Origin of the sequence: Algoriphagus pacificus (assembly GCF_017254845.1) — a bacterium.
Classification (GTDB): domain Bacteria; phylum Bacteroidota; class Bacteroidia; order Cytophagales; family Cyclobacteriaceae; genus Algoriphagus; species Algoriphagus pacificus.
In genome coordinates, this window is the sequence record NZ_JAFKCU010000001.1 from 1,492,832 (window position 1) to 1,550,502 (window position 57,671).

The 57,671-nt window shown below is 39.3% G+C and carries 52 protein-coding genes, 1 tRNA gene and 1 pseudogene (2 of these 54 running past the window's edge); 29 read left to right on the forward strand and 25 right to left on the reverse strand.

What is annotated here, in order from left to right; genetic code table 11:
* Positions 1 to 159: the beginning of a fructosamine kinase family protein gene (locus tag J0A69_RS06395; protein ID WP_206585684.1), read on the reverse strand. It extends 717 nt beyond the left edge of the window; 159 of the gene's 876 nt are visible here — the first part of the coding sequence; its start codon is at positions 157 to 159; the stop codon falls past the left edge of the window.
* Entirely contained in the window at positions 152 to 637 is a 486-nt protein-coding gene (locus tag J0A69_RS06400; protein WP_206585685.1) for a low molecular weight protein-tyrosine-phosphatase, read from the reverse strand. Before J0A69_RS06400 ends, J0A69_RS06395 begins: the two co-directional genes overlap by 8 nt.
* Positions 638 to 916: 279 nt before the next feature.
* Between J0A69_RS06400 and J0A69_RS06405 the strand changes: the two genes are divergently transcribed.
* From J0A69_RS06405 to panB, 4 genes are read left to right on the forward strand one after another with little or no spacing between them, the layout of a single operon-like run.
* Positions 917 to 2,080 (forward strand): 3-deoxy-D-manno-octulosonic acid transferase, encoded by a 1,164-nt coding sequence (locus tag J0A69_RS06405; RefSeq protein WP_236032674.1) that lies wholly within the window; start codon positions 917 to 919, stop codon positions 2,078 to 2,080.
* The gene (rsgA, locus tag J0A69_RS06410) at positions 2,070 to 2,993 is read left to right on the forward strand and encodes a ribosome small subunit-dependent GTPase A (protein ID WP_206585687.1); all 924 of its coding nucleotides are present in this window, start codon (positions 2,070 to 2,072) and stop codon (positions 2,991 to 2,993) included. The genes J0A69_RS06405 and rsgA overlap by 11 nt, the downstream gene beginning before the upstream one ends.
* Positions 2,994 to 3,053: 60 nt before the next feature.
* Entirely contained in the window at positions 3,054 to 3,545 is a 492-nt protein-coding gene (locus tag J0A69_RS06415; RefSeq protein WP_206585688.1) for a phosphoribosyltransferase family protein, read from the forward strand.
* 2 nt (positions 3,546 to 3,547) lie between these two features.
* Positions 3,548 to 4,369 carry a 3-methyl-2-oxobutanoate hydroxymethyltransferase gene (gene panB, locus J0A69_RS06420; protein WP_206585689.1) on the forward strand — a complete coding sequence of 274 codons (822 nt, stop codon included), beginning with the start codon at positions 3,548 to 3,550 and terminating at the stop codon, positions 4,367 to 4,369.
* A gap of 79 nt (positions 4,370 to 4,448) precedes the next feature.
* Here panB and J0A69_RS06425 read toward each other — a convergent pair whose 3' ends face one another.
* The 5 genes from J0A69_RS06425 to J0A69_RS06445 form a co-directional block, all read right to left on the reverse strand.
* Complete coding sequence (locus J0A69_RS06425; protein ID WP_206585690.1) at positions 4,449 to 5,672, reverse strand: glycoside hydrolase family 57 protein; 1,224 nt, start codon at positions 5,670 to 5,672, stop codon at positions 4,449 to 4,451.
* Positions 5,669 to 6,958: a glycosyltransferase family 4 protein gene (locus J0A69_RS06430; protein ID WP_206585691.1), complete on the reverse strand. Its 1,290-nt coding sequence runs from the start codon at positions 6,956 to 6,958 to the stop codon at positions 5,669 to 5,671. Before J0A69_RS06430 ends, J0A69_RS06425 begins: the two co-directional genes overlap by 4 nt.
* Before the next feature lie 11 nt (positions 6,959 to 6,969).
* Positions 6,970 to 8,886: an amylo-alpha-1,6-glucosidase gene (locus tag J0A69_RS06435; RefSeq protein ID WP_206585692.1), complete on the reverse strand. Its 1,917-nt coding sequence runs from the start codon at positions 8,884 to 8,886 to the stop codon at positions 6,970 to 6,972.
* Between the two features lie 342 nt (positions 8,887 to 9,228).
* Positions 9,229 to 9,304, reverse strand: a tRNA-His gene (locus J0A69_RS06440).
* A 76-nt stretch (positions 9,305 to 9,380) separates the two neighbouring features.
* On the reverse strand, positions 9,381 to 10,724 hold the full coding sequence (locus J0A69_RS06445) for a dihydroorotase (RefSeq protein WP_206585693.1): 1,344 nt from the start codon (positions 10,722 to 10,724) through the stop codon (positions 9,381 to 9,383).
* A gap of 48 nt (positions 10,725 to 10,772) precedes the next feature.
* Here J0A69_RS06445 and J0A69_RS06450 point away from each other — a divergent pair, with 48 nt between their 5' ends.
* Together J0A69_RS06450 and J0A69_RS06455 are read left to right on the forward strand one after the other, a co-directional pair.
* Positions 10,773 to 12,146 (forward strand): DEAD/DEAH box helicase, encoded by a 1,374-nt coding sequence (locus J0A69_RS06450; protein WP_206585694.1) that lies wholly within the window; start codon positions 10,773 to 10,775, stop codon positions 12,144 to 12,146.
* A gap of 176 nt (positions 12,147 to 12,322) precedes the next feature.
* Positions 12,323 to 13,513 carry an alpha/beta fold hydrolase gene (locus J0A69_RS06455; RefSeq protein ID WP_206585695.1) on the forward strand — a complete coding sequence of 397 codons (1,191 nt, stop codon included), beginning with the start codon at positions 12,323 to 12,325 and terminating at the stop codon, positions 13,511 to 13,513.
* A gap of 39 nt (positions 13,514 to 13,552) precedes the next feature.
* Here the strand turns inward: J0A69_RS06455 and J0A69_RS06460 are convergent, their stop codons facing one another.
* Positions 13,553 to 15,049 (reverse strand): M28 family peptidase, encoded by a 1,497-nt coding sequence (locus tag J0A69_RS06460; protein ID WP_206585696.1) that lies wholly within the window; start codon positions 15,047 to 15,049, stop codon positions 13,553 to 13,555.
* A gap of 276 nt (positions 15,050 to 15,325) precedes the next feature.
* On the opposite strand from J0A69_RS06460, the gene gcvP reads away from it, so the two are divergent.
* A complete protein-coding gene (gcvP, locus tag J0A69_RS06465; protein ID WP_206585697.1) occupies positions 15,326 to 18,214 on the forward strand; it encodes an aminomethyl-transferring glycine dehydrogenase in 2,889 nt (962 codons plus the stop codon).
* Between the two features lie 52 nt (positions 18,215 to 18,266).
* Here the strand turns inward: gcvP and J0A69_RS06470 are convergent, their stop codons facing one another.
* From J0A69_RS06470 to J0A69_RS06480, 3 genes are all read right to left on the reverse strand, one after another.
* Positions 18,267 to 18,575 carry a hypothetical protein gene (locus J0A69_RS06470; RefSeq protein ID WP_206585698.1) on the reverse strand — a complete coding sequence of 103 codons (309 nt, stop codon included), beginning with the start codon at positions 18,573 to 18,575 and terminating at the stop codon, positions 18,267 to 18,269.
* Between the two features lie 87 nt (positions 18,576 to 18,662).
* Positions 18,663 to 19,541 carry a lipoyl synthase gene (gene lipA, locus J0A69_RS06475; RefSeq protein WP_206585699.1) on the reverse strand — a complete coding sequence of 293 codons (879 nt, stop codon included), beginning with the start codon at positions 19,539 to 19,541 and terminating at the stop codon, positions 18,663 to 18,665.
* A 54-nt stretch (positions 19,542 to 19,595) separates the two neighbouring features.
* Entirely contained in the window at positions 19,596 to 20,324 is a 729-nt protein-coding gene (locus tag J0A69_RS06480) for a hypothetical protein (protein ID WP_206585700.1), read from the reverse strand.
* Positions 20,325 to 20,394: 70 nt separating this feature from the next.
* On the opposite strand from J0A69_RS06480, the gene J0A69_RS06485 reads away from it, so the two are divergent.
* Together J0A69_RS06485 and sdaAA are read left to right on the forward strand one after the other, a co-directional pair.
* The gene (locus J0A69_RS06485) at positions 20,395 to 20,799 is read left to right on the forward strand and encodes an OsmC family protein (protein WP_206585701.1); all 405 of its coding nucleotides are present in this window, start codon (positions 20,395 to 20,397) and stop codon (positions 20,797 to 20,799) included.
* 37 nt (positions 20,800 to 20,836) lie between these two features.
* Positions 20,837 to 21,745, forward strand: coding sequence for an L-serine ammonia-lyase, iron-sulfur-dependent, subunit alpha (gene sdaAA, locus J0A69_RS06490; protein WP_206585702.1), 909 nt, complete (start codon positions 20,837 to 20,839; stop codon positions 21,743 to 21,745).
* Here sdaAA and J0A69_RS06495 read toward each other — a convergent pair.
* The 5 genes from J0A69_RS06495 to J0A69_RS06515 all read right to left on the reverse strand — a co-directional run bounded on the left by J0A69_RS06495 (position 21,734) and on the right by J0A69_RS06515 (position 26,537).
* The gene (locus J0A69_RS06495) at positions 21,734 to 22,192 is read right to left on the reverse strand and encodes a hypothetical protein (RefSeq protein WP_206585703.1); all 459 of its coding nucleotides are present in this window, start codon (positions 22,190 to 22,192) and stop codon (positions 21,734 to 21,736) included. The genes sdaAA and J0A69_RS06495 overlap by 12 nt on opposite strands.
* The gene (locus J0A69_RS06500; RefSeq protein WP_206585817.1) at positions 22,189 to 23,124 is read right to left on the reverse strand and encodes a calcium/sodium antiporter; all 936 of its coding nucleotides are present in this window, start codon (positions 23,122 to 23,124) and stop codon (positions 22,189 to 22,191) included. The genes J0A69_RS06495 and J0A69_RS06500 overlap by 4 nt, the downstream gene beginning before the upstream one ends.
* 9 nt (positions 23,125 to 23,133) lie before the next feature.
* Complete coding sequence (upp, locus tag J0A69_RS06505; protein ID WP_206585704.1) at positions 23,134 to 23,781, reverse strand: uracil phosphoribosyltransferase; 648 nt, start codon at positions 23,779 to 23,781, stop codon at positions 23,134 to 23,136.
* Positions 23,782 to 23,842: 61 nt separating this feature from the next.
* Positions 23,843 to 25,135 (reverse strand): OmpA family protein, encoded by a 1,293-nt coding sequence (locus tag J0A69_RS06510; protein ID WP_206585705.1) that lies wholly within the window; start codon positions 25,133 to 25,135, stop codon positions 23,843 to 23,845.
* Positions 25,136 to 25,256: 121 nt separating this feature from the next.
* Entirely contained in the window at positions 25,257 to 26,537 is a 1,281-nt protein-coding gene (locus J0A69_RS06515) for an OmpA family protein (RefSeq protein WP_206585706.1), read from the reverse strand.
* A gap of 172 nt (positions 26,538 to 26,709) precedes the next feature.
* On the opposite strand from J0A69_RS06515, the gene J0A69_RS06520 reads away from it, so the two are divergent.
* From J0A69_RS06520 to J0A69_RS06570, 11 genes and pseudogenes are all read left to right on the forward strand, one after another.
* Entirely contained in the window at positions 26,710 to 27,618 is a 909-nt protein-coding gene (locus J0A69_RS06520) for a zinc-binding metallopeptidase family protein (protein WP_206585707.1), read from the forward strand.
* Between the two features lie 11 nt (positions 27,619 to 27,629).
* A pseudogene (hpt, locus tag J0A69_RS06525) lies at positions 27,630 to 28,142 on the forward strand (hypoxanthine phosphoribosyltransferase); the annotation flags it as partial.
* Between the two features lie 39 nt (positions 28,143 to 28,181).
* Positions 28,182 to 28,754, forward strand: a complete 573-nt coding sequence (locus J0A69_RS06530) for an adenylate kinase (RefSeq protein ID WP_206585818.1) — start codon at positions 28,182 to 28,184, stop codon at positions 28,752 to 28,754.
* Between the two features lie 71 nt (positions 28,755 to 28,825).
* Positions 28,826 to 29,821, forward strand: a complete 996-nt coding sequence (gene obgE / locus J0A69_RS06535; protein ID WP_206585708.1) for a GTPase ObgE — start codon at positions 28,826 to 28,828, stop codon at positions 29,819 to 29,821.
* Between the two features lie 75 nt (positions 29,822 to 29,896).
* Positions 29,897 to 30,463 carry a nucleotide exchange factor GrpE gene (locus J0A69_RS06540; RefSeq protein WP_206585709.1) on the forward strand — a complete coding sequence of 189 codons (567 nt, stop codon included), beginning with the start codon at positions 29,897 to 29,899 and terminating at the stop codon, positions 30,461 to 30,463.
* Positions 30,464 to 30,470: 7 nt separating this feature from the next.
* A complete protein-coding gene (dnaJ, locus tag J0A69_RS06545; protein ID WP_206585710.1) occupies positions 30,471 to 31,583 on the forward strand; it encodes a molecular chaperone DnaJ in 1,113 nt (370 codons plus the stop codon).
* 81 nt (positions 31,584 to 31,664) lie between these two features.
* Positions 31,665 to 32,552 (forward strand): hypothetical protein, encoded by an 888-nt coding sequence (locus J0A69_RS06550; RefSeq protein WP_236032675.1) that lies wholly within the window; start codon positions 31,665 to 31,667, stop codon positions 32,550 to 32,552.
* A gap of 18 nt (positions 32,553 to 32,570) precedes the next feature.
* The gene (locus tag J0A69_RS06555) at positions 32,571 to 33,464 is read left to right on the forward strand and encodes an ABC transporter ATP-binding protein (protein WP_206585711.1); all 894 of its coding nucleotides are present in this window, start codon (positions 32,571 to 32,573) and stop codon (positions 33,462 to 33,464) included.
* Positions 33,457 to 34,764, forward strand: a complete 1,308-nt coding sequence (locus J0A69_RS06560) for an ABC transporter permease (protein WP_206585712.1) — start codon at positions 33,457 to 33,459, stop codon at positions 34,762 to 34,764. Before J0A69_RS06555 ends, J0A69_RS06560 begins: the two co-directional genes overlap by 8 nt.
* Before the next feature lie 215 nt (positions 34,765 to 34,979).
* Complete coding sequence (locus J0A69_RS06565; RefSeq protein WP_206585713.1) at positions 34,980 to 36,215, forward strand: sensor histidine kinase; 1,236 nt, start codon at positions 34,980 to 34,982, stop codon at positions 36,213 to 36,215.
* A 267-nt stretch (positions 36,216 to 36,482) separates the two neighbouring features.
* On the forward strand, positions 36,483 to 38,063 hold the full coding sequence (locus J0A69_RS06570; protein WP_206585714.1) for a peptide chain release factor 3: 1,581 nt from the start codon (positions 36,483 to 36,485) through the stop codon (positions 38,061 to 38,063).
* Between the two features lie 48 nt (positions 38,064 to 38,111).
* Here the strand turns inward: J0A69_RS06570 and J0A69_RS06575 are convergent, their stop codons facing one another.
* Together J0A69_RS06575 and ade are read right to left on the reverse strand one after the other, a co-directional pair.
* Complete coding sequence (locus tag J0A69_RS06575) at positions 38,112 to 39,170, reverse strand: BF3164 family lipoprotein (protein WP_206585715.1); 1,059 nt, start codon at positions 39,168 to 39,170, stop codon at positions 38,112 to 38,114.
* 34 nt (positions 39,171 to 39,204) lie between these two features.
* Positions 39,205 to 40,830: an adenine deaminase gene (gene ade / locus J0A69_RS06580; RefSeq protein WP_206585716.1), complete on the reverse strand. Its 1,626-nt coding sequence runs from the start codon at positions 40,828 to 40,830 to the stop codon at positions 39,205 to 39,207.
* A gap of 130 nt (positions 40,831 to 40,960) precedes the next feature.
* Between ade and cmk the strand changes: the two genes are divergently transcribed.
* The 9 genes from cmk to J0A69_RS06625 all read left to right on the forward strand — a co-directional run bounded on the left by cmk (position 40,961) and on the right by J0A69_RS06625 (position 48,746).
* A complete protein-coding gene (gene cmk / locus J0A69_RS06585; RefSeq protein WP_206585820.1) occupies positions 40,961 to 41,665 on the forward strand; it encodes a (d)CMP kinase in 705 nt (234 codons plus the stop codon).
* A complete protein-coding gene (locus J0A69_RS06590) occupies positions 41,649 to 42,545 on the forward strand; it encodes a 4-hydroxy-3-methylbut-2-enyl diphosphate reductase (RefSeq protein ID WP_206585717.1) in 897 nt (298 codons plus the stop codon). Before cmk ends, J0A69_RS06590 begins: the two co-directional genes overlap by 17 nt.
* A gap of 137 nt (positions 42,546 to 42,682) precedes the next feature.
* A complete protein-coding gene (locus J0A69_RS06595; RefSeq protein WP_206585718.1) occupies positions 42,683 to 44,035 on the forward strand; it encodes a Na(+)-translocating NADH-quinone reductase subunit A in 1,353 nt (450 codons plus the stop codon).
* Between the two features lie 5 nt (positions 44,036 to 44,040).
* Positions 44,041 to 45,258 (forward strand): NADH:ubiquinone reductase (Na(+)-transporting) subunit B, encoded by a 1,218-nt coding sequence (locus tag J0A69_RS06600; protein WP_206585719.1) that lies wholly within the window; start codon positions 44,041 to 44,043, stop codon positions 45,256 to 45,258.
* Complete coding sequence (nqrC, locus tag J0A69_RS06605; protein WP_206585720.1) at positions 45,245 to 46,009, forward strand: NADH:ubiquinone reductase (Na(+)-transporting) subunit C; 765 nt, start codon at positions 45,245 to 45,247, stop codon at positions 46,007 to 46,009. The genes J0A69_RS06600 and nqrC overlap by 14 nt, the downstream gene beginning before the upstream one ends.
* A gap of 30 nt (positions 46,010 to 46,039) precedes the next feature.
* Positions 46,040 to 46,723, forward strand: a complete 684-nt coding sequence (locus J0A69_RS06610; protein ID WP_206585721.1) for an NADH:ubiquinone reductase (Na(+)-transporting) subunit D — start codon at positions 46,040 to 46,042, stop codon at positions 46,721 to 46,723.
* A gap of 16 nt (positions 46,724 to 46,739) precedes the next feature.
* Complete coding sequence (nqrE, locus tag J0A69_RS06615) at positions 46,740 to 47,351, forward strand: NADH:ubiquinone reductase (Na(+)-transporting) subunit E (RefSeq protein WP_206585722.1); 612 nt, start codon at positions 46,740 to 46,742, stop codon at positions 47,349 to 47,351.
* 134 nt (positions 47,352 to 47,485) lie between these two features.
* Complete coding sequence (locus J0A69_RS06620; protein ID WP_206585723.1) at positions 47,486 to 48,109, forward strand: 3-keto-disaccharide hydrolase; 624 nt, start codon at positions 47,486 to 47,488, stop codon at positions 48,107 to 48,109.
* Positions 48,110 to 48,191: 82 nt separating this feature from the next.
* Complete coding sequence (locus J0A69_RS06625; RefSeq protein ID WP_206585724.1) at positions 48,192 to 48,746, forward strand: DUF502 domain-containing protein; 555 nt, start codon at positions 48,192 to 48,194, stop codon at positions 48,744 to 48,746.
* A gap of 49 nt (positions 48,747 to 48,795) precedes the next feature.
* Here J0A69_RS06625 and selD read toward each other — a convergent pair whose 3' ends face one another.
* From selD to J0A69_RS06660, 7 genes are all read right to left on the reverse strand, one after another.
* Positions 48,796 to 49,836 carry a selenide, water dikinase SelD gene (selD, locus tag J0A69_RS06630; protein WP_206585725.1) on the reverse strand — a complete coding sequence of 347 codons (1,041 nt, stop codon included), beginning with the start codon at positions 49,834 to 49,836 and terminating at the stop codon, positions 48,796 to 48,798.
* Complete coding sequence (gene mnmH / locus J0A69_RS06635) at positions 49,808 to 50,863, reverse strand: tRNA 2-selenouridine(34) synthase MnmH (protein ID WP_206585726.1); 1,056 nt, start codon at positions 50,861 to 50,863, stop codon at positions 49,808 to 49,810. Before mnmH ends, selD begins: the two co-directional genes overlap by 29 nt.
* Positions 50,864 to 50,932: 69 nt before the next feature.
* Complete coding sequence (gene trxA, locus J0A69_RS06640) at positions 50,933 to 51,253, reverse strand: thioredoxin (protein ID WP_206585727.1); 321 nt, start codon at positions 51,251 to 51,253, stop codon at positions 50,933 to 50,935.
* Between the two features lie 165 nt (positions 51,254 to 51,418).
* Complete coding sequence (locus J0A69_RS06645; RefSeq protein ID WP_206585728.1) at positions 51,419 to 52,189, reverse strand: hypothetical protein; 771 nt, start codon at positions 52,187 to 52,189, stop codon at positions 51,419 to 51,421.
* A 108-nt stretch (positions 52,190 to 52,297) separates the two neighbouring features.
* Positions 52,298 to 56,584, reverse strand: coding sequence for a DNA polymerase III subunit alpha (dnaE, locus tag J0A69_RS06650; protein ID WP_206585729.1), 4,287 nt, complete (start codon positions 56,582 to 56,584; stop codon positions 52,298 to 52,300).
* 162 nt (positions 56,585 to 56,746) lie between these two features.
* Positions 56,747 to 57,490, reverse strand: coding sequence for a GLPGLI family protein (locus tag J0A69_RS06655; RefSeq protein ID WP_206585730.1), 744 nt, complete (start codon positions 57,488 to 57,490; stop codon positions 56,747 to 56,749).
* Between the two features lie 28 nt (positions 57,491 to 57,518).
* On the reverse strand, positions 57,519 to 57,671 hold the 3' end of the coding sequence (locus J0A69_RS06660) for an outer membrane beta-barrel protein (RefSeq protein ID WP_206585731.1). Its footprint extends 2,664 nt past the window's final position; the window shows 153 of its 2,817 coding nt (coding positions 2,665-2,817); its start codon lies beyond the right edge, outside the window — the gene reads right to left on this strand; its stop codon occupies positions 57,519 to 57,521.

Here is a 57,671-nt window from a genome sequence, read left to right on the forward strand (position 1 = left end):
ATCAAAGTTTAACTTTAAAAAAAATGTGCCTTCGGAAGTTTCGATTCGGATGCCTTGATTGTGACTGCCGGCAGCTACTAATGATGCGGATTTTAACTGAGCCTGAGGGCCTAGGCTTTGGAATAATACTCGTTCGTAGATTTCGTTCAGATCATACATAGAGCTGATGTGTCTCTTTAATTTTCAGTAGAAAATTATCGAGTGCCACATCCAAAATCTTATAGATTTCTTCGAAGCCTTCCTCTCCACCATAATATGGATCGGGAACAGGAAGTCCTTCCCAGCCAGGCACAAAATCTCTCATGAGGTAAATTTCTTTATCCTCAAAACCATAGCGAACTTTCAGGTTGTTTAGATTTCTGAGATTATTATCATCCATAGCCAAAATGTAGTCAAAATCCCTAAAATCTGTCCGATTGACTTGTCTTCCCCTGTGATTGATCTGAAGGTTATATTTTTTGGCTATTAAGATGGTTCTTTCATCCGGAAGCTCACCAATATGAAAGTCAGATGTTCCGGCGCTGTCAGATTTGAAAGAGGCTGCAAGATTGACATCTTTTATTTTAGCATTAAAAATTGCCTCGGCCAATGGTGATCGACAAATATTACCTAAACAAACAAATAAGACTTTAATCATACCGATTTTACTCAGACCCTAAATTTTGGGAAAAAACAGAAGCTTTTGAAAGTAGCTATTTTTCAGATGAATTGCACAAGTCAATTTCTATTTTTTCTGGAAAAATGAAAATCAAACCATTTTTTGCAGGATTAATTCAATGCGGATAAAGCCGATGATTCATAAGTCCTGCTGATTGGCTACTTTTGGCAAATGAATTTGCTCTACCGAATAGCACTTGCTTTTACTACTTTCCTATTGCCAATAGTGGCAGTATTCAGTACAAAGATTAACCATTTTTTGAAAGGGAGAAAGGGTTTGATGCAGAAACTCTCGGTTTTTAGGTCAGAGAATCCTGGAAATTTGGCTTGGTTTCATGTGGCTTCACTTGGAGAATATGAGCAAGCAAAACCTGTCATAGAAAAATTCAAAAAGGCTAAGCCGGATTATTTGATTGCTGTAAGTTTCTTTAGCCCATCAGGTTATGATATAGCTACTAGAAGGCCTCAGCCGAATGTCGACTTCATCAGTTATATTCCATTGGATAGAAAATCAGCGGCATTGCAGTTCGTAAAAACATTAAATCCATCGTTTGCATTTTTTGCAAAATATGACCTTTGGCATCATCACATTCTTGCTTTAAAATCACAAAAAGTACCTACTATTCTATTCTCAGCCTCTTTTCGAGAGGACCAAAAATACTTTAGCTCCAATGGTTTTTTTCAAAAGATTTTGATGCGAATGGATCTGGTTTTCACCCAAAACCAAAAGAGTTTGGAATTGCTGGATTCTATTGGATATGAACAAGGGATTTTGGCAGGTGATACTAGGTTTGACAGGGTTCGTGAATCCGCGAGTAATCCAAAATCCTTTCCTGAAATTGAAGCTTGGGTTAGTGGTAAAAAAGTAATGGTTTTAGGGTCAGTTTGGGAAGAGGATATGCAGTTGCTGATCCCTTTGATTAATAGCCGATCTGATTTCTTTTGGATTATTGCTCCCCATGATCTCAATCCAGAGCCGATGGATAAATGGTCGGAATCAATTCAAAAGAGATCAATTAAATATTCCCAATCCAAAGATTTTAGTAATTCAGAAGTGCTGTTTATTGATAATATCGGGATGCTCTCCTCTTTGTACCAATATGCTTCCTTAGCCTATGTCGGCGGAGCATTTGGGAAAGGACTTCATAATATTCTAGAACCCTTGGGTTTTGGAGTGCCTGTGATTTTTGGTGAGTTGAAAAACCCACAAAAGTTTCCAGAGGCTGCCATTAGCGTGAAAGAGGGATGTGGATTTTCTGTAAAAGATGCTGAGGGATTAATTCAGTTAGTTGATGAATTACAGGAAGAAAATCGCTATTCACAAGCTGTTAATGCTGCAAATTCTTGGGTTGAGTCTAATTTGGGAGCGGCAGAGATAATAGTAAGCAAGGTTTTGAGTAATTTCCCAAATCATGGAAGGTAGAGTAATCAAATCGACAGGTAGTTGGTATGTGGTTCAAGTCGGAGAAGAATTCATTGCAGCTAGGCTGAAAGGAAAATTCAAGCAAAGTGAGCTAAAATTGACTAATCCTATCGCAGTAGGGGACTGGGTGACTTTGGAAAAAGAGCAAAACCAGGAAACTGCAGTGATTTCTGACATCCATCCTAGAGAGAATTATGTGATCAGAAAATCAACTCGAAAACAGCATTTTTCCCACATAATTGCCAGTAATCTGGATCAGGCAATGCTTGTCATTACCATGAAAAACCCGAGAACTTCCTTAGGTTTTATAGATCGATTTTTGGTAAGCACAGAGAGTTTCCGGATTCCAGCGATTTTGGTGGTGAATAAGGTAGATCTTATGGAAGGAGAGGATGCTGAAGATTGGTTGTTGGATATCCATGAGATTTATAAGCCGCTTGGATATCAAGTGATGGAAGTGTCAGCTTTGAATGATGAAGATTTGATTCAAAAGTTTAAACCTTTTCTTCAAGGAAAATCCACATTAATTGCTGGACATTCTGGCGTAGGTAAGTCAACTTTACTAAATAGGCTCGTTCCAAAAGCTGCCCAGTCTACCAAAGAAATATCAAATTACAGTGCAAAGGGTGTTCACACGACGACTTTCGCAGAACTATTTCCCGTCGAAGGCGGAGGGGATTTAATAGATACTCCAGGTATCAAAGAGTTTGGGATTTTGGATGTGGATGATTTTGAGCTCTCCCATTATTTTCCTGAAATGAGAAAATATTTAGGAGAATGCAAGTACAATAATTGTCAGCATGTAAACGAACCCGGTTGCGTAGTGAGAGAAAAAGTAGAGGAAGGATATATTCATCCCTATCGATATCAGAGTTATTTGAATATTCTAAACGAGGAAGATTCTTACCGATAAGGGAAGGTTCATTTTGAAACCTTGGAGAATTGGCCTAATTTTCATTTTTCAATTTAAATCATGAGCGAAGTACTCAATCACCAACAGATCAAGAAAAAAATCACCCGAATGGCATATGAGATTTACGAAAGGAATCTCCATTCCAATGGTGTTGTCATAGCCGGAATCACAGGCATGGGGACAATTCTTGCAGATTTGTTGGTTCAGGAATTAAAGCAGATTTCACCTCTTCAGGTCGAAGAAATCGAAGTGATTTTAGATAAAACCAACATCGTTTCAGAAGAGATTGAGCTTTCTGCTGAAATCGAACTTTCCGGTAAAACACTGATTTTGGTAGATGATGTATTGAATACCGGTAAGACCTTGGCCTATGCCATGAAGCCATTTCTTGACGTAGAATTGTATAAGATGGAGATAGCTGTTTTGGTTAATAGAAGCCATGGACAATTCCCTTTGAGACCAGATTATACTGGCTACGAGCTGTCAACAACACTCAATGAGCATATCAAAGTAGATTTCTCAGGAGATCAATACTCCGTTCACCTACATTAACGATGACTATTCATTCCTCAGCAAATATTAAGAGAATCACCACTCACATTCTTCAGGAAATGAAGAATAGAGGAGAGAAAATCAGTATGCTTACAGCCTATGATTATTCCATGGCAAAGATTGTGGATGAAGCCGGCATGGATATTATTTTGGTGGGTGACTCTGCTTCTAATGTGATGGCTGGCCATGAGACCACTTTGCCGATTACACTCGATCAGATGATCTATCATGCATCTAGTGTGGTTCGGGCAGTAAAAAGGTCTTTTGTGGTTGTGGATATTCCTTTTGGATCCTATCAAGGGAATAGTTCTGAGGCTCTTCGTTCGGCAATCCGGATCATGAAGGAATCAGGCGCCCATGCTGTCAAGGTCGAAGGTGGAGCGGAAATCAAAGAATCTGTTATCAGGATTTTAAGTGCTGGAGTACCAGTCATGGGGCATTTAGGCTTGACTCCTCAGTCTATCTATAAGTTTGGAACATATAGCGTCAGAGCCAAAGAAGAAGCTGAAGCAGCAAAGCTTTTAGAAGATGCCAAGATTTTGGAGGAATGTGGTTGTTTTGCAGTTGTCCTTGAAAAGATCCCAGCCAGTCTTGCGAAGAAAGTAGCCGAAGCGGTAAGTATTCCAGTCATTGGAATTGGTGCCGGAGGAGATGTGGATGGGCAAGTGCTTGTAGTGCATGATTTATTAGGAATCACACAAGAGTTTAAGCCAAGGTTTTTAAGGCAATATGCAGACCTTCAGGCGGTGATGCTGGAAGCTTTTGGAAATTATATCAAGGATGTCAAAAGCCGAAACTTCCCGAATGAAAAAGAGAGTTATTAAGTTTTAGAAAAAAGTCAAATAAAAATGCCCCAAATAGTTTCTTACTTTTTGGGGCATTTCATTTTTAGCTTTTCTGCTCTCAGCTTTGGATTGAAGTTTCTTCTTTTTGAGAGTTAGTTTTTTCCTTCAGCCTAATCATAAAGTCACTGAGCACATTCATGTAATTAATGAAGGCGTCGTAAGGGGAATCATATGGGCTAAAATAGGAGTGAATATCTCCATCAGAAAAGAATTTGGTACACATGTAATAGAAATGATCCGAGGTTTGTAGGTATCTCCAATCTCTTTTGATTTCCTCGTCATCAATGGTGTTTACCAGTTTTTCAAGTTCATACAGTCGGTCAAAGGCTTCATCCTGCAAGTCATTTCCAAGCCAAGCAGTCAAATCCCGCTCCTCATCAGCCCATGAAATTGGGATCGGAACGTGGATTTTACCTACAGGAGGGATTTTGGAAGCTACTTCTGAAGGGGTAGAAAATGTAAAATTCGTTCTGCTTAAGACAGCTTCTGGCAAATGACCCATGAATTCGAAAATTCCGGTTTCTGCCCATTGATGCTCTCCAAAGGTTTCGTAATCCATGAAGAGGTTTAAAGTTTCTTCCTCTTGTGGAATCGCATTGATCCAGTTGATGAATTTATCAGTGGTCAAAGGATAATCGTCCCAAGCTTTGTTTCCAAAGCGGAAGGCGATGTCATCACTCAACTGGAAGTTTTTTAACAGAATTTTCAGCTTTGGCTCCATGCTGTTGACATAAACATAGTTAGGGCTTTTCCAACCCAAGATATGTTTTGCACCTTCCGTCAACATGGCATCGTATCCTAATTCAGCAACCATGGCTCCGATCTGATCAGAATAAATCAATTCGGTGTTTCTGAAAACCTTGGGCGTATATCCGTTGAATAGTTCCTTGATTTTTGACTGATGCTTGTAGACCAAGTCTTTGAATTCATCTTTGCTTTTCAAAGAAGCCAAAGAGTGAGAATAGGTTTCATTCAGCAATTCCACATGACCTGTTGCTACTAGTTTTTGGAAACTTTCCAGCACATCGGGAGCATATGCTTCCATTTGATCCATGAATGTTCCAGAGATCGAGAAAGTCACTTTGAAAGCTCCGTTGTATTTATGAATTAACTGTAAAAGCAAAGCATTCATAGGTAGGTAGCATTTTTGTGCCACCTTTCTCATGATACTTCTGTTGCTGAAGTCATCCCAATAATGATGGTCCTCACCAATGTCAAAAAATCTGTAGGGTTTTAATCGGAAAGGCTGATGAACCTGGAAGTAAAAGCAGATCGTTCTCATGATTTTGCGGATATAGTTTTTTCGTAGACGGAGACAAGTTTAGCGGCAACATGCTCCCATTTCAGTTTCTTTAATTCTTCACTTCCCAGCTCTTTGAACATTCGGGAAATTCCATTGTAATGGAGCAAAGCAAAAATGGCATCAGCCATGGCATCAATATCCCAAAAATCGATTTTGATTGCGTTGGTCAGGACTTCCGCTACGCCTGATTGCTTGGATATAATTACAGGCGTGTTATGTCTTACGGCTTCCAAAGGTGAAATTCCAAACGGTTCAGAGACTGACGGCATCACATACACATCCGAAATAGCATACATGTGGTCCACATCTTTTCCTTTGAGGAATCCTGTGAAATTAAACTTGGTAGCGATTCTCAATTCAGCCACTCGGTCAATCATCCGGTTGAGCAAATCTCCCGATCCAGCCATTACAAAGCGGACATTTGGATCTCTATCAATAACTTTTTTAGCAGCTTCTACGAAGTATTCAGGACCTTTCTGAAAAGTGATTCTCCCTAAAAAGGTCACGATTTTTTCAGGTACTTTCTTCTGAAAAGTTGATTTGATAATGCTCGCGTCCAATACAGCGTTATGCACGACAGTTACTTTACTTGCAGGTATTCCGTATTTTCTTACAATCGTGTTTTTGGTGAGCTGACTTACCGCGATCACGTGATCTGCAGCATGCATTCCAGCTCGCTCGATATCGTAGACTACTTGATTTACTGTTTCTCCAGAACGGTCAAATTCTGTCGCATGGACATGGGCAACCAATGGTTTACCACTGATTTCTTTGGCTGCTATCCCTGCAGGAAAAGAAAGCCAGTCGTGTGCATGGATGATTTCAAAGTCACTTCGGTCCCGGGCAATTTGTGCTCCGGTCAAAGCATACCTGGAAACTTCTTCCATTAAGTTTTTTCCATATTTTCCGCTGAATTCATACTTCGTGGTGAAGATGCTTTCATCTACATCAGTTCTGTCATGAATGGCGTAATCCGTGAATTTCTTGTATTCATCAGGACCTAAATAAGGTACCAAAAAACTGCTGACTTCCAGATAAGTCAGGTTTTTCCAGATGGATTTGAATTTTTTCTCTCTGTAATCGATGGATATATCACTGGCATTGACAAAGTCGGCCATAGGTTCTTCATCTCCCCATAATTTAGGGACAACAAAAATGATGTCTTGTTTGTGATGGGTCAATCCCTTGACTAAGCCATAACAAGCTGTACCTAACCCTCCTGAAATATGTGGCGGAAACTCCCACCCAAACATTAATACTTTCATAAAAAAGTCATTTATATCCTTTTGACCAAATCCATCATCCTTAATAACTCTGCCACGCTCCAGGCCTGTGAAATCGCACCTTTTGGCCTGTGAGGAGGATCTCCATCGTACAGTTCAGCGACAGTTCCCACTCCATATTGTGTCATCACCCCATCAAATCCTTTGATGATCTTTTTGATGAAATTTAGGGATGATTTTCCATGAAGTTTAATATATCCTTCTACAAAATGACCAAGTGGCCAGGTCCAAACAGTTCCATTATGATAGGCTTGGTCACGGCTGATTTGATCACCAAAATAGTATCCCTTATATGCAAAGTCATCCGGAGAAAGTGATCTTAAACCTCTTGTTGTTAAAAGTTTGGATTTGACAATCTCTAAAATCTGGTCGTTCTGGTTTTCGCTAAGCATGGTATACGGTAAAGATGTGGCAAAAACCATATTTGGCCGTACTGCCCAATCTTTTTCTTCACCATTTACCACATCAGCAAGGTAACCATATTCATCGGACCAAAATTCTTTTTCAAAGGACTCACGAGTTTTTGCTGCCATGGTCAAAATTTCCTCGTCTCCTGTGAGTTCATGGTAGAAGCAAAGCGCGTTGAACCAAAGTGCCTGGATTTCTACTGGGCAACCTGTTCTAGGAGTAACTGGGCCCTCTGGAATCACAGCATCCATCCAAGTGAGTGCTTTTCCTTCTTCCCCTCCGTAGACTAAGCCATTTTCTTGGACTTTGATATTGAAATCAGTTCCATTGACATAGCCATCAATGATTCCCTTCATCTTAGAAAGGAATTTGTCTTTTATTGTTTTACTGTCATTGGTATAAAAAACATACTGCTGCAAAGACCAGAAATACCACAAAGGAGCATCGATCGAATTCATGTTTGTGATGACTCCGCTTCCGACATTTGGAAAAAGTGGTCCATGAAGATCTTTGGACATGGTTTCCATGATGTCCAAAAATGTCTCATGGTCTCCTGTGGCTAATGTCAAGCCTGGAGCTGCAACAAATGTGTCTCTTCCCCACCAGCCAAACCAAGGGTATCCAGCTATGACTCTGGTGTCGCCATCTCTTTTTCGGATAAACTGGCCAGCTGAATTTTTAAGACAATTCTCAAAGTTATTTCTTGGGATTCTTCTTGCGATTTCTTTTTTGAAAGCCGATTCTCTTGTTTTCGGATCTGCCTCAGTCAATCCCGCAGAGAAAATCACGGATTCTCCTTTAGTAATATCAAATTCAAAATAACCCGGAACATATAAATCTTCCTGGTAGTCGTAGCCTCTTTCTCTTTCCTGAATATACTCTACGTTGTAATACCAATCCGGTGCGGGTACAAACTCTCCTTTTTTGGAAAGTTGAAGATGCAATGGGTCGTAATTTTCATAGAGCTGAAACTTTACTCCATTTGGGACCTTGTTGAATTTCTTATTGATAAAGGTATTTGCCTTCATCAAGTTATGATAAGGACGAAAAGCTAAGAAAGGTGAAATCCGAATTTTGGTAGGTGAATGTGCTTCAAGAAGTGTGTATCGGATCATAACCCTGTCCCTATTGGTGTCCAAGATCAATTCTTTCTGCAATAAAACACCTCCAACTCGGTAGGTTAGCTTTGGAATAGGTTCTGAATCAAAATCCTCCAAGTATTTATGGCCTCTGGGAGAGTAATTCCCTGGGAATTTACTGATGCCCAAATTGAAGCTTGCGCCGTGTTGAATCACTGTTTCATGCACAGTGGAAAGCATAACATGGCTTTGGGAATCTATTTGAGGCTGAGGAACTACGAGTAAGCCATGGTATTTTCGGGTATTACACCCGATGATGGTCGTACTCGTGTAGGTTCCCGAACGATTTGTTCGGATAATTTCACGATCCAGTGAATAATTTAAATTTATCAGCTGGGTTTTATCAAAATGGATGTAACTCATATCTAAATCTTTGAAGGGATTTAAAAATAGAGTTTTGCTTCCATAAGAAAAATATTAAAGAAAAAAATTAAGGTTATGTTTCCATAACCTTTTGTTTTTTTTTAGATAATCAGGAAAGTATCCCTTCTTTCTGGATTTCTTCGAAATTTCTAAGGGATTCCTCGAATTTCGAAATGTAGTTTTTAGTCATCTTTACGTTGATGCGCTTCACTACCGGGAATTTCGGATAAGATTGGAACAAAGTAAACATTGCAAATTGGTTTAGTTTCAACTCAGATTGACAAAACTTGTGCCAGTCAATATGCTTTTAAACAACAAAACCCCTCATTAAGAGGGGTTTTTGGGTGAAAGACCGGGTTCGAACCGGCGACCTCTGGTGCCACAAACCAGCGCTCTAACCAGCTGAGCTACAATCACCATTTAATCATTTGGGTTCTTCTTTCCCAAACGGTCTGCAAAAGTAATTATTAGGCGCATCCAACGCAAGGTCAGACTTAATAATTTCTTAAAAAACTCAATCTTTCGCCTTTTTTCTCTTCATGAAATGTTCCTTCTTCGTACGCTAAATGCCCAGAAACGATCGTATGTGTGACCTTTGACTTGAAAGTATGCCCTTCAAATGGTGACCAACCGCATTTTGACAAAATATTCTCTTTTTTAACAGTCCAAGGAGAATCTAAGTCTACCAAAACCAAATCAGCAAAATATCCCTCTTTGATATATCCTCTTTTTTCGATTTCGAAAAGGATCGCTACGTTATGACACATCTTTTCGACGATTTTTTCCAAGCTGATCTTTCCCTGATGATAGAAATCCAGCATTGCTACCAAACTATGTTGGTTTAATGGACCTCCAGAAGGGGCTTTGGTGTAGGACTGGGATTTTTCTTCTAGCGTATGCGGGGCATGGTCCGTCGCGATCACATCAATTTTGTCAGATAAGACAGCATTGAAAATCTCCTCTCTGTCATGTGACGTTTTGACAGCAGGATTCCATTTGATCAAATTGCCTTTTGTGTCATAGTCCTCTTCTGAAAACCACATGTGGTGGATGCAGGCTTCGGAAGTGATTCTTTTTTCGGCTAAAGGAATTGAGTTGTCAAATAACTCCAGCTCTTTCGCTGTGCTGATATGTAAGATATGAAGTTTAGTGCCATACTTTTTAGCCATGGCCACTGCTCGGCTAGAGGCATCATAACAAGCTTCTTCAGATCTGATTTTTGGGTGAAACTTAACTGGAATATCATCCCCGTAGATTTCTTTGAAGGATTCTAGATTGGCTTTGATAATATCATCGTTTTCACTGTGAATGGCTATTATGGCTTTACATTCTTTGAAAATACCTTCTAAAGATTCAATATTATCCACCACCATGTTTCCAGTGGAGGATCCTTGGAAAATTTTCAGGCCGCAGACATGGTTGAAATCGATTTTAAGGATCTCGTCAAGGTTGTTATTCGTTGCTCCCATAAAAAAGGAGTAATTGGCCAGAGATACTTCAGAGGCTCTTTTATATTTCTCCTCCAGTAATTCAACTGTCACGGCTTGAGGGACTGTATTTGGCATTTCCATGTAACTGGTTGTACCTCCGGCTACGCCGGCTTTGGCCTCAGTATAGATTTCAGCTTTGTGAGTCAAGCCTGGTTCTCTAAAGTGCACCTGATCATCAATCAAACCAGGAAGTAAGTATTTTCCTTTGGCATCAATATGTTTATCAGCATCCTCAGAACTTAGGTCTGAGCCTATTTTTGCGATTCTTCCATCTTTAACTAATACATCGCCCGGACTTATCCGGCCTTCATTGACTATATTTGCGCCGGTGATTAGTATACTTTTCATCGATTCCATCAGATTCATTTTCAAATTATACCCTAAAATTAACGAATCATGAGCAATGAGGCCCTAGGTTTTGAAGCATTTAAGCTAAATAGACAATTGCTGGATGCTATTGTAGAGGCTGGCTATGTTCATCCGACACCTATTCAGGAAAAGGCGATTCCACTTGCCCAAGCTGGACATGATGTGCTGGGTATTGCTCAGACAGGGACTGGCAAAACTGCCGCTTATGTTTTGCCGATTTTGATGAAAGTGAAATATGCTCAGGGAATGCATCCGAGAGCTTTGATTTTGGCGCCTACCCGAGAGCTGGTCATGCAGATAGAAGAAGTGGTGAGGCAGCTAGCTACTTACACCGACCTTCGAATTGTGAGTTTGTATGGAGGCCTAGGCCCTAAAACCCAGATTGAAACCATCAAGGCTGGGGTTGATATCATAATTTCAACTCCTGGAAGGTTCATCGATATTTATCGTAAGAATGAGCTTTATACGAAAGAGCTCAAAACCATGGTGCTGGATGAGGCGGATAAAATGATGGACATGGGTTTTATGCCTCAGATTCGTTCTATTTTGGAAGTAATTCCAGTAAAGAGACAAAATCTACTTTTCTCTGCAACCTTTGGTGGTAGAATCGAAAAGCTTGCGCATGAGTTTCTGGAGTTTCCAGAGAGAGTGGAAGTTACTCCACAGGCTACTACTGCAGAAACAATAGGTCAAGTGAAATACTTGGTTCCTAATATTAAGACAAAAATTAATTTACTAGCGAAATTGCTAGAAGAGGAAACAGTAAGCCGGGCAATTATTTTTACCAGATCCCGAAAAAATGCTGAAGAAGTATTTCATTTTCTAGATAGAAGACATTTTGGAGAGATCCGAGTGATCCATGCCAATAAGGGTCAAAATACCCGAATCAATTCCATGGAGGATTTTAAAGGGGGAGATGTGCGGATCTTAGTAGCGACGGACGTTGCTTCCAGAGGATTGGATGTAAGTATGGTTTCTCATGTGATCAACTTTGACATACCACTTATTTATGAGGATTATGTTCATCGAATCGGAAGAACAGGCCGTGCCGAGCAGGAAGGAAAGGCGATTAGCTTTGTGAATCCCGCAGAAACCTACCATTTCGAAAAGATTGAGGAAATCATTCGAATGAAGGTGGAGGAGTTGCAGATTCCTTCAGGAGTGGAGATTACCAACACTCCATTTGAAGAGAAACAAGCGTATGCCCGAGAATTGGACCGCTTAAAGCAAAGAGATGATCCCGATTACAAAGGGGCATTTCATGAGAAAAAAGCACCTAAAAAGGCTAATCCATTTACTGAAAAAGCCAAAGAAGAAAAGAAGCGAGGTAATAAGAATTCCAAAGCGAAGACCAATCGAAATCAGTTAAAAACGAAGAATCAAAAAAATAAAGGGAAGTGAGAAAAGCTCTGGATTCAATCCAGAGCTTTTTTATTGGTTAATTTTTTATAATTCTAAGATGCGAATTTTGACTCCAATTTTTTAGAATCTATGTTTAAAAGGCTAGTTGAATGGAAAGGAATTTTATCTTTTTGATCGATTAGACGAAATCTATTTTACAAAATCTGATAGGATTTATGCAGATGCATTTGTTGGGGGTACTTTTTGCTTTACTTTTTTTAAATGGAGATTTAGATCCTGTTAGGATATTTCTCGTCCCTTTCGATCACCATCAAAAAGATTCAAAAAAGATTGAAATTCAGGTAGAGTTTTTAAATTGCTTTGATGAAGAAAAGGAAACAGTTTTTCTTTTAGAGAATTCATTTGATGAGCTTTTCCTTACCGTTAACAATAATTTGTACGGGCTGGAATCCATGAATTTAATAAGCATTAAAGGAAGGAGGCTCAACGAAACTTTAATGAGTGATATTGTTTTTTCAGGAGAACCTGATTTTCAATTGGCCTATAGAGTTTTCAATCAAGATCAAGTAGCAAGAGATATTGAGGTGATAAGGAAGAAGCTTCTGGGAGATAAGCAGGTCATTTTGTTCGGCTATTCATCTGCAGCAACAGTCTTTCAATATTATCTTTCCTTATTTCCTCGACATGTAAAAAGAGCTGTTTTTCTAAATCCATTGGTATTTGATATTCAAAAGAATCTAAGTTTTCCGAAAGTTGATTTGCTCTTTCCAGAGATTAAATTGACCCAAGAACAATTGTTTGATTTCAGTTATTATGCAAATTATCAAGCAATAAATAACTCTAGAGAAGATGCTATAATGGCATCCAAAATCAATTTATCGCAATTTTTGACTTTTCAGGATTTAGTGAAAGGGTTGGCAAACTCTAGCTCCCAAGACAAAAATTATCCGTTAATGGTGAAGATGTTTGAACATTCTTTAGCGATGTCTGGGATTCAAAGTGACACACTTAAGGTAAATCCGGTTTTTAAGCTATTAAAGGAAAAAAGTAAGCCGATTTGGGAAGCCTATACAAAATTTGATTTTGAGGTATATGGGACTAATTATGATAAAGTCTTTGAGTTCCCAGGCAAATTAACCCTAATAGGAGGTGTCAATGACCAGATGATTTATCCAAAATCTTACGATGCTCTGGCTGAGTTTTATGCGGATTGCACTTTGTTGCTAATCAAAGATGGGCATGCAATTCAAAAAATAATTCAGAGTCAAATGTTGAGCAGCTTACTGGGGGCTTTTTTAGAAGATGATGTCAGTAAGAAAATTGCTGCCTACAAAAAACTGACTCAGGAAGACTTTCTTTTCTTGAAATATAAAGAGGGTATTTTCAAATTGCCTCCACCGTTTTAAAAAAAATAAAGCCCTGGAAATTTCCAGGGCTTTGTGATTTTATCGAGTTCCTCGAGTGTTTGTCCCATCCACTCGGATTTTATTTTCTCTGTTTGCCACATCCCAAGCTGTGTAGAAAATCAGCCTTGCTCTTTTTTCCATCAGAGGGAATTCGATTTTATCCACTGTGTCAGTGACTTGGTGGTAATCATCGTGAACTCCATTGAAGAAGAAAGCGATTGGAATATTGTGCTTTGCAAAGTTGTAATGATCTGATCTGTAGTAGAATCTGTTTGGATCGTCTTCTGCATCATATCTGTAATCCAAGATTAGGTTGGAATAGGTGATGTTATTGTATTCCAAAATCTTTTTCAGATCAGTGGAAAGCATATCAGATCCGATTACATACACGAAGTCAGTATTGGTTGAATCCTGGTATTCGTAATCGATTCTTCCCACCATGTCAATGTTGAAATCAACGATGGTGTTTTCCAGAGGGAAAATAGGATGTTCTGAATAATATTCAGAACCCAAAAGGCCTTTTTCTTCGCCGGTTACATTGAGGAAAAGAATTGATCTTCTTGGGCCGTTGCCGTCTTTAGCTGCTGTAGCAAATGCTTCCGCAATTTCCATCACAGAAACAGTTCCTGAACCATCATCATCAGCTCCATTGAAAACTTCGCCTGTACTGCTTACTCCTACGTGATCGTAGTGAGAAGAGATAACTACGATTTCATCTTTCTTATCTGTTCCTTCTAGGAAAGCTAAAATATTAGAAGACTCAATAGGCTCTACATTCTTCTCGATTTTATAAGATGCTTTTTGAGATTTGATTGACTCAGGATTGGATTTTGCAGCCTCTTTCAATTCTTCCACAGGCGTATTGAAAAGTTCGCCCATTTTATCCGAGCTTACCATAAACATCGGTCTTTGCTCTACTTCTTGCGGGAATCCTACACGGCCTCTACCTGCCAAAGTTTTGTATCTGTTTGCGATTCGATCAAAGTTGGCTTGACCTTCCATCGTTACGATCACGATACCTGCTGCTCCAGCATCCATTACTTTAGCAACCAAATCATTTGATCTAAGTCCAACTGCCCAAATACCTACCAGTTTTCCTTTTACATCTACTTTAGCAAGGTTTTCATCAGAAACCAATCCTAAGAAAACCAGGTCAGCTTTTGCAGCTTTTTTCATGTCCCCATCCCCAACGAAAACAAAATCTTCATTGTTGACAAGTTTGTTTTTTCCAACCTTTAGTTCCACCTCTCCAAAAGAGCTGCTGACCAAGTCTACTTTTTGAAGATAGCTTCCGTTCACGGGACCTTTTAATCCCAGTTTATTGTAAAAGTCGGAAATGTATTGAGCGGCAATCTTTTGTTCTTCAGAACCGGTATCTCTACCTTTCATTTCGTCAGATGCCAAATAAGTAAGGTGCTTAGTCAAGTCACCTGCTGTGATAGTCTCAGCGTACTTCGTTGCAGAAGCATTTTGAGCTAAAGTTGGTAGCGACAGACCCAATGCCAGGGCTCCTGTCAATAGCAAGCTTTTATTCATTAGTTAATAATTAGGTTTACAAATATTCTGTTTGAAATATTTTCCTGAAGAGGTCTTAATGAGACACTTTTCAATGAAAATTAAGTCCAAATTCATTTTTTCGATTCAAAACTAGATAATTTTTTGACCCTTCAAACAACCGCCTGTAAATAAGGGTTAAAAGGTTGATAAAATATTGAAACGGTTAAAAGCATTATCGGTCAAGAAATTGTACCTTTGCACTTCGAAAAACAAGGGCATATTTTAACCCAAATATTCAAATCCCTATCGTTCCCTATGCAGATCAATCTTTCAAACGCTGTAAAATTCCAAAACAGACACAACGGACCGACTGAAGCAGAAATCGCTGAGATGTTGGAGAAAATTGGAGCCCCTTCTTTAGGGGAATTAATAGATCAAACAGTTCCAAAAGCAATTCAGCTGGAACGTCCTTTGAATTTGCCAAAAGCAATGCTGGAAACAGATTTTTTGGTGGAATTCAAGAAGCTTGCTTCGAAAAACAAAGTTTTGAAATCCTTTATTGGTCTTGGGTACTACGATACGTTTGTGCCAGGAGTGATTTTGAGAAATGTCTTGGAAAATCCAGGTTGGTACACTGCCTATACTCCTTATCAGGCAGAAATCGCTCAGGGAAGATTAGAAGCCTTGATCAATTTCCAGACAGTAGTTATGGAATTGACAGGAATGGAGCTTGCAAATGCTTCATTGCTGGATGAAGGAACTGCTGCAGCCGAGGCTATGGGAATGCTCTTCGCAGTAAAGGCGAGAGAGAAAAAATCTGCAAGCAAATTCTTTGTTGATGAAAAGGTTTTCCCTCAGACAAAAGCAGTGCTTGAAACTAGAGCTCAACCGATAGGAATTGATATTGTATATGGTTCTGTGGATTCATTGGATTTAACTGATCCTGAATTGTTCGGTGTTTTGTTCCAATATCCTGATTCAGATGGAATGGTTAGGGATTACAGCGCAATTGTAGCAGCTGCTAAAGAAAATAAAGTACATACAGCATTTGCTGCGGATTTATTGGCTTTGACCCTTTTGACACCTCCGGGAGAAATGGGAGCTGATGTAGTAGTCGGTACTGCCCAAAGATTTGGCGTCCCTATGGGTTATGGTGGACCGCACTCTGCTTTCTTTGCAACCAAAGAAGAATTCAAAAGACAAATTCCAGGTAGAATTATTGGCGTTTCAGTAGATAGAGCTGGTAATAAAGCTTACAGAATGGCTCTTCAGACAAGAGAGCAGCATATTAAAAGAGAAAAAGCAACTTCCAATATCTGTACAGCACAGGTTCTTTTGGCAGTAATGTCAAGTTTTTATGCGGTATATCATGGTCCTCAAGGCTTGAAAAATATTGCTTTAAGAACACATGGATTAGCGAAACTGACTGCGAAAGGGCTTAAGGAATTAGGCTTTGAAGTAGGAGAAGGAGCTTTCTTCGATACCATTAAAGTGACTCTAAGCTCACATGACCAAGCGCATTTTTCTGCGATGGCAGTTGGAGCTGGAATGAACTTCAGATATGCTAAAGATGAAGTTTTCATCGCTTTTGATGAGACTAAATCTCTTCTGGATGCACAAGCTATTGTAAATGTATTTGCGACAGCTGCTGGAAAAGACACTGTTTCTTTGGAAAAACTATCTGATGGATTAAAGCTTGAGCTTCCACAGGAACTCAACAGAACATCTGAATTCTTGACCCATCCAGTTTTCAATAGTTATCATTCGGAGCATGAGATGCTTCGATACATCAAGAGATTGGAAGCTAAAGATCTTTCATTGGTTCATTCGATGATTTCATTGGGCTCTTGTACCATGAAACTGAATGCAACAGCTGAAATGATACCTGTTACTTGGCCAGAATTCGGACAAATGCACCCATTTGCTCCAATGGATCAAACTGCAGGGTATCAGGAGTTATTTGCCAATCTGGAAAGATGGTTGACGGAAATCACTGGATTCGCAGGAACTTCCCTTCAGCCAAACTCTGGAGCTCAAGGAGAATTTGCTGGTTTGATGGTGATCAGAGCCTATCATCAAAATAGGGGAGAATCCCACAGAAATGTGGCTTTGATCCCAACTTCTGCGCATGGAACTAACCCAGCATCTGCCGTCATGGCGGGTATGAAAGTGGTTTTGGTGAAGTGTGATGAAAAAGGAAATATTGATCTGGATGATTTAAAGGCGAAAGCTGAAGCCCATGCTAGCGATCTTTCTTGTTTGATGGTGACTTATCCATCTACACATGGTGTTTTCGAGGAGGCAATTAAAGATATCTGCGCTACTATTCACCAATACGGTGGTCAAGTATACATGGATGGAGCTAATATGAATGCTCAGGTAGGTCTGACAAGTCCAGGTAATATTGGGGCTGACGTTTGTCACCTTAACCTACATAAAACCTTCTGTATTCCTCACGGTGGAGGTGGACCTGGTATGGGACCTATTTGCGTTGCAAGCCATTTGGTTCCTTTCTTGCCGGGTAATCCATTAGTGAAAACCGGAGGAGAAAATGCAGTTTCTTCTATTTCTGCTGCACCATATGGTAGTGCTAGTATTTTGCCAATTTCTTATGCTTACATCGCGATGATGGGCGGAGATGGATTGACAAATGCTACGAAGATGGCGATCCTAAATGCTAACTATATCAAAGAAAGATTGAGTGGTCATTATCCAATTCTTTATACAGGAACCAAAGGAAGAGCAGCACACGAAATGATTGTGGACTGTAGAGCTTTCAAAGAAGTAGGTGTAGAGGTAGAGGATATCGCAAAAAGATTGATGGACTATGGATACCATGCTCCAACGGTGTCATTCCCGGTAGCTGGAACTTTGATGATCGAACCAACAGAATCTGAGACAAAAGCTGAATTGGATAAATTCTGTGATGCATTGATTTCTATTAGAGCTGAAATCAGAGAAATCGAGGAAGGCAAGGCAGATAAAGTTGAGAACGTTCTTAAAAACGCTCCTCATACTGCAACCATGGTGCTTACTGGAGAATGGACTATGCCATATTCCAGAGAAAAAGCAGTATTCCCGATTGCTTATGTGAAAGAGAATAAGTTTTGGCCATCTGTCAGAAGAATTGATTCTGCTTATGGAGACAGAAACTTAGTGTGTAGCTGTATTCCTGTAGAGGAATATGCGACAGAATCTGTTTAATAATACTTATTGAAAATTTAGAAAGGGCTTCCAATTGGATGCCCTTTTTTATTTAATCCGCCGGATAGGAATTTGGCTCACTTAGTTCTATTTCAAGCCCTCCAGTTTTTTTGGCAACTAGGTTATAGACCCATGCAAAGAGAGCTCCGAATATGAAGCCCATTAAACCATAAATTACTGGAACAAAAATGATCATAAGTATTGGAAATGCAGATCCAAAAGGTAATCCAGACTCACTTAAACCTAATGTGGCTCCAAAGAAAAGCCCATAGGGAATCGCGATAATGACGCCAAATCCCGCTAATGTTAATCCATAGACTCTTGCGGCGGAGCCTACGCCGATTTTTTTAATTACTTGCATAAAAAAGCTATTGTTTTAGTTTTCAAAATATAGGCAAAAAAAAAGCACATTGAAAAATGTGCTTTAATTATTTCGTTCAAATATTAATTAGACGTTGACGTGTCTTTCTGCATGGTAAGAGGATCGTACTAATGGACCAGACTCAACATATTTTAGGCCCCTTTTCAAACCTTCTTCTTGATACATTGCAAACATATCAGGATGGATGAATTCAGCTACCTCAATATGCATTTTTGTTGGTTGTAAATATTGACCCAATGTCAGGATATCACAGCCATGAGCTACTAGATCATCCATTGCTTTGAAAACCTCTTCTTTAGTTTCTCCAAGTCCAAGCATAATGCCTGTTTTGGTGCGTTTTCCGTATTCTTTGGTCAGTTTGATCTGCTCCAGAGATCTTTCGTATTTCGCCTGAGGTCTTACTCTTCGATATAAGCTTCCTACAGTTTCCATGTTATGGGAAACTACTTCCTGACCTCCATCGATCATTCTGTAAAGCGCATCCCAGTTTGATTTGACATCTGGGATTAATGTTTCAATAGTTGTACTTGGAGAGAGCTCTTTTGTCTGAACTACCGTTTGGTACCAGATTTCTGCTCCACGGTCTTTGAGTTCATCTCTATTGACAGAAGTGATTACAGCATGTTTAACACCCATAAGTTTGATTGCTTCTGCAACTCTTCTTGGCTCATCTTGATCGTACTCAGGCGGTCTTCCTGTTGCTACGGCACAGAAAGAACATGAGCGAGTACAAACATTACCAAGGATCATGAAAGTCGCTGTGCCAGCTCCCCAGCACTCTCCCATGTTGGGACAATTACCACTTTCACAGATGGTATGTAATTTATGTTCGTCAACCAGTTTCCTGACTTTCGCATATTCTTTTCCAATAGGAAGTTTTACTCTCAGCCAATCAGGTTTTTTTCTGCGAGTAGCCTCTTCGGAAATGACAGGTAATTCGATCATGAAATTGTGATTTTTTGCAAAGTTACAGCAGTAGGTTTGAAAACCCAATTTCTATTACTTCCTAAAGCCGTAATAGAAAGTGAAATAAACAGATTGAAATAATTGTTTATTTTCTGCGGTAGGGATTAAAGGAATTTCTTTGGTAAACCCTTCAAGCATGTATCCTAGTTCCAATCCGGTTACATTACTTCGAAAAACACCGAATTCAAAGTTTAAAGCAGCTTTTATATTTGCTCCAATTGCCAAATCTGATTGTCCAATTCCCTGGAAAAGGCTACCAGTTCCTAAAATATTAAACCTACTTTGATGTACTTCAGGGTCGTATTGCTCAGTAACAGTTTCTACCCGGTTCAAAGCATATTCTATGTAATATGGAGCAATTAATCCTATACTAGGCCCCACAGCTGCCAAAGCGGAAACTTGAACTCCTTGATTTGGAGCTTTTTTAAACAGGATCATTTCCCGACCATATTGGGGACGTATAGAATAGAGATAATTGGATTTGCCAAAAATGTAGCTGTTCCCCAAAACGGTGTTATATCTAACTTCCTTCGGGTTTTTTACATTGGAAAGTTCAATCGACCAAAAACTAAACTGATCATCAGAAATTCTTGTTCCAGCTTTGAAGACAAAGCCTCCAATCAAACCGCCATTGGTGTTTTTGTTGACTCCAAAGATGTATTCTTTGTCATATTCATAATTGCCAATGTCCTCTCGCTGAGCGAAAGTATCAATCGCGAAACCTATGAAAAGTAGAGGAAGAAGTAATTTCAGCTTGTTCATTCGATAAGGTCGAAAATATTGCCCTATTTTTGGCTTTTAGTATTTAAACTGATTTTAAAAGTAAGGGTTTATGCCAACTATAAAAAGTTCATATTTAGGAAATTTGAGGACTGAGTCAGAACATGTTCAGTCAGGAACCACAATTTTAACAGATGCACCTGTTGATAACAATGGAAAAGGTGAAAAATTTTCCCCTACAGATTTGGTTTCCAGTGCATTAGGAAGCTGCATGGTTACAATAATGGGTATTGTAGCAGCCAGAGATTCTGTAGAATTAACTGGTTTGACTTGGGAAGTGACGAAAATTATGCAAGCTTCACCTAGAAAAATCCAGGAAATAGTAGTTGATTTTCATTGGGAGACTCCAGTGGAAGATGAGGTTATGATCAAAAAACTGAAAAATGCTGCTAGAACATGCCCTGTGGCATTGAGTTTGGACCCAGCAATCAAGCAGACTATAAACTTTAATTTCTAATTAAAGATTTTATAGCAACCATTTAAACCCAAATAGTATGTCTTATCTTTTTGAATCATTCAAGGAATGGAAAACCTATTGTGAAGAGCAAAAGGTTTCATTGCCAGAATCTGTCATAGAATACGAAGTTGACCAGAAGAATGCGGTTTCCGATGAAATCAAAGCAGGGATTCTTCAGGCTTTTCAGGTGATGAAAGATGCTGTTAAGACAGGTTTGGAAGAAGAAATGACTTCTAGATCAGGGATGATCAATAACGGAGCAAAAAAGGTTTTCAATCATCCTCTTGCTGTTTTGTCTCCCGAATTCCAAAAACTGATTGCGAGGGCATTAGCTGCAAAAGAAGTGAATTCTTGTATGGGCAGAGTAGTGGCTGCACCTACTGCAGGGGCATCCGGCATTTTGCCAGGTACTTTGGTGACACTTCAAGAAATCCATGGGATTTCAGATGATAAAATAGTTGAAGGTTTATTGGTTGGTGCTGGTATTGCATTGATTATTGAAGAAAAAGCAAGCTTAGCTGGAGCAGTGGGAGGTTGTCAGGCAGAAACCGGTTCTGCCGCGGCAATGGCTGCTGGAGCCATGGTTTATTGTTTGGGAGGGTCCACAGATCAAGTGTTTAATGCAGTTGCGATCACGATCCAATGTATGTTGGGATTGGTTTGTGATCCTGTAGCAGGACTTGTAGAAGTGCCATGTGTGGTTCGAAACGCAAGTGCCGCTTCCATTGCTTTTAGCTCAACTCAAATTGCTTTGGCAGATGTAAGTTCTGTAATTCCAGTAGATGAATGTATTGAGGCCATGGGAGAGATTGGAGCCTCTATGGAAAGCCGATATAAAGAAACAGCTATGGGAGGCTTAGCAGCTACTTTGACTGGTCAGAGTATTTCGAAAAGAGTATTGATTCAGGATATAGAAATTTTGCCTGACAGCGAATTACCCGAGTAAATTGCTGAAAAAGGGGATCTGAAGTATTTGATCTATTGATAGGCAAAAAACTGTTGCCCAAAATAGACTACTTAAGAGCATATTTAAATAAATATGCCTTTTTTTTGCGCCAAAGGAAACCATGATTAAGGTACCTCCGATGGGAGTTAAAACCAGAGGAGTGATGATTGCAATCCCAACTTCCCCATACTTTTTCCATACTTTAACCAAGGTTCTGTTTTTCTTAGAAAAGATCGGTTTTTCCTTGTCAAACCTGAGTTTGAGGAATTTTTTGAATTTGCTACCTATCAATGTGAAAAGGAAAACACTTGTCATCATACCACCGACAGTAACCATGATGGAACCTAATACGCCATATCCGGCTGCAGAACCCAATACAGGTCCTGCAATAAATTTAAATAAGCTTAGAAAGTAAATGCCTAGGAAGGTGATCAAAGACTCACTCATAATAAGAAATACAAATACGCCCCATATCCAACGATGAGGATTAATCCTTCAACGAAAGATATTCTCATTTTTGTTCTGATCAATGGGAAAAGAATAAGTGTGAATCCTATCATCCAAAGGAAATCTGAATTTAAAAAGTCATCAGAAACTCCAATTGGTTTAATAATGGCTGTGATCCCGATGATTGAAAGAATATTCATGATATTGCTTCCTAGGATATTCCCAATGGCCATGTCTGTGTTCTTAGAAAGAGCAGCCATAATCGAGGTAATCAATTCTGGCAAACTAGTTCCAATAGCAATAATTGTTACTCCGATTACTCTTTCAGAAACACCAAATTCACGGGAAATTTTGATGGCATTATTCACAAGAAGTTCTGATCCAAAGTAAAGCCCAACAATGCCTCCAAAAAACAAGGAAATAGCAACCAACCAGCTATATCCTTTGACTTGCTCCACCTCTTCAATAACTTCAGACTCATCTGCTAACCCTTGACCAGAATTTCTAAATAGGAAAATGTTAAATGCGATAAAAAGAGAAAACAATAATATCCCTTCCCATAATTCAATCATTCCATTGTAGCTCAGGCCATAAAATAAAAGGGTGACTAAAAGGGTCATGGAATAATCGAACCGTAAAGCCGATTTTCGGATCAAAATCGGATAGAATAGACCGCTGATTCCCAGTACCATTCCAATGTTTGCTATATTGGATCCCACCACATTTCCGATGGATATATCGCTATTTCCCTTTAATGCGGCATTGACACTTACTAGCAGTTCTGGAGCTGATGTGCCAAATGCAACAATGGTCAATCCGATCAATCCTGCACTCATTCCTAATTTTACTGCAATGGCTGAAGCGCCATCCACCAAAATCTTTCCTCCATACAGTAAAATGACTAGGCCTAAGCCCAAAAGGATATAATCCATCATAATTATTTAAAGTTTCGGTCCAAATGCAAGGTCTCCTGCATCTCCAAGACCAGGCACGATATAAGAAAGGTGATTCAGCTTTTCGTCTAGATCACCTAGCCAAAAAGTATAATCAATGTCTTTTAAGTTGTTTTGAATATAGGCTATTCCTTCTGGGGCAGCAATAGCCGCCGAGATGTGAATTCTTTTAGGAGTTCCATGGGACTGGATCGCTTCAATGGTTTGAACGATAGACTTTCCTGTTGCTAACATTGGATCAGCTATAATTACTTCTTTTCCTTCTAAAGAAGGGCTTGCCTGATAGCCTAAATTGATGGAAATTTTTCCATCAATGCTTTCTTCTCTAAAGGCGCCAATAAAACCACTTTCGGCTTGGTCAAAAATATTTAGAAAGCCTTGATAAAAAGGGATTGAAGCTCTTAAGATAGCAATGATAACTGGCTGCTCTTTAAAGCAGTTGATGTTTGTTTTGGCTAGAGGAGTTTCAATTTTTTTGGGACTATACGAAAAAGACTTTGAGATTTCATATGCCAAAATTTCGCCAAGCCTTTCCAGATTCTTTCTAAACAGCATTCTGTTTTGTTGAACAGTGACATCTCTAAGCTCTGCTAAGAAGTGATTGGCAACTGATGAAGTTTTGGAAAGAATAAACATACCACGAAGATAAAATAAAACCCGGCTCTTTGGAAACCGGGTTTTGATCAGATAAAGAAAATCATTTGACTTCGAAACTCACTCTTCTTGCCATTTGTCTGGCATCAGCAGAAGTCTTATCTACGCTTGTGTCTTCTCCATATCCTTTGAATGTCAATCTTGATGCGTCTATTCCTGAAGAAATAAGTAAATCATAAACAGCTTTAGCCCTCTTTTCAGACAATTTGATGTTATAATCTTCAGCTCCTAATTCATCTGCATATCCTTTGATTTCAACAGAAACTCCTGGGTTCCTTTTCATAAAATTAGAAAGATAATTTGCTGCGGAAGTGGAATAGGAAATTGGTTGAGCACTATCGAAAGCAAAATAGACATTCACATACCCATTATTTATTGCTTTTTTCAAGTAGTCAACTGGTTCTTTAACTTCTTTTACAGGACATCCTTCAGCAGATGCTGATCCAGGTATAAAAGGGCATTTGTCTAAATGGTCTGGAGTTCCATCTCCATCAGAATCTAGTGTTGTTCCCTGAGTATTGACTCTTGCTCCCACAGGAGTATTTGCTTCTTTGTCAAGATAATCTGGAACACCGTCTCCATCAGAGTCTTTAAGCATGTCCTTAATGCCATTAATCTGAGAAGTTAATTCATCTTTAGTTGCATATTTGTCAGCAGCAATGTACCAATCTGCATGTTCTTCTTGCTTTCCTAAATAGAAATTCAAACCCAAAGTAGTGGTCCACCATGTACCTGGTGCGTGCACAAATGGGTTTTGATTTGGGCCATCAGGTTGCACAGGAGCATTATAATAATTGCCGTCAAATGTATAGGTCTGTCTTCCATTATAGATCATGGATAAATCGCCTGAAAGAGCCACTCTTGGACTAATTTTAAATAGCCCTGTTAATCCAGATAGAATATTATAATGGTAATCTGGTTCTGTTGATAAAACCGAATTCTTAAAATCCATTCTGCCAAAACCTGCCCCCAAGTGACCTAGAAGGCCAATTTTTCTGGAGAATGACTCAAAATTCATGATTCTTCCAAGATTAAAAATATTTTTAACATCTACTCTTTTGTAATTAGTCGTAAACTCGGGACTCTCTCCTTTTTTTTCTGAAAAAGAACCAAATCCAAAATCCATTTTTAATCCATACTTTTCATTAAACATGTATCTAGCACCCAAATCAATATGACCTAAATTAAGACTTGGAGTATAATACCCAGGAGTTAGAGGAGCCATGGCCTTATTAAATCCAAAATTTGTCTCAATCGACCATCTATTGAAATCAGTTTGGGCAAAAGAAGAGAATGCAAGGCTTACAGCAAGCAAAGCCAAGAGTGATTTTTTCATGAAATATTTAATTATAGGATGATGGGGTAAATGTAGAAAAAATCATTCCAAACTATCCTAAAAAAAATAGGGCATAAAAAAAGCCCGGAATTTCCGGGCTTTAAATATTAATCAAGTAAACTTACTTTACTTCGAAGCTTGCTCTTCTTGCTAATTGTCTAGCATCTGCAGAAGATTTGTCTACACTAGTATCTTCGCCATAACCTTTGTAAGAAAGTCTAGAAGCATCTACTCCTGAAGCAATCAATAAATCATAAACTGCTTTAGCTCTTCTTTCAGATAGTTTGATGTTATAATCTTCAGGACCGATTTCATCAGCATATCCTTTAATTTCTACATTAACACCTGGATTTCTCTTCATAAAATTTGCAACATAATTTGCTGCACTTGTAGAGTATCCTAGTGGCTTAGCGCTATCAAAAGCATAGTAAACGTTGATGTAACCATCATTGATAGCTTTCTTCAAGAAATCAACTTCTTCTTTAACTTCTTCTACTGGACATCCATTGGTAGATGCTGGGCCAGGAAGGAATGGGCACTTATCCATGTGATCCGGAGTTCCGTCACCGTCAGAGTCCATAGTGGTTCCTTGAGAGTTAACTCTTGCTCCAGCTGGAGTGTTAGGCTCTTTGTCCAAATAATCAGGAACACCATCACCATCAGAATCCTTCAACATATCTTTGATACCGTTGATTTGAGAAGCTAATTCTTCTTTAGTTGCATACTTGTCAGCAGCAATATACCAGTCAGCATGCTCTTCAGCAGAACCAAGGTAGAATTGAAGACCTAAAGTACCAGTCCACCAAACACCGTTTGCTCCGTAGAAACCATTATCCAAATCAGGTCTGATTGCAGTAGCACCATCCCAAGTAACTGTTTGACGACCGTTTATGATAGCACTGATATCACCAACTAATGCGATGCTTTTACCCAGTTTTAATTGTGGAGTAAATCCTACAATAAAATTGTAAACATCATCAGTGAAATCATTATAAAGATTTTCTTCTGGATTAACATTTCCGATACCTGCTCCACCATGAACAAGAAGTCCAAATGATCTTGTGAATGATTCAAAATTCATGATTCTTCCAGCATTCATCACACCTTGTAGATCAAGTCTGTAATATTTAGTGTTGAATGAAGGAGATTCGCCATCCACTTCCTTCATGGAACCAAATCCATAATCAAGCTTAAGACCGAATTTTTCGTTAAACATGTAACGAGCACCGAAATCAACATGACCAAAATTAGCTGTAGGAGATAAATATCCTCCAGTAAGTGGGGCCATCGGTTTATTGACACCTCCGTTGATTTCCAAAGAGAATTTATCAAATTCCTTTTGAGCGTTGGCGCTGAAAGCCATAGCTCCAGCAATTAGTGTTGATAGTATTAGTTTTTTCATAACAAAAAATTTTTGTTCAAATTTTAAGTGTTTGATTGATGTGATTACAAATTTATAAACTTTTAACTTACTGCAAATCTAGATGAATTATTTAAATCGCAATTCCACAAATCAAATATTTCCATAGATTTTTAGGGTCTATTGACGATTTATTAACACAATTAATGCCAAAATGAAATTATTATACGATTTGCTTGAACTTTCTGGAGTGTCAAGCAATGAATCCGATACTGCAAATTTCTTATTGGAATTTATACAAAAACGAAAGTCTTCTTGGAATGTTTTACCAAAAATCTATTCTGGTGAAAATTTTCATGATTGTATACTTTTGAAATTCGGAAATCCATCAACAGCCGTTTTTGCTCATATGGACACAATTGGTTTTATGGCAAGATACCAAAATCAATTGATTCCTGTAGGTGGTCCAGAGATTATTTCTGGCACTTGGTTAACGGGAAAGGACAGTCTAGGTCAAATCAGGTGTCAATTATTGGGGGATGAGGAGGAATTGTCACATAATTTTCCTAGAAAGGTTGATCCGGGAACCTGTTTTTCATTTGAGCAAAATATTAGGGTTGATGAGGAGTTTATCCAAGCAGCCTATTTGGATAATAGAGTAGGATTATATAATGCCTTAAAACTCTGTGAGACAATAGAAAACGGTTGGATAGTCTTCTCCACCTATGAAGAGCATGGAGGTGGAAGCATGCCTTTTCTATTGAAATTTATCCAAGAAAATTCACCTATAAAGCAAGCCTTAATATCAGATATTACTTGGATTACTGATGGAGTTCGTCATCATGAAGGAGTCGTGATTTCTATCCGTGACAAATTTATCCCAAGACGTAAATTTTTGGATAGAATAATTTCACTCGCAAACCAAAGCAATATACCATTTCAATTGGAGGTGGAAGCGTATGGAGGTAGTGACGGTAGGGAAGTGCAATTCTCTCCGTATGCTATAGATTGGTGTTTCATTGGCGCTGCCGAAGATCATGTGCATACTCCAAATGAAAAAGTGTCATTGGCTGATATCCATTCCATGATTGAAATGTATAAATATCTACTTGCCAACTTTTGAAAATAGACCTTATGAATATTCAGATAAAAGATAAATTTTTTAGGCCTTTTTTAAAGGAACAACAACTAAAGGATAGAATTGCCCAAGTTGGGGCTGATATTACAGAGAAGTATAAAGGAAAAGACTTGGTTTTGCTCGGCGTTCTCAATGGGTCCTTCATCTTCTTAGCCGATTTATGTAGATCTATCCACATTCCCTTGACTTGTACTTTTGTTAAGATCAGCTCTTATGAAGGGACTCAAAGCACGGGTAAAATAAAAAACTTGATAGGGATTGGAGAAAATTTAAATGGGAAAGATGTCCTAATTGTTGAAGACATAATTGACACAGGAAACAGCATGAAACACATGCTTGAGCAGCTTTCTGACTTAAATCCTGCAAGTGTTTCTATTGTAACATTGCTGTACAAGCCAGAAGCTTTTCGCTTTAATTATGCAATTGATTATGTGTGTTTTGAAATTCCCAATAAATTTGTCGTCGGCTATGGCCTCGATTATGACAGCTTGGGTAGAAATTTAACTGAAATCTACCAGCTTGATACTCCTCAATTAACAAAATCAGGAATGTATAATATCGTACTATTTGGCCCTCCGGGTGCGGGCAAAGGCACTCAAAGTGAAAAATTAATCCAACAATATGGATTGACTCATCTTTCTACAGGAGACTTGTTTAGAAAGCATTTGGGAGAAGGAACTGAATTAGGTCTTCTTGCCAAAAAATATATGAATGAAGGTCATCTTGTGCCGGATGAAGTGGTGATCAAGATGGTTGAAGAAAAAATCAGCGAAACGAAAGATTCAAAAGGGTTTATTTTTGACGGGTTTCCAAGAACTACCGCGCAAGCAGAAGCATTAGATCAAATGCTCGCAAAACATGGACTTGAAATCTCCGGCATGATAGCTTTGGATGTGCCTCAGGATATTCTTAGAGAGCGGATCAAAGAAAGAGGTAAAACTTCCAATCGTGTCGATGATCAAGATGATGAAAAAATCACTACCCGTATCCAGGTTTACCTAAATGAGACCTTGCCTGTGGCAGCTTACTACGAAAAGCAAGGTAAGTTTCAAAATATCAACGGAGTAGGAGCAATTGATGAGATCTTTGGACAGATCACTTCCGTCATCGATAGCTACTGATTGGGTTTAATTTCCTAATTTTGCAATCCACAATTTGGCTAAGCATGAAGCTTAGCCTTTTTCTTTAAAAAATGGCCGACTCAAATTTCATTGATTACGTAAAGTTTTGTTCACGCTCAGGTGCTGGAGGCGCAGGCTCTCTTCATTTCCGAAGGGAAAAGCACGTGCCAAAAGGAGGGCCGGATGGAGGCGATGGAGGCCGTGGCGGTCACATTATTTTGCGTGGCAATACTCAGCATTGGACTTTGCTTCACCTGAAATATAAAAAACATGTGATTGCAGAGTCAGGAAAAGGAGGAGAAGGAGGAAGAAGAAAAGGTGCTGATGGGAAAGATATGATTTTGGATGTTCCATTAGGGACAGTTGCCAAGAACGCTGAGACTGGAGAAAAATTATTTGAAATCACAGAGGACGGACAAGAGATTATCTTGACCAAAGGAGGTAGAGGAGGTTTAGGAAATGAAAATTTCAAAACTTCAACTAACCAAGCTCCACATTACGCACAGCCTGGTGAACCAGGAATTGAAGAGTGGATCATATTAGAATTAAAACTTCTGGCAGATGTTGGCCTTGTGGGTTTCCCAAATGCAGGAAAGAGTACCTTGCTATCTGCGATCTCAGCCGCCAAACCTGAAATTGGAGATTATCCTTTTACCACTTTAGTCCCAAATCTGGGGGTAGTTAGCTATAGAGATGACAAATCTTTTGTGATGGCGGATATCCCAGGGATTATCGAAGGTGCATCCGAAGGAAAAGGTTTGGGAATCAGATTTTTAAGACATATTGAGAGAAACTCGATCTTGCTATTTATGATTCCTGCAGATGCGCCTAGCATCAAAGAACAATACGATATACTCTTAGGCGAACTGGAAAAATATAATCCAGAGCTTCTAGATAAGCAGAGGCTTTTGGCAGTTTCAAAAGTAGATATGCTGGATGAGGATTTGATGAAAGAAATGGAGGCAGATCTCCCCGCAAATATTCCTTTTGTATTTATCTCCTCTGTCAGTCAATATAATCTCGACAAGCTGAAAGATCTTATTTGGCAGGCTATACACAAAGCTTGAGGTGTCAGATTGTCAGTTTAATGAGGATGGCAACAATATTGATGCGAGGCAGGTGCCAACTATTGCAATATTTATATGAAAAATAAAGAACAAGTGGATAAAGAATTAGACCAGTCTGAGGAGCAGTTAGTAAAAGAGACTCCTGAATCTGAAGAATCTAAGGAGCAGGAAACGCAAGAAGAAGTAGTTTCTGCTGAAGAAAAGCTTGCGGCAGAAGTTGCAGATTTAAAAGATAAGTATCTAAGACTCTATTCTGATTTTGAGAATTTCAGAAAAAGAACTTCCAAAGAGCGTTTGGACTTAATTACGACAGCCTCTGAAGAAGTATTGCGTGATTTGATTCCTGTGGTGGATGATTTTGAGAGAGCTTTCAAAGTCAATGAAAACCAAGAGGAGGCAGGAAAAATCAGAGAAGGAAATCAGTTGATTTTTCACAAACTGTTGAAAATTCTTGAGAATAAAGGGCTGAAGCCTATGGAGGATTTAGTAGGAAAGCCTTTTGATGCAGATACGCAAGAGGCAATCACTCAGATCCCTGCTCCAAGTGAGGAATTGAAGGGAAAGGTAATCGATGTAGTAGAAAAAGGTTATACACTTGGCGATAAGGTAGTAAGATTCGCTAAGGTCGTAACAGGAGCTTAATTAAATTATGGCAAAAAGAGATTATTACGAAATATTAGGTGTCTCCAAATCTGCAACTGCAGAGGAAATCAAAAAAGCTTACCGAAAGCTTGCGATCCAGTTTCACCCAGATAAAAATCCTGACAATCCAGAGGCAGAGGAAAAGTTTAAAGAAGCTGCTGAAGCCTATGAGGTGTTGAGCAATCAGGAAAAGCGCCAACGTTATGATCAATTTGGTCATCAGGGAGTAACTGGAAACGGTGGCTTCGGTGGTGGAGGCATGAATATGGAAGATATCTTCTCCCAATTCGGCGATATTTTTGGTGGAGGGGGCGGTTTTGGATCCTTCTTCGGTGGAGGAGGCGGAGGTGGCCGTAGAACCAAAAAAGGCACTAACCTTCGTGTGAAGTTGAAATTGAACCTTGCTGAAGTTGCAAATGGTGTCGAGAAAAAAATCAAAGTAAAGCGTCACGTCGTTGCCGCTGGAGTTACTTTCAAAAGCTGTTCTGCTTGTCAGGGTACTGGCCAAATAAAAAAAGTTGTCAATACTATGCTAGGCCAAATGGTCTCTTCTAGTACTTGTGGAGTCTGCGGTGGAAGCGGTCAAATAGTAGATAAGAAACCAGCTGAAGCTGATGCAAGAGGCTTAGTGGTGAAAGAGGAAGTGATCTCTATCAATATTCCAGGAGGAGTTGCAGAAGGAATGCAGCTTAGCATGTCCGGTAAAGGAAATGAAATTCCTGGTGGAATTGCAGGTGACTTGTTAATTGTCATCGAGGAAATCGAAGACCAGGTTTTACAAAGGGATGGGAATAATGTTATTTATGACCTTTATGTTTCTTTTGTGGATGCTGCTTTAGGATCTTCTATCGAAGTTCCGACGATTGATGGAAAGGTAAAAATAAAGATTGATGCCGGTACCCAAAGTGGAAAGATGCTCCGCTTAAAAGGGAAAGGAATTAAAGACATCAATGGATATAGTAAAGGAGACCAATTGATCATGGTTAATGTCTGGACTCCAACTCAACTCTCAAAAGAAGAAAGAACGACGCTGGAAAACCTGAGAGAATCTGAGAATTTCAAGCCAGATCCAGGGAAATCCGAAAAAACATTCTTCGATAAAATGAAGGAGTTCTTTTAAAATTAAAATTAGCCAGAAGCAATTCTGGCTTTTTTTATATTTTTAAAAAACCTTTTTAAAGTCGCCCCGTAACCTATCCGTATGCTTAGAAAATTGTGTCTACTGTTTCTGGGAATCATTGGATGGGTAGGTGTGAGCAAGGCACAGCTTGTTAAAGAGTTCAAAGTCAATGAGAAGAAAGGATTTGAGATGGTTCATCTTGAATTTTCATCTTATAAAAGTACCACTCAAGTCAAGCGGATAAGGACGATGGATCCAATCTACATTCATGGTCACCTCCAGAAAACCAATATTCTTCCTGTATTTTCCTATGAAATCAAGGATAATATCCTGGAATCTTCTCTTGTACATAAAAATGTAGAAGCTGATAATCTTGGTAAAAGTATCACCTCCAAGATCTTTTCAGGTAGCGATACAGATTTTGATCACACCTGGGATTTAGGATTGGCTTCTAATTTCCTTTATAATCTGGATTTTAATTTAGGTATGGGTCGAACAGATATCGACCTTGCAAACCTTCCTGTCAGTAAGCTTTTAGTAAAAAGTGCCAGTGCAGATGTTTATGTGAATTACAGCTGCGATGATCCTAATAGTGTTCAAATGGACACATTATTAGTTACGTTAAACATGGGCACCGTCGAACTAGACGATGTAAATTATACCAATGCCAAAAAAATGATCTTTGAGGTGAATTACGGTTCCCTAGAAGTGAATTTTTCTGATGCCATGCCTTCTAAATGTCAGGTAATCGCAGCAGTAGGTGCAGGATCTCTTAAGCTAAAGCTCCCGGATGATTCTTTTCCTATCAAAATTCGGATGAAGACTACTGCCATGTGTAGAACCACTCTTCCTAAATATTTGAAATCTGTCGATAAACACACTTATATTACAAAGGGCTTTAAAGAATCTGATCCACGACTCCTGGAGTTTATTCTAGACGTAGGTGTTGGTTCTTTGACTATTGAATAGAATCGTTTTTTGCCTTTTATGCTTCAGATAAAAAATCTCAATAAATCTTACGGTCCCAATAGGGCTCTCACAGCTATTGATTTATCCGTTCCTAAAGGAGTGATTTTTGGATTGCTCGGGCCCAATGGTGCTGGCAAAACCACCCTGATTCGGATCATTAATCAGATTATTGAAGGTGATTCAGGAGAGATTTTAATTGATAAACAAAAATTGAACCCCTCTCATATTTCTAAAATTGGCTATTTGCCGGAGGAAAGAGGTCTTTATAAAAAGATGAAGGTTTGGGATCAGTTGATCTATTTTGCCCGGTTGAAAGGATTAAGCAACTATGAAGCAAAATCCAGAATCAATCAATGGCTTGAAAAATTAGAAATTGGTAGCTGGAAAGAAAAAAAGATTGAAGACCTCTCCAAAGGGATGGCTCAAAAAGTCCAGTTTATTTCCACGATTATCCACGAACCTCCACTTTTGATCCTCGATGAACCATTTTCTGGTTTTGATCCAGTCAATGCTGAGTTGATTAAGAATGAGATCTTGGAATTGAAGGAAAATGGCACCACCGTCATTCTAAGTACACATCGAATGGAATCGGTAGAGTTGTTATGTGATCAAGTAGCAATGATCAATCGCTCCAAGAAGATTTTGGATGGTACGATCAAAGAAGTTAAAAAAAGCTTTCGACCTGAAGTTTACAGTATCGCAATTGAAGAACCGCATCAATTGATTCCTCAAGAATGGACTGCCAAAGAAGATGATGGGACTTATTATTTCACATTGCCACTTAGCGGTAAATCACCAAATGAATTACTGAATGAGCTGATGCAATACGGCCAGGTCAAGAAGTTTCAGGAAGTTATTCCAAGTATGGAAGAAATTTTTATTCACCAAGTTAAAACCGCACAGAATGGATAAGATTTGGTTAGTGATCAAGCGGGAGTATTTAGCCAGAGTCAAAAAGAAATCATTCCTTTTGGCAACGCTTCTTACACCATTGATTTTCCCAGCGATCATGGGAGTTTTCGTCTGGATTTCTTTGGAAGAAAAAGATACCCAAGCTTTGAGAATCATCGAAGTAGTGGATGAAAATAAAATGTTCTTTTTAGAGAGTTCGGATCAATATGCTTTTTCATTTTCAGATACTGATCGGGAAGAAGCCAAACAAATGGTTCAAGAAGGAGATCGCTATGGATTCTTATTCATTCCAGAATTTGATCTGGAAAATCCGCAAGGCATCGTTTTTTATGGTGAGGATAATCCAAGTATGAACTTGATCAATTACCTCGAAAATAACCTTAAGAAGAAAATCGAAGAGCAAAGACTCTTTGAAAGTGGAATTGATCCGAAAATCATCAATGAAGTCCGGACCACGGTTGATATTAAATCCATCACGCTAGATGAAAAAGGTGATGAAACAATCAATAATGCGACAGTCAATTACGCATTGGGATTTTTGACTGGGTTTTTGATTTACATCTTCATTTTCGTGTACGGTAATCAGATTATGCAAGGTGTAATAGAGGAAAAATCGAGTAGGATCGTAGAAATTCTGGTTTCTTCCTTAAAACCCTTTCAGCTGATGCTGGGTAAAATTGTGGGAATCGGAGCTGTCGGTTTAACTCAATTCCTAATCTGGGTAGTGTTGATTGGGACACTTTCTACCATCGTGATGGGCTACTTGGGGATGCAAATGCCGCAACAAACTGCGATGGAAATGGCAAATCCCGAATTGGCCAATAGCATGCCTCAAAGTGATGTTTCTGAAATAATACAGGTGATTTCCGGAATTGATTTTATTGGGCTGGTATTGAGTTTCTTGTTTTACTTTTTAGGAGGATATCTCCTTTACGGAGCTTTATTTGCCGCAATTGGATCTGCTGTTGAGGCTCCTTCAGAAGCTCAGCAATTCATGTTTCCAGTGACAATTCCTTTGATTGTGGCCTACATGGGTTTGTTTGTTTTTGTTTTGAATGACCCGAATAGCAATACTTCCTTCTGGCTTTCAATTATTCCATTGACCTCGCCAATCGCTATGATGGGTAGAGTGAGTTATGGTGTTCCCTGGACCGATTTAGTGCTTTCCATGGGGTTACTGATAGGAGGCTTTTTATTTACCACCTGGATGGCAGGAAAAATTTATCGAATCGGAATTTTGATGCATGGAACGAAGCCGTCTTACAAGACACTTTGGAAATGGATTAGAACCAGCCAATAAGTTGGAAAAACCTTCACTTGAAAAATCGGGTGAAGGTTTTTTTGTGTCTTTTCTAAAAACTGGAGTAAAGCAATTTTACCGCATTTTTTTGCTCTGATTGATTAAAGCATAAATTTACATGTAGTCTGAGCGAAGTGCCATCCATAATTATCTAGGCGATGTTTATACGATCTGCCAAAATATGTAGTTGGTAACTTTAGTACCTGAATTCGATCATGAAAAAAAGTTTTCAAGACCTTACCACCTTAGATCTTTACAAAAACCGGAAACAAGTGAAGTGGCTGGTCATCGTTGTATCGATCATCATTGGTGGAGGCTCTATATTTTATACCAATATCCTAGTAGAAGAACTCCGGGAAAGAGAGCGCAGACAAATCGAACTTTTGTCCTCGGCGCTGGAATATGCAGCTTCCACTGCTGAAAACCTCACTTTTATCAATCAGGAGATCATTCAGCAGAATTACTCCATTCCCATTATTATGGTGGACAAAAATGGAGATCCTATTGAATTCAGAAACATCCCATTTAAAAACAATGCAAATGCTGCCGACTCAGTCAAAACCCTCCAGATGGAATTGGCGGAAATGCAGGAGGAATATGAGCCAATTTTACTGCTAGAAGCTGATATTAATGTGTATTACAGGAATTCGGAGTTATTGACAAATCTGAAATACTATCCATATGTCCAGCTAGCAGTGATTTTATTGTTTGGAGTGTTGGCATATGCGCTTTTTAACCAAAGTAAAATCTCTGAGCAAAATCGGGTTTGGGCAGGTTTGACAAAGGAAACAGCACATCAATTAGGTACACCGATAGCATCTTTGATGGCTTGGATTGATTATTTGAGAAACTCTCCTGTTTGGGAAGAAAATAAGGAGATCATCACTGAGATGGACAAGGATGTGGTGAAGCTGAGAATGGTAACCGAGCGCTTTAGCAGCATAGGAAGTAAACCTGTGATCCAAACTGAGAATCTCTACGAAAGTATTGAGGAAACCATCAATTACCTCCGCCCTAGGATTTCCACCAAAGTGGATTTGATCATCAACGCAGATTCCAAAGACCTGGATGCCATGATGAATAAGCCACTTTTTGAATGGGTCATCGAGAATATTTGTAAAAATGCTGTAGATGCTATGAAAGGCAAAGGGACGATTACGATCGATGTGATTCAAGACTCAGATAAGTTTGTGATTGTGGATATCACAGATACTGGGAAGGGTATGGAAAAACGCATGTATAAAAAAGTGTTTAACCCTGGTTTTTCTACGAGACAAAGAGGATGGGGACTTGGATTGACATTAGCAAAAAGAATCATTGAAGGATATCATGGAGGTAAGATTTTTGTAAAGCAATCCGAAGTTGGGGTTGGTACCACTTTTAGAATCGTCCTTCATTGCAGCATCGAGGGAGCGTCCCAGTTTATTACCGAAGGAATCCTTGAATATTAAAGTTGGAAATACGATTTACGAAATTCGAGCTAATTAGAAGTTCGAGTATTTTGGATAACAAGTAACTTTTTAATGATGAAGTTTGAAAAAGCTTAACTCCCAATATTGACTTCATTATTCACAAAGCCACTGTTGTAGAACGATGTTACCGCTATCAAAAATCTCGTATATCGTATTTCGTAATTCATAATTAAAATCTCAACTTCTAACTTTACGTTCTTCTAACTCATTTTTTCCCTACCTTTGCCCCCTAATTTGATGTTTTCCATGAGTTTGAAAGAAGAAATCCAGAAGCGTAGAACCTTTGCCATCATTGCTCACCCTGATGCTGGAAAGACCACATTGACAGAAAAATTATTGCTTTTTGGTGGTGCAATTCAAACGGCAGGAGCCGTAAAGTCGAATAAAATCGATACGGCAACCAAGTCCGACTGGATGGCAATTGAGAAGCAAAGAGGTATCTCTGTGGCCACTTCTGTCATGGGATTTGAATACAAAAACATCAAAATCAATTTACTTGATACACCTGGTCACCAGGACTTTGCTGAAGATACTTACCGAACTTTAACGGCGGTTGACTCTGTAATCATGGTTATTGACTGTGTGAAAGGCGTGGAGATTCAGACTGAGAAATTGATGGAAGTTTGCCGGATGAGAAATACTCCTGTGATCTGTTTTATCAATAAGCTGGATAGAGAAGGTCGTGACCCTTATGAGTTAATTGAGGAAGTAGAGCAGAAACTCAACATTCAATGTCATCCGCTTTCCTGGCCGATAGGAATGGGAAAAAGCTTCAAAGGTGTTTACAATCTCTTCGATCATAAGCTCAATCTTTTCACTCCTTCTCAAAGAAAACTGAGCGATGTGCGGCAAGAATTTGAGGACTTGGAAGACCCTGAATTGGAAGAATTGATTGGAAAGAATTTTGCCAATCAACTGAGAGATGATGTGGAATTGATCGAAGGAGTTTATCCTGAGTTCGATACCAAGGAATATTTAGAAGGCAAAGTGGCTCCAGTTTTCTTTGGTTCTGCAGTGAATAACTTCGGGATTAATGAAATGCTGGATACTTTTATCAAAATAGCGCCATCCCCGAAAAGCAGAAAAACGGAAGACCGGGAAGTATTGCCTGACGAGAATAAGTTCTCGGGTTTTATTTTTAAGATCCACGCCAATATGGATCCTAATCACCGAAATAGAATTGCCTTTTTGAGAATTTGCTCTGGGAAATTTGAGCGTAATAAACCTTACAACCACGTTCGTGGGCCGAAACCTCTGCGCTTCTCAAATGTGACCCAGTTTATGGCGCAGGATAAGGAAATGATCGACGAGGCATTTCCAGGGGATATTGTGGGATTGTACGATACGGGGAACCTGAAAATAGGTGATACACTGACTGAGGGTGAAAACATGCAGTTTGTAGGAATCCCAAGTTTCTCTCCTGAGATCTTCCGAGAGGTGGTGAATAAGGATGCCATGAAAACCAAGCAATTGGAGAAAGGGCTTCAGCAGTTGATGGAAGAAGGAGTAGCTCAGCTATTTACCTTCGATATGGGATCCAGAAAAGTAGTCGGTACGGTTGGTCAACTTCAGTTTGAGGTTATCCAGTTCCGACTGAAAAACGAATACAATGCGACGGTGGAGTTTCATCCTATGAATCTTTATAAAGCTTGTTGGATTACCAGTAAGGATAAAAAGAAACTGGAGGAGTTTGTCCGTTCCAAAAATCGTCATATCGCCCATGACAAGGATGGCAAGCTGGTTTTTATGGCCGAGTCAAAAGCCTGGCTTCAAATGGTAATGGATAATTATCCGGAGATAGAATTCCACTTTACTTCGGATATTTGATAATAAATCCTGCAGACATTCTAAATCTGCAGGATTTTACTTTTTTGCCTAATTAAGTTCATAGCGTATCAAATTAGGTTTGCCATTATCATGATAAGAAATTAAATATTTGTCATCTGGGGAAACAGCGATTTGATTTACCTCTTGATCAAGTTTTATTTTCTTAATTGGTTTTCCACTCCAATCATAAACCCATATTTGGTTTGAATATTTTTCATTTCCTTGATTTCGAGTTTTTCCTGAGTAAAGCAGATAAATATAATTTTCTGTAGTGCTGCTGCTGATAAACCCATAAATGTTTTCGTCAGTCATAATAGCACTCATACCGCTTGGGCTGTCAGAACCATTGAAGTCAGGGGCTTCCCCTTCCCATCGAAATTTTAGGGTAATTTTTCCTTTATCAACTTCCAGAATATCAAAAAATGGGTTTGACCCATGGGTAAATAAAACTGCTTTTCCATCTGGCTTGATTCTAAATTTCCCTTGCTGGGACATAGGTATTGAATTAGGAACATGAGTTATCTCAGCTGGTAGGTATGGGTATTCAATATCTAGTTCTTCATATCCTTCTTGTCCAGATTGGTATAAGGCATATTTTTTTTGAAAGATCCCTGTTCCAATAAACATTGAATCTGAAACTTTGACATAATTCATGAAATCAAAAGGTATTTTATCTACTCTGTTTTTACAATCCTGCTCTTCAGAGTTTTTTGTTATTTCCAGAGACATCTCTTGGAAACCAAATGATGACTTCATTACCAATCCTATCGCTTTATCATCAGAAGGTATGGGTTGCAAAAAGGTAGGAAACCCGATCTCACATGGGCCTTCACCGATCTTTCCTAGAGGGCCATCAAAAGTCATTTTGTTGATATTAAAGACTTTAAAATAAAAATCATCTTCTCTGTCGCTAATAATCAATTTGTCTTTAACAAATAGTATGTCAGAAGAACGGTTTATTTCACCCGATATGGATAGAGGCTTTCCTTCATGTATGGGGGAAATTTCTTGAAATTCTGATTTACTAATTTCCCTATTTGGCTTTCCAGCACAAGAAATAAATAATACAAATGCAATCGGTAAAAGAATTGGTTGTGTTTTAAACATGTTTCAATAACGGATTGAGCGTAGAATTTTTCAATTAAAACTTAAACACCTCCTCAAACTCAAACTTCTGCCCATTAAACAATCCCTTATCACTCAACTTCAAATCCGGAATAACTAGCAATGCCATAAAGCTCAAAGTCATAAAAGGTGAGTTGAGAGTCGAGCCCATTTCTTTGGCAAGTCGATCGATTCTTGTGTAGGCAGCCGCTACTTCATAGCCATCAGAGGCTGACATAATTCCTCCAACTGGAAGTGGAAGTATTTCTTCCTGATCTTCAGAAACAGCCGATACTCCTCCTTTCGCTTCTATAATTAGATTCACTGCCTTGCAAATCGACTCATCATCGATTCCTACTGCAATGATATTATGTGAATCATGGCCGACAGAAGAAGCGATAGCTCCTTTTTTTAAGCCAAAGTTCTTGATAAAAGCTACAGCTGGTGGAGCATCTTCATAGCGGTTGACCACAGTAATTTTTAAAATATCATTTGAAGGATTTGATTCAGCAAACCCGTCTTTGATCAGGACTTCACCAGAAATTTCAGGTGTGATCAATTGCCCATCCAAAGCCTCGATGACTCGCACTTTGGCACCATTTGCTTGGATACGAAAGTCTTCTGGTTGCTTTAGCGAAGTGTGAAAGTTGTTGATGATTTCATTTTTAATGGGCTGAATCAAAGTCTTTCCATTTTCAGCAACTTTCTCACCATTAATATAAGTGCTGATGACTTGGAACTCCTTCAGATCCTTAACCAAGATAAAATCAGCAGGATCACCTTCTCTCAGTCGTCCAACATTTAAAGAATAATGATCAATCGGATTCAGACAAGCAGCTTGAAGCACCTGAAATAAATCTTTTCCTTTTGCCACTGCCCTAGCAGCCAACTCATTGATATGAGAAATGGCAAGATTATCGGGATGCTTATCATCCGAGCAAAACATAATCATGTGAGGAAACTCATCGATTAAATCGATAAGAGCCTCAAAGTTTTTCGCAGCCGATCCTTCACGGATAGCTATTTTCATCCCGAGTTTTAATTTTCCCAAAGCTTCTTCGGCCGTAAAGCACTCATGATCTGTGCTTGGGCCTGCTGAAACATATTTCTCTGCCAATTCTCCTTTCAATCCTGGGGCATGACCATCGATGGGTTTACCATATTTCTGCGAAATCCGGATTTTCTCCATGACCAATTCGTCCCGATTCACAGTCCCCGGCCAGTTCATCATTTCCGCCAGGTAATGAATCTCAGGGCGAGACATGAGGTTTTCTATATCTGCCGCATTGATTTCTCCTCCAGCTGTCTCAAAAGGAGTAGCCGGAACGCAGGAAGGTGCTCCAAAGTAAAATTTGAAAGGAACCTTCTTGCCATTTTCGATCATGTATTCTACTCCTTCCATCCCGCAGACATTCGCGATTTCGTGAGGGTCAGAAATAGTCGCGACTGTGCCATGGACTACTGCTAGCCTAGCAAATTCAGAAGGGACAAGCATGGAGCTTTCCACATGCACATGAGCATCAATAAATCCAGGCATCAAAAAAGGTAAATTCTTGTCTTCTTCTATTGATTTGATTTCATGGATTTTTCCGTCTTTGATTTCAACGGAAACACTTGAAATGGACTTTTTGAGGATGTCAACAAATTGACCTTTAATAATCATGGGATAGCTTTTAAAAATATCCTAAAGTGAAGTGCAAATCTGCAGGACTTTAGGGTTCTGGGGATTGGTTTAGATTAAAACTACTATATTTGTGCCTGAAATAAAAAGCGGATTTAAGCAGGTTTATTGGATGGGTAAAATCGTCATCGCTATCGATGGATATTCAGGTTGTGGTAAGAGTTCGACAGCTAAGGCAGTTGCCAAAGAATTAGGCTACACCTATATCGATACGGGGGCAATGTATCGGGCGGCGACTTTACATTTTTTGAATCAATATGTCACCTTGACCAATCCGCAGGAAGTAGAGAAAGCCCTTCAAAATCTAGAGATTTCATTCCATTTAAATCCAGATACAGGAGTTCAAGAAACCTATCTGAATGGGTTGAATGTGGAGGAACAAATCAGGAAAATGAAAATCTCATCTAGAGTCAGTGATGTAGCGGCCATAAAGGCTGTTAGAAAAAAGTTGGTCGCTCAACAACAGCAGCTTGGAAAGAAAAAAGGTGTTGTAATGGATGGAAGAGATGTGGGATCGGTTGTATTCCCAGGTGCAGAATTGAAGGTCTTCATGACTGCAGATTTGGATACTCGAGCAGGAAGACGCCAAGCCGAACTGCTTCAAAAAGGCGAAATGATTCCTTTGGAAGAAATAAAAGCAAATCTTTCTAGCAGAGATAAGATTGATTCTTCGAGAGAGGTAGGACCGCTGAAGAAAATGGACGATGCCTTAGAGGTAGACACGAGTAATGTTACCTTTGTGGAGCAAGTGGCGAAGATTGTAGAGAAGGCCAAAGAAATCATAGAAAACGAAAGTAGCTATGCAGGTAACCATTGATAAAAATTCGGGTTATTGCTTCGGAGTAGAATTTGCCATCAAAATGGCAGAAGACGAAATGGAGCAAAGCGAAAAACTGTATTGCCTTGGTGATATTGTGCACAACGATATGGAGGTAAATAGGCTCAGTGAAAAAGGCCTTGTGGTGATAGACCGGGAGCAATTACAGGATTTAAGTGATTGCAAGGTCTTGATTAGAGCCCATGGTGAGCCACCTGAAACCTATCGTACTGCTATAGAAAATAATATCGAGCTGATCGATGCTTCTTGCCCTGTTGTACTCAAACTTCAGCATCGAGTTAAGACTGCGTTTGATAGAATGGAGAGAGAAAATGGCCAGATTGTCATTTATGGCAAGAAAGGACATGCAGAGGTGATCGGATTGACAGGACAGACACTTGAGAAGGCAATTGTGGTGATGGAGGAAAGTGATTTGGATAAAATCGATTACAAAAGACCTGTGACTTTGTTTAGTCAGACGACAAAAAGTACAAAGGGATTTTATGAATTATCGGAGAAAATCGAGGATCGGATAAAAAAATCCAATTCAGAATTTGAAGAAGTTCCATTTAATGCCAATGATTCTATTTGCCGTCAGGTTTCCAATAGAGAACCACAGCTTCAACGCTTTTCGAGAGAAAATGACGTGATTTTGTTTGTTTCCGGTAAGAAGAGTTCCAATGGAAAAGCCCTTTACCAAGTTTGCTTAAACGAAAATCCAAGAAGTTATTTCATTGAAAATGAGACAGAACTAAATCCGGAATGGTTTAATTCTGAGGATAAAGTTGGCGTGTGTGGAGCAACTTCTACACCGATGTGGCTGATGGAGCAAGTAAAAACTTATTTAGAATCAATGGAAGAAAATGCTTTGCCGATCTGAATCAAATATCACCTTCAGAAATAATTGGCAACCATTCTCTTAAAAAGTGAAACATAATATTCCCATAACTCCCTAAATAAAATTTGTATTTATTAGATTTGGGGCGTTTTTCAAAGGCTCATAGTTCAAAAACAGATATGTCTAAAATAGTGAAGCTTAAGAAGGGTTTTGACATCAAACTGGTAGGAAAGGCTAATCAGGAATTAGCTGATTTCGCTCCAGCTCAGACCTTCGCGATTAAGCCGACGGACTTTATTGGCCTTCAAAGGCCGAAAGTACTTGTCAACGAAGGAGATACCGTAAAGGCAGGTACTCCAATCATGTTCGATAAAGCCATGGATCAGGTCATTTACGCATCTCCTGTTTCTGGAGAGGTAGTAGAGATCAAAAGAGGAGAGAAGCGAAAGCTGCTCGAAATCAAGATCCTTGCTGATCAAACCGTATCCCACGAAGATCTTGGCAAAGCTGATTTGGCGTCTCTTGATAGAGAGGCTTTAGTAGCTAAAATCGCTTCTAGCGGTGTTTGGCCAAATATTATTCAGAGACCATACGGTATTGTAGCAAATCCTGCTGATACTCCAAAAGCGATCTTCATTTCTGGATTTGATACGCATCCTTTGGCTCCGGATTATGGTTTTGCACTACAGGGGGAAGAAAAATACTTCCAGGCAGGTATCGACGCCTTGGCTAAAATGACAACTGGTAAAGTTCATCTCAATGTAGATGGATCTACTTCAACTCCAGCAGTATTTGCCAATGTTAAGAATGCCGAAATCAATAAGTTTTCCGGTCCTCACCCTGCTGGTAACGTAGGTGTTCAGATCCACCACATTGATCCAATCAATAAAGGTGAAATCGCTTGGACAATCAGCCCATACGGTGTAGTTCAAATAGGAAAACTGCTTTTAGAAGGCGTTTATGATTCTTCTAAGCTAGTTGCCTTGACAGGATCTGAGTTGACCAAAGCTGCCTATATAAAAACATATACAGGTGCTTGCGTTTCCACTTTCGTGAAAGGAAACCTTAATTCAGGACATGTTAGAGTTGTTTCTGGTAATGTTTTGACCGGTGAGAAAATCTCTTTAGATGGCTTCATTGGTTTTTACCATTCACAAATCACTGTAATTCCTGAAGGAGATTACTATGAATTCTTAGGCTGGGCACTTCCAAGCAAAAGATTGAGCTTTCACCGAGCACTTGGATTACTTTCATTCTTGAATCCTAACAAGGAGCATGTAATGGATTCCAATGCGAGAGGTGAAGAAAGAGCCTTTGTACAAACTGGCGTTTTCGAATCAGTGACGCCGATGGATATTCTTCCTGTTTATTTATTGAAAGCCATCATGGCAGAAGATTTCGATGAAATGGAAGAGTTGGGTATCTATGAGATTGTAGAAGAAGATTTGGCACTTTGCGAATTTGTGGATGTGTCTAAACACCCGGTGCAGCAAATGGTTAGAAAAGGTATAGAATTAATCCAATACAGTTAATCCATATGAAGTTTCTAAGAGATTTGATGGACAAGCAGAAGCCTCTTTTTCAAAAAGGAGGAAAGCTTGAAAACCTATATTATTTATTTGAGGCAGGGGAGACATTTCTCTTCAGTCCAAACCACACGACAGGAATCAAAGGCGCTCAAGTAAAAGATGCTATTGACCTGAAGCGAATGATGATCACAGTAGTGATCGCAATGATCCCTTGTTTGTTGTTTGGTATGTATAATACCGGACATCAGCATTTATTGGCTACTGGCGGAACTACTGGGCTTTGGGAAAATTTCGGTGAGAAATTAGGAACCGGAGCTTTATTAGTATTACCAATCGTACTAGTCGCTTACGCAGCTGGTGGTTTGGTAGAGGCAATTTTCGCAGTTGTGAGAAAGCACCCAATCAATGAAGGTTTCTTGGTAACAGGGATGTTGATTCCTTTGGTTGTACCAGCTACAACACCTTTATGGCAAGTTGCATTAGCGACAGTTTTCGCTGTTGTGATCGCAAAAGAAGTATTTGGTGGTACTGGAATGAACGTGTTGAACGTAGCAATGACTGCAAGAGCATTCTTGTATTTTGCTTACCCAGCGCAAATTTCCGGTGATCAGGTTTGGACTTACCTAGGCGATGCTGCCGCAGTGGATGGTTTCTCAGGCGCTACAGCACTTTCAGTAGCTTATACTGCTGGTGTAGAAGGAACGCAAACTGTGGTTCAGGCTTTAGCCGCTCACAACTCAGTATTAGGAGCTGACTTATTCAGCTTTACAAATATGTTTATCGGATGGATCCCTGGATCTATCGGAGAAACTTCTACCTTGATGGCATTAGTTGGAGCCTTGATTTTGGTAGCAACTGGTGTAGCAAGTTGGAAAATCATCGTTTCTGGTTTTGCAGGAGCTTATATCATGGGAACAGTGATGAATCTTTTTGCTGTAAACGAATACATGGCAATGCCTCCTCAGTACCATTGGGTAATGGGTGGTCTAGCTTTTGGTATCGTATTTATGGCTACAGACCCTGTATCTGCTGCGCAGACTGAAACAGGAAAGTGGATTTATGGATTATTGATCGGTTTCCTTACTGTCATCATCAGAGTAACAAACCCAGCTTATCCAGAAGGAATCATGCTAGCAGTATTGTTTATGAACGTATTTGCTCCGCTGATCGATTATTATGTAGTAAAAGCTAACAAAACAAGGAGGTTACAACGTGCAACAGTCTAACGCTTATATCATTACTTTTTCTGTTATCCTAACAGTCGTATTGGGATTATTGCTTTCTGGAACTGCCCAAGTATTGGGTCCAAGACAGCAAGAAGCCATCGCTTTGGATAAGAAGAAGCAGATTCTAGGAGCTGTAATCAGCGGTGAGGAAATCGCTGCAATGTCTCCTCAGGAAGTAAATGAGTACTACAGCAGCCATGTTGGTTCAACTGTAGTTGATATCAATGGAAAAGAAGTAACTGAGCAAGGTGGTGTAGCTGTTTCTGCTGAAAATGTAGATGTGGCTAAGAACTACAAAAAGCCTGCTGAAGAAAGACTTTATCCGGTATTTATCTATCATGAAGAAGGTGACCCTTCTGCTGTGAAATCTTACATTCTTCCACTTTACGGTGCTGGACTTTGGGATGCTATCTGGGGCTATATGGCTTTGGATACTGACATGAACACAGTAGGCGGTGTTACTTTGGCACACGCTGGTGAAACTCCAGGTCTAGGTGCTAGAATCACAACTCCTGAAGTTCAGGCTAGATACCAAGGCAAAGAGATCTTTGATGAGTCTGGAGATCTTGTGGGTGTTCAGATGCAAAAAGGAGAAGGAAAAGATTATTCTTCTGATCCTCATAAAATAGATGGGATGTCTGGAGCAACTATCACAGGTACCGGAGTAAACAACATGGTGAAAAGCTACTTGGATCATTACAAGGCTTACATTGAGTCTAAAAAATCATCCTCGGCTGTAGCCGCACTTTAACCGAAACTCAACTCACTGAAATTAATCAATATGAGTGCTGAAACTTTAGAAAAAGCGATTGAAAAGAAGCCAGCTGAGGCACTTCTTTCCAAGCGCCGCAAAAAATTAGTAACTGACCCATTGGTAGATGAAAACCCGATTACCATTCAGGTATTGGGTATCTGTTCTGCCTTGGCCGTAACAACTCAGATGAAGCCTACGCTTGTAATGGCTATCTCGGTTATTTTCGTTGTTGCGATGTCCAACTTCGTGATCTCAATCATGAGAAACACGATTCCTTCTCGAGTACGTATCATTGTGCAGCTTGCAGTTGTAGCTACTTTGGTTACTCTTGTAAGTGAAGTATTGAAAGCTTTCGCTTACGATATGTATAAGGAGCTTTCTGTATTCGTAGGTTTGATCATCACCAACTGTATTGTAATGGGTAGACTTGAAGCATTTGCTTTGGGTAACAAACCTTATGATTCAGTTTTGGATGGTTTGGGATCTGCTCTTGGATATTCTTGGATCATTTTGACAGTAGCTTTCTTCAGAGAGCTATGGGGTTCTGGATCTGTTTTTGGAATTCCGGTATTCGATACTATTTCTGGTATTTTCGGTCCAGACTTCAAATTGGCTACCAACGGCCTAATGGTTTCTCCTGTGGGTGCATTTATCATCCTTGGCTTGATCATCTGGGTACAGCGTACCAAAACAGGATATGTAGAACACTAAAAACCAGCAAAGAAAAATGGAATTATTTAGCTTAGGAATTCGGTCGATCTTTATCGACAATATGATTTTCGCTTACTTCCTTGGAATGTGTTCTTTCCTGGCGGTTTCGAAAAAAGTAAGTACAGCCATCGGTTTGGGTGCTGCAGTTATCTTCGTATTGACTGTAACAGTGCCTGTCAACTGGCTTTTGAATGAATATGTATTGAAAGAAGGTGCTTTGTCTTGGGCAATGGCGGATCTTGCATCTGTTGACCTTTCTTTTTTGAGATTCATCATGTTCATCGCTATTATCGCTGCCATGGTTCAGCTTGTGGAAATGGTAGTTGAGAAATTTGCTCCTGCACTTTATGGTGCCTTGGGTATCTTCCTTCCTTTGATCGCGGTAAACTGTGCGATTTTGGGTGGATCTTTATTCATGGCTCAAAGAGATTATACTTTAGCTGAAGCCAGTGTTTATGGTTTCGGTTCAGGTACAGGCTTCTGCTTGGCGATTGTAGCTTTGGCTGCAATCCGTGAGAAATTGAAATACTCAAATGTTCCTAATGGATTAAAAGGTTTGGGTATTACCATGCTTTTGACAGGTTTGATGGGTATTGCCTTCATGTCCTTTATGGGAATTGATTTGTAAGAATCAGGCAATAGCTTACATTCAAAATACTTAAAGCCCGAAGAAATAAATCTTCGGGCTTTTTATTTTAGGAGTAGGGGATTATTCAGCAATTGGCTTTAAATTTCAGTTCTAACCCATTAAATACTATTACTATGAAAAATCTATTTTCACTAATTGCCTGTTTTTTAATTTCCATGTCTCTTTCAGCACAGAGTGGAGAATGGATTGAGCTTTTCAATGGAAAGAATTTTGACGGATGGAAAATTTCCGAAAACCCAGGCTCATTTTCAATCGAAGATGGTCTTCTGAAAGTAAATGGTCCAAGAGGACATATGTTTTACGAAGGTGCAGTAGGAGATCACGACTTCAATAATTTTGAACTGCAAGTGGAATTGAAAACCATGCCTCAGGCTAACTCAGGAATTTTTATCCATACAGAGTTTCAAGAGAAAGGATGGCCAAATATCGGTCATGAAATCCAGGTGAATCAAAGCCATGGAGATTGGAGAAAAACCGGTAGTGTTTATTCTTTTAAAGATGTAAAAGAAACTTTTGTGAAGGATGACGAATGGTATACTGAAACAATCATTGTTAAGGGAGATCAGGTGACTGTTTTGGTTAATGGTAAAGTCATTAACGAATATGATGAAAGTGAAGATAGAGAGGGTGATCTTGGTACCAAAAAACTAGATCACGGAACCATTGCTTTGCAAGCACATGATCCAAACTCAGTAGTATATTACAAAAGTGTCAAGGTGAAAATTTTGCCAGACTGATTTGAAAAAATTGATCTAATCTAAATTCGAACAAAAATCCTGATTATTATTGAGCAATAATCAGGATTTTAAATTTATACCCATGGCTTTCACGTACAAGCGTATTCTCTCTTATTTCTTGAGAGGTTTATTATTTGTCACCCCGGTAGTGGTTACTATCTATATTATTTTCCAGACCATTCTTTTTTTAGATAATCTGATACCTGTTCCGATTCCTGGAATTGGGATTTTGATGGTCTTGGCCCTGATTACATTTGTTGGATATTTGGCAAGTTTGTTCTTCGCAAAACCTCTTTTTGATTGGCTAGAAAGAGGCCTAATCAGAATTCCTTTAGTGAATCTTATCTATACCAGTATCAAGGATTTGATGGGGGCTTTTGTAGGAGATAAAAAGAAATTTTCTTCCCCGGTGAAAGTTCAGATCAGCGATACCCTGATGAGACTGGGATTTATCACACAAGAGGATATGTCTATTATCGGAGAAGCTGATTTGGTAGCTGTTTACTTCCCTCATAGCTACAATGTGTCTGGAAATGTATTCTTGGTGCCAAAAGAAAAAGTAACTCCTCTGACAGGAGTAAAAAGCTCCGATGTAATGAAGTTTATGGTAAGTGGAGGTGTTTCCCCATTGGTTTAATTTTATTCAAACTATAAAAAGTAAAGCCAGCTAGATTTGCTGGCTTTTTTTATTTGACTTCAACGACAAACTCTCCTTTTTTTATAAACTTTCCGATTTCCCAAATGACTTGGCCTTGTTGCTTCATCGCATCCCTAAACCAAGCTTGATTTGCTGGATCTACTGCCAGCATGAGCCCGCCACTGGTCTGTGGATCACAAAGCTTTACAAGATCCATTCCTACTACACCTTTTGTTTTAGCGCTGTAAGCATTCCAGTTTCGATAGGTATTATCAGGAAAAATAAACTGATTGATATATTCCTGAATTCCCTCTATCAAGGGAAGTTTATGCAATTCTATTTCTGCAGAAACTTCTGCAGCTTCACACATTTCTGTAAGGTGACCAAGTAACCCAAATCCAGTCACATCAGTCATTGCATGAACTTCCTCGTGGTTTCCAATGATTTCCCCTATCGAATTTAATCTACAGGCAGTATCCAGCAAGTTGAGGTAATCTGGCTCCTTGATTTTTTGTCTTTTTAATGCAGTTGCCAAAACTCCGATTCCCAATGGTTTGGTCAGGTAAATAATATCGCCAGCTTTTGCACCTTTGTTGGTTTTGATTTTTCTAGGATGAACGATGCCATTAACTGATAGCCCAAAAATAGGGTCTTTGGCAGCAATGGAATGTCCACCTGCCAGTTCGATTCCAGCAGCTTTGCAAATACTTTTTGCTCCTTCCATGACCTTTGCTGCAAGTTCGGGTGCAAGCTTCTCTACCGGCCAGCTTAATATAGCGTTGGCAAAAACAGGTTTTCCGCCCATGGCATAAACATCCGAGATTGCATTAGCTGCTGCGATTCTTCCAAAATCAAAAGGGTCATCGACAATCGGAGTGAAAAAATCTACAGTATTTATAAATGCGATATCCTCCGAAACCTGATAAACTGCCGCATCATCTTTCCCTGAATTTCCTACCAAAAGATTTGGGTCAGCTTGAGAAAATGATCCACTGGCGGATAAAATCTGGTCGAGGATTGCTGGTGCTATTTTACATCCACATCCTGATCCTTCACTCCATTCAGTGAGTCGGGTTGGTAAGTTTTCCATTGATTTGGTTTTTGGTATTCAATAATAGTTGGCAAGATTCTGATAAGTCTTTTCCGGAAAGATCGAGTATTTCCACCATGGATGGCTCATGTCTTTCTAGGTCAAATTGGTAAGTCTTATCGTAATAAATCAAGAGGTTTGCGATCCAAGAAGTATGATTTTCATTTATAATATCTTCAATCGCCTCGGTAGTCCTCAATCCTCCCAATTTCTTTTTAAGTCTATTAACAGCTGCAATAAGCTCTTCTTTGGGAAGCATTGAATATTCCTCCTGAATCAGCTGGATCCTTTCTTCATCGGACTTTCTAATGTCCAGAATAGGGGAGCTTTCCATCAAATGGAAAAAATGGTCATTGATGACAATCTTGCCTATTCTTCTACTTTCGTTTTCTACCCAGATTATTTGCTCAGGATCTTTGTTTCTAAGCTCTTCAGCCATTAGGTTTTCAAATTGCTCCACACTTGGTTGAGGTTTCTGACCGATAGCTCCAAAAGCTGAACCTCTGTGATTCGCTAAATTCTCCAAATCAAGAATTTGCTCTCCTTGTTTTTCAAGCTCTTTGAGGATTCGAGTTTTTCCAACTCCAGTTTTACCTCCTAAGAGCAAAAGACTCCAGTTTTTTCTGACTTCTTCAAACGTAAAAGTCCTGTAGGTTTTGTATCCACCTTTTAGTCGAAACACTTCAAATCCAATCATGCTTAATAGCCAGGAAAGGATTTGGCTTCTCATACCACCTCTCCAGCAATAGACTATTATTTGACCTTTTTCAAACTGTTGGATTGCTGACTTTTGAATTTCATGAAATCTGGGTCCAACTAATTCAAAACCTTTAACTGTTGCAGCCAAAGATCCTTTTTCTTTGTAAAGAGTACCCACAATTACCCTTTCCTCATTGGTTAAAATGGGGAGGTTAGTGGCTTCAGGAATATGACTTTGTAAAAATTCCCCTTCACTTCTTGCATCGACGACAGGTATACTTTTACGAAGCTCCCAAAACTCTTCCAGTGAAATCAGTTTTTCTTGCATCAGAGCATTAAGATAAAAAAAGCCGCAAGGTTTTCCTTGCGGCCTCTAAAGGTATTGTGTAATTAATAATTACAGTTGTGCATCTAGCTTCTGAGCCAAAACGGCTTTAGGCACTGCACCTACTTGTTTGTCTACGATTTGGCCTCCTTTGAAGAAAAGAAGGGTAGGAATAGATCTGATACCGAAAGCCTGCGCTACAGATGGGTTTGCATCCACATCCACTTTGCCAATTACAGCTTTTCCGTCATAATCACCAGCTAGTTCTTCTACTACTGGACCAATCATTTTACAAGGTCCACACCACTCTGCCCAGAAATCTACCAAGATTGGTTGTTCGGATTTGATAATTTCTTCGAAGTTAGCATCAGTGATTTCAATTGCTTTTCCCATTGTATGTTTAGTTTAGATTTGCTTTATTTTTTCAAATATATGAGCAAAAGCCGATTGAAGAATAATAAGTTCCGAGTGATTTGAATTTTTTGTCTATGACTTATAGAAGAAATTAATATTCTATTAGAAATATTAAGAAATACCGCCTTATCGATAATAAATGCTTTAATCATAATACGTGTAGTTAGCTTTTCCAATTTCCTGTTGTCCAAAATGTAAATCGAAATATATCTCTTCTTTTATTCTTCCCATTTCATCATAGAAATATTTTAATACTTCTGAGTTTTCTTTTTCAGAAACTGTCTTTGAAATAATTCTACCCATTTCATCGTAGTTAATCTGATAGTTATAATAAGGTGATCCCGCCGTTTTATCCCAATAGAAATATTCCTTAACCACTTTTTCGCTTCCTGGATTTTCGTAAACCAATTCAATTTTTTCACCAGCAAAAGGTAATCTGCCAATCATCATTATCTTTCGTTTGTTTTCATCAAAAAAGAATTCAAGGATTTGAGTAAAGGAATCATTATTTACTCTGCTGATACTGGCAATTTCGTTGAAGTCTGTATATTGATATTGGGTCGAGTTAAAATATTTCAAAAGCCCATTATCAGTAAAATAGTTTTTTGAATAAATGATGTGCCCCTGATCATTGTAATGGTGAACTGAATAGGTATAATTGACATTGGGTTCATATGTTTTGATAGTCAGAATGGAATCTCCTGCATTGTTATAATAAAATTCCTCCAAGCTAATGTTGTTTTGCAATTGCATTGTTTTGGATTTCAATTTTCCAGATGGATTTTTTACTATATGATTTAAAAGTGAATCGAGATTGAGAATATCAAAATCTTCCTGAACTGCTACAGGATTTTCTTCTTCAGTACAAGCAATTAGGTAGAGCAAACTAAAAAGTAATATGAGATATTTTTTCATTTTGATTTAGTTTTCAGGTAGTTAAGATAACTAAACTATCTAGTGAAAAAAATAGCTGAGGTAGAATTCTTCTGCCTCAGCTTTAATTTTGAATATAAAGATCTTGGTTTAAATCACCTTATAAATCACTTCTGGAATCTCTTTCAGCTCTTTAATCATATCAGCACTTGGATCAATTGAAAATTTCTTTGAAAACAGCTCCAAAGCAATATTTTCTTTACGGTCCACTACATCAAAATACAGTTTTGCGTCTCCTTTATATTTTTCTGTGATAGCTTCTAGTTTTTCCATTAGATCCAATGACAAATCGTCTAAGTCTATATTTACACGGAGACCTTTGACCATCTTTCCTCTGACCTCACTCAATAGCATGATATTGGTAATCTTGAATTCCAATTCATTTTCTGCCCATTTCTTTCCTACAACCTGACCAGAAAGGAAGAGAAACCATCCAGTCATAAAGTATTCTTTAAACTTGACGTAATCTTCGCCAAAAAGGAAAAAGGTAAATCCTCCATGGTAATCTTCCAAAGTCAAAGTGCCAAAGGGTTTACCATTTTTGGTTGTTCGGTGAGCAAAACTGCTGACAGAACCAGCAATCTTTAACTCCTTTTTGTTTTTGAGGCTTTCCAGATCGTTAAGTTCTGGCAGATTCGCATTGGTAAAAGACTCGATCTCAAGGCGATATTGGTCTAAAGGATGGCCTGAAATATAAAGCCCCACCACTTCCTTTTCTATATTGAGCTGCTGCAATTGGGAAAAAGGCTCCATGGGTGCAACTGAAGGTAAAGGAATATCCATACTTCCTCCGCCACCTCCGAAGAGACTCACTTGAGCGCTTTCTTCTTCTTGTTGTACCTTTTGAGCGTATTTGGTCGCTTTTTCGATCAATGTCAAATCTCCGTCCGGTGCCTCCAGATATTGTCTCCTGTGATGCTCTTTGAAGCAATCAAAACCTCCAGCCATGGCAAGTGCTTCCATGGTTTTCTTATTTAATGCTTTGGAGCTAACTCGCTTCGCAAAGTCAAAGATGTTTTTAAACGGTCCGTTTGCTTCTCGCTCTTTGATTATTTCTTCGACAGCAGCTGATCCAGCACCTTTGATAGCAGCCATTCCAAAGCGGATTTCGCCAGCGGCATTCACCGTAAAACCACTTTTTGATTCATTGACATCAGGTCCCAAAACAGGAATGTTTGCCCGCTTACATTCCTCCATAAAGAATGTGACTTGAGAAATATCATTCATGTTGTTACTCAAAACCGAAGCAAGGTACTCAGCTGGATAATGAGCTTTTAAATAGGCTGTTTGATAGGCTATCCAAGCATAACAAGTTGAATGGGATTTGTTGAAAGCATAGGATGCGAATGCTTCCCAGTCAGTCCAGATTTTGGCAAGCTTTTTAGCATCGTGTCCTTTTGCAGAAGCCTGTTCGATAAATTTAGGCTTCATTTTATCCAACACGTCTTTTTGTTTTTTACCCATAGCCTTACGCAATACGTCGGCTTCACCTTTGGTAAATCCCGCCAACTTCTGGGATAGAAGCATAACCTGTTCCTGATAAACCGTAATTCCATAGGTTTCTTCAAGGTATTCCTTCATGTCTTCCAGATCGTATTCGATCGGCTCAGTCCCATGCTTTCTCTTAATAAATGAAGGAATGTATGCCAATGGGCCTGGACGGTAAAGTGCATTCATGGCAATCAAATCTGCAAATACCGTCGGTTTCAGCTCACGCATGTATTTCTGCATACCGGCAGATTCGTATTGGAAAATACCAACTGTTTCTCCTCGCTGGAAAAGCTCATAGGTCTTATCATCGTCAATAGGAAAATTGTCAGCATCCAGTTCAATTCCATGCCTTTCCTTGACAATCTTGATGGCAGTTTTGATCAAAGTCAGGGTTTTTAAACCCAAAAAGTCCATTTTCAAAAGTCCAGCTGACTCTACCACGGAGTTGTCAAACTGAGTACAAACCATATCCGAGTCCTTTGCAAGTGCCACCGGAACGAAATTGGTGATGTCATCAGGAGTGATGATTACACCGCAGGCGTGGATTCCAAGATTTCGTACAGAGCCCTCAAGCATGGTCGCCTGATTGATTGTTTTTGCAGATTCATCCTGACCTTTTGAAATCCGGATCAATTCATCTGCTTTTGCAATCAGCTCACCTTGACCTTTGAGTTTGTCTGAGAGGGCAGCTCGATTTCCAGCCAACCCAAAAAGTGCTTTTAACTTGATGTCAGGAACAAGGTTTGCCAATCTTCCAGCTTCTGCAAGTGGTAAATTTAAAACTCGGGCAGTATCACGGATAGCTGATTTTGCTGCCATGGTACCGTAAGTGATGATTTGAGCTACTTGATTTGAGCCATATTTTTTGATTACATAATCAATAACTGACTGGCGCCCTTCATCATCAAAGTCAATATCAATATCGGGAAGTGAAACCCGGTCCGGATTTAGGAATCTCTCAAAAAGGAGATCGTACGCAATCGGATCAACATTAGTGATTCCTACACAATAGGCTACGGCTGATCCCGCTGCAGATCCACGGCCAGGACCAACTGATACACCCATTTCTCTAGCGGCTCGAGTGAAATCCTGTACAATCAAAAAGTAACCAGGGTATCCAGTATTTTGAATTGTTGCTAACTCAAAATCCAATCGCTCTTGGATCTCAGGAGTTATTTCCTTGTACCTTTTCTTGGCACCTTCATAAGTCAAATGCCTCAAGTAAGCATTTTCTCCACGCTTTCCTCCATCTACATCATCCTCTGGATGCTTGAATTCATCTGGGATATCGAATTTCGGTAGGAGTACTTCTCGGGCTAGCTTGTACCCCTCGATCTTTTCTACAATTTCCTGAGTGCATTCAATTGCTTCAGGCAGGTCTGCGAAGAGTTTTTTCATTTCTTCTGGACTCTTGATGTAGAACTCATCATTTGGGAATCCATATCTAAACTCGCGCCCTCTTTTCCCTATGTATTTTTTCGGCTTTTCTACAAGCTCTCCATCCTTTACACAAAGGAGCACATCATGAGCTTTTGCATCAGATTTTTCAGTGTAATAGGAGTTATTGGCAGCAAAGTATTTTACATCATATTTCTTGGCAAACTCAAGTAAAACCTCATTTACTTTTTCCTCTTCTGGGATTCCATGTCTACTCAATTCCACATAAAAATCTTCTCCAAACTGTTCCTTCCACCAGAGAAAAGCCTCTTCAGCTTGAGTTTCGCCGACGTTAAGAATCAGAAATGGAATTTCCCCCCAAAGACCACCTGTGGTGGCAATAAGGTTTTCTTTGTATTGAACTAAGACATCTCTATCGATACGAGGGACATAGTAAAACCCTTCAATATTCGCATAAGAAGCAAGTTTTGCTAGGTTATGATACCCGGCTTTGTTTTTTGCCAAGAGTACAGTTTGGAAGCCATCGTCTTTGTTTGCTTTGTTTTTTCTATCTCTGCAAAGGTTAAATTCACAACCCAGAATAGGCTTGATTTCTTTGCCCATAGCCTCTTTCACAAAGTGAAAAGCTCCCATCATATTGCCATGATCTGTCATTGCAATAGCCTGCATTCCAAGCTCTTTTGCTCTGGATACCAATGCTGGGATTTCCGAAGTAGCCTGAAGAACTGAGTACTGACTGTGTACATGAAGATGTGTAAATGGCACATCTGTCAAATCAGAAATATCAGCTTTTCCAGCTTGCTTTAGGACTTCTTTGGCAGCTGCCTTTTGGGAGTCTTTTGCTTGGGCAAAGTTGGCTTCTGCTAGTTTAGGAGCCTCATAGACCACATCTTTGATCGCAATTCCCGGTTCAGGTGCCTGAACTCCATGTGTGATCAACCCAAAGAAACATCGTGCAGTGGCATCCACATCATAGGCTGCATCGTGTGCATCCCCAAAACCTTTTCCGAAAAGTTTCTGATGAAGTTCGGTCAGTGTAGGCCACTTGAACTTGCCGCCTCTACCTCCGGGTATTGCACAGAATTCAGTGGAAATATCCTTGGTATCAAGAGGATCAGCTGTCAAAGGCATTGTCGCCTCAGCTCTCAAGTACTCAGAGCCCACTACATTGATATCGAATTCAATGTTATGGCCAACCAGATACTTTGCTTGTCTTACGGCCCCTTCAAAGATCCCTAGAATTTGTTTCAGGTCATGACCTTCTTTTAATGCCCGTTTGGTTGAAATCCCATGGACTTTCTCCGCATTATAAGGGATGGTAAACCCTTCCGGACGGATGATGTAATTATGATTTGAAATCAGATTCCCCTTCTCATCATGCAGTTGCCAAGCAAGCTGAACCAGTCTAGGCCAGTTGTCCACATCTGACATGGGAGCATTGTAATCGCGGGGAAGACCGGTTGTTTCGGTATCAAAAATTAAGTACATACAGCTTCGGGAATTGAGACTTCAAATTAGGGCTAATCTCCGAAACAGGGCAAGGGAAAAGAAGGTAATTGTCAGAGAAAATTGAATAAAAAAACTCTAAGTCGGACTTAATCTAGGGTAAGTGTTTAGAAGAGTTCTCCTTATGTCCATTTCTCAAACTTTTTAATATCGAATTTCCCACATCCAAGCTCTTTTGCTGTCAGTGGAAGTCTGGATAAACTCTTGAATTAGTTCCTGATATTTTGCACCCGATACTTCCCTACCTTTCATTTTTTTAGGTAGAGAAATGATTTCTTCCGGTTCTCCAAATGTAATTTTCTCAGCTTCTACGATTAGCATTCCGTCATTGACATCATAAGCTAAAATCAACCCAGGTAATCCAAATTGTTCCTCTGGACCTGTTGGAACAGGTATGTCGGAGGCGAACCAAGCGGTAATCTTTTGCCCTCTAATTTTATCTTCTGTCACGGCTTTCATACACATATGTCCAAGAATATCTCGGATTTCGTTCATAACTCTCCATTTTGGAGCATTTAAGCTATCAGTGACAATAAAAGTTTTACCCATTTGATCCATGTATTTTAGATAGGTCTGATCATTTAGGTTGTTTTCTATGAAGTAATCCTCTACCTGATAAGAGTAGCTTTGTACCTCATAGGGAGCACCAAAGGTATATAGACTTTTTTCAGGCCAGAATTGAAGTTTCATTCGGGTGCTATAGCCTTCAGGATTATTCCAAGTAAGGAGAATTCTGTCTTTTTCTTGCTGGGTAAGGTGAGGCATGCTAGAATAAATTTTATCATAGAAAATCCGGTACCTATATTCTACCTCTCCTACAATGTTTTGGGCCCTAAGTCCAGTAGTAATCAGGATCAGTGCTAGGATATTGAGAAGTTTCAATTTCATTGTTTTTAGTGTTGATAGTTAATTAAAGTTATCTTCTGCTTTTAATTTCGATTCCTCGCATATTGTAAGTCACGCCTAGAAGGAAATACCTTGACAAGGTTTCGATCATTCCAGTTGAAACGAAATTTTGTCCCGCATACTGGCTGATTGTTTGATTTTGTTTGAAGATATCATAAGCAGA

What these genes read in the sequence shown, in the direction of transcription:
- J0A69_RS06400 (WP_206585685.1), bottom strand. Translation starts at nt 637, where the DNA reads ATGATTAAAGTCTTATTTGTTTGTTTAGGTAATATTTGTCGATCACCA.
- rsgA (WP_206585687.1), top strand. Translation starts at nt 2,070, where the DNA reads ATGGAAGGTAGAGTAATCAAATCGACAGGTAGTTGGTATGTGGTTCAA.
- J0A69_RS06415 (WP_206585688.1), top strand. Translation starts at nt 3,054, where the DNA reads ATGAGCGAAGTACTCAATCACCAACAGATCAAGAAAAAAATCACCCGA.
- panB (WP_206585689.1), top strand. Translation starts at nt 3,548, where the DNA reads ATGACTATTCATTCCTCAGCAAATATTAAGAGAATCACCACTCACATT.
- J0A69_RS06425 (WP_206585690.1), bottom strand. Translation starts at nt 5,672, where the DNA reads ATGAGAACGATCTGCTTTTACTTCCAGGTTCATCAGCCTTTCCGATTA.
- J0A69_RS06430 (WP_206585691.1), bottom strand. Translation starts at nt 6,958, where the DNA reads ATGAAAGTATTAATGTTTGGGTGGGAGTTTCCGCCACATATTTCAGGA.
- J0A69_RS06435 (WP_206585692.1), bottom strand. Translation starts at nt 8,886, where the DNA reads ATGAGTTACATCCATTTTGATAAAACCCAGCTGATAAATTTAAATTAT.
- J0A69_RS06445 (WP_206585693.1), bottom strand. Translation starts at nt 10,724, where the DNA reads ATGAAAAGTATACTAATCACCGGCGCAAATATAGTCAATGAAGGCCGG.
- J0A69_RS06450 (WP_206585694.1), top strand. Translation starts at nt 10,773, where the DNA reads ATGAGCAATGAGGCCCTAGGTTTTGAAGCATTTAAGCTAAATAGACAA.
- J0A69_RS06455 (WP_206585695.1), top strand. Translation starts at nt 12,323, where the DNA reads ATGCAGATGCATTTGTTGGGGGTACTTTTTGCTTTACTTTTTTTAAAT.
- J0A69_RS06460 (WP_206585696.1), bottom strand. Translation starts at nt 15,049, where the DNA reads ATGAATAAAAGCTTGCTATTGACAGGAGCCCTGGCATTGGGTCTGTCG.
- gcvP (WP_206585697.1), top strand. Translation starts at nt 15,326, where the DNA reads ATGCAGATCAATCTTTCAAACGCTGTAAAATTCCAAAACAGACACAAC.
- J0A69_RS06470 (WP_206585698.1), bottom strand. Translation starts at nt 18,575, where the DNA reads ATGCAAGTAATTAAAAAAATCGGCGTAGGCTCCGCCGCAAGAGTCTAT.
- lipA (WP_206585699.1), bottom strand. Translation starts at nt 19,541, where the DNA reads ATGATCGAATTACCTGTCATTTCCGAAGAGGCTACTCGCAGAAAAAAA.
- J0A69_RS06480 (WP_206585700.1), bottom strand. Translation starts at nt 20,324, where the DNA reads ATGAACAAGCTGAAATTACTTCTTCCTCTACTTTTCATAGGTTTCGCG.
- J0A69_RS06485 (WP_206585701.1), top strand. Translation starts at nt 20,395, where the DNA reads ATGCCAACTATAAAAAGTTCATATTTAGGAAATTTGAGGACTGAGTCA.
- sdaAA (WP_206585702.1), top strand. Translation starts at nt 20,837, where the DNA reads ATGTCTTATCTTTTTGAATCATTCAAGGAATGGAAAACCTATTGTGAA.
- J0A69_RS06495 (WP_206585703.1), bottom strand. Translation starts at nt 22,192, where the DNA reads ATGAGTGAGTCTTTGATCACCTTCCTAGGCATTTACTTTCTAAGCTTA.
- J0A69_RS06500 (WP_206585817.1), bottom strand. Translation starts at nt 23,124, where the DNA reads ATGGATTATATCCTTTTGGGCTTAGGCCTAGTCATTTTACTGTATGGA.
- upp (WP_206585704.1), bottom strand. Translation starts at nt 23,781, where the DNA reads ATGTTTATTCTTTCCAAAACTTCATCAGTTGCCAATCACTTCTTAGCA.
- J0A69_RS06510 (WP_206585705.1), bottom strand. Translation starts at nt 25,135, where the DNA reads ATGAAAAAATCACTCTTGGCTTTGCTTGCTGTAAGCCTTGCATTCTCT.
- J0A69_RS06515 (WP_206585706.1), bottom strand. Translation starts at nt 26,537, where the DNA reads ATGAAAAAACTAATACTATCAACACTAATTGCTGGAGCTATGGCTTTC.
- J0A69_RS06520 (WP_206585707.1), top strand. Translation starts at nt 26,710, where the DNA reads ATGAAATTATTATACGATTTGCTTGAACTTTCTGGAGTGTCAAGCAAT.
- J0A69_RS06530 (WP_206585818.1), top strand. Translation starts at nt 28,182, where the DNA reads ATGTATAATATCGTACTATTTGGCCCTCCGGGTGCGGGCAAAGGCACT.
- obgE (WP_206585708.1), top strand. Translation starts at nt 28,826, where the DNA reads ATGGCCGACTCAAATTTCATTGATTACGTAAAGTTTTGTTCACGCTCA.
- J0A69_RS06540 (WP_206585709.1), top strand. Translation starts at nt 29,897, where the DNA reads ATGAAAAATAAAGAACAAGTGGATAAAGAATTAGACCAGTCTGAGGAG.
- dnaJ (WP_206585710.1), top strand. Translation starts at nt 30,471, where the DNA reads ATGGCAAAAAGAGATTATTACGAAATATTAGGTGTCTCCAAATCTGCA.
- J0A69_RS06550 (WP_236032675.1), top strand. Translation starts at nt 31,665, where the DNA reads ATGCTTAGAAAATTGTGTCTACTGTTTCTGGGAATCATTGGATGGGTA.
- J0A69_RS06555 (WP_206585711.1), top strand. Translation starts at nt 32,571, where the DNA reads ATGCTTCAGATAAAAAATCTCAATAAATCTTACGGTCCCAATAGGGCT.
- J0A69_RS06560 (WP_206585712.1), top strand. Translation starts at nt 33,457, where the DNA reads ATGGATAAGATTTGGTTAGTGATCAAGCGGGAGTATTTAGCCAGAGTC.
- J0A69_RS06565 (WP_206585713.1), top strand. Translation starts at nt 34,980, where the DNA reads ATGAAAAAAAGTTTTCAAGACCTTACCACCTTAGATCTTTACAAAAAC.
- J0A69_RS06570 (WP_206585714.1), top strand. Translation starts at nt 36,483, where the DNA reads ATGAGTTTGAAAGAAGAAATCCAGAAGCGTAGAACCTTTGCCATCATT.
- J0A69_RS06575 (WP_206585715.1), bottom strand. Translation starts at nt 39,170, where the DNA reads ATGTTTAAAACACAACCAATTCTTTTACCGATTGCATTTGTATTATTT.
- ade (WP_206585716.1), bottom strand. Translation starts at nt 40,830, where the DNA reads ATGATTATTAAAGGTCAATTTGTTGACATCCTCAAAAAGTCCATTTCA.
- cmk (WP_206585820.1), top strand. Translation starts at nt 40,961, where the DNA reads ATGGGTAAAATCGTCATCGCTATCGATGGATATTCAGGTTGTGGTAAG.
- J0A69_RS06590 (WP_206585717.1), top strand. Translation starts at nt 41,649, where the DNA reads ATGCAGGTAACCATTGATAAAAATTCGGGTTATTGCTTCGGAGTAGAA.
- J0A69_RS06595 (WP_206585718.1), top strand. Translation starts at nt 42,683, where the DNA reads ATGTCTAAAATAGTGAAGCTTAAGAAGGGTTTTGACATCAAACTGGTA.
- J0A69_RS06600 (WP_206585719.1), top strand. Translation starts at nt 44,041, where the DNA reads ATGAAGTTTCTAAGAGATTTGATGGACAAGCAGAAGCCTCTTTTTCAA.
- J0A69_RS06610 (WP_206585721.1), top strand. Translation starts at nt 46,040, where the DNA reads ATGAGTGCTGAAACTTTAGAAAAAGCGATTGAAAAGAAGCCAGCTGAG.
- nqrE (WP_206585722.1), top strand. Translation starts at nt 46,740, where the DNA reads ATGGAATTATTTAGCTTAGGAATTCGGTCGATCTTTATCGACAATATG.
- J0A69_RS06620 (WP_206585723.1), top strand. Translation starts at nt 47,486, where the DNA reads ATGAAAAATCTATTTTCACTAATTGCCTGTTTTTTAATTTCCATGTCT.
- J0A69_RS06625 (WP_206585724.1), top strand. Translation starts at nt 48,192, where the DNA reads ATGGCTTTCACGTACAAGCGTATTCTCTCTTATTTCTTGAGAGGTTTA.
- selD (WP_206585725.1), bottom strand. Translation starts at nt 49,836, where the DNA reads ATGGAAAACTTACCAACCCGACTCACTGAATGGAGTGAAGGATCAGGA.
- mnmH (WP_206585726.1), bottom strand. Translation starts at nt 50,863, where the DNA reads ATGCAAGAAAAACTGATTTCACTGGAAGAGTTTTGGGAGCTTCGTAAA.
- trxA (WP_206585727.1), bottom strand. Translation starts at nt 51,253, where the DNA reads ATGGGAAAAGCAATTGAAATCACTGATGCTAACTTCGAAGAAATTATC.
- J0A69_RS06645 (WP_206585728.1), bottom strand. Translation starts at nt 52,189, where the DNA reads ATGAAAAAATATCTCATATTACTTTTTAGTTTGCTCTACCTAATTGCT.
- dnaE (WP_206585729.1), bottom strand. Translation starts at nt 56,584, where the DNA reads ATGTACTTAATTTTTGATACCGAAACAACCGGTCTTCCCCGCGATTAC.
- J0A69_RS06655 (WP_206585730.1), bottom strand. Translation starts at nt 57,490, where the DNA reads ATGAAATTGAAACTTCTCAATATCCTAGCACTGATCCTGATTACTACT.